Here is a 57,671-nt window from a genome sequence, read left to right as displayed (position 1 = left end):
CGCGGTCGGGCTGTTGCTGTTCGGGGCCGCTGCGGGCCTGCTGATCGGGCTGCCCGGGTCGTCCGCGACGTCGACCCCGACCGCCGACTCCGTCGACGTCGGGTTCGCGCAGGACATGTCCGTGCACCACCAGCAGGCCGTCCAGATGGCCTCCTGGGAGCGCGACCACACCACCGACCCCGCGCTCAAACAGCTCGCCTTCGACATCGAGACCACCCAGCTCCAGCAGATCGGCCGCATGCAGGGCTGGCTGGGGCTGTGGGGCATGGCGTCGGAGGCGCCCGGCGGCAAGCACATGGCGTGGATGGCCGACGACGCCCACTCCCATTCGATGACGTCGAACGGCGGCGTCGACTCGATGCCCGGCATGGCCACGTCGGACCAGCTCCGCTCCCTGCGGGCGGCGTCCGGCGACCAGATGGACGTGCTGTTCCTACAGCTCATGCTCCGCCACCACGAGGGCGGCGTGCTCATGCTGCAGTACGCGTCGGAGCACGCGTCGGTGCCGGAGGTGCGCAACCTGGCCGCGCAGATGCTGAGCTCGCAGACGAGCGAGAGCGAGTACCTGAAGCAGTTGCTCGCGGCCCGCGGTGGGACGCCGCTGCCGCTCTGACCCGCCGCCCGTCACACAGGTGGTGGCGCTGTCGCACAGGTAGCAGGGCCTGCGCACATGCTGTGCGGGTGCGTCGGCGCCGAAAGCTGTGCGACGGCGGGTTGGCGAGGTCGTTGCGGCGGCGGTTCCGGCGCAACGACCATGATCGCCGTTCCGGCGCGTCCGCTGCTGATGATCCCGATCCGGACGCGCGTGCTGCTGTCGGATGAACAGCCTTGACGCGCCATCGGCGATCACCTGGGCGCTGAGGGTGCCCCCACGAGGCCGGCCGGGGGTGCGCTAGGGTTCATCTAGCTACGGCCCCCGTAGCTCAGGGGATAGAGCACCGCCCTCCGGAGGCGGTGGCGTAGGTTCGAATCCTACCGGGGGCACCACCCGCTGACCAGCGGTTCTTCTCTTCCCGATCGCAACGCGCTTCGGCGCGTGGGATGGATCGTGGGATGAACGCTCCTACTCTCATCCCATGCCACCGCGGACTCGACGCCAGCGCGGCCACATCGAGCAACTTCCCAGCGGCAACTACCGGGCCGTCGTCTTCGCCGGCACCGACCCGCTGACTCGCCGGCCGCGCTACATCCGCGAGACGGTCAAGACCTACGACGAGGCCAAGAAGGCTGCGGTCAAGCTCCAGCGCCAGGTCGACGAGGACCAGCAGCCCAAATCGAAGATCATGGTCAAGCAGGCCGTCGAGCAGTGGCTCGACGTCGCCGCGCTGGAGGACACGACCCGCGAGCGGTACCAGGACCTCATCCGGCTCTACGTCCTGCCGACGTTCGGGCACCTCCAGGCCGCGAAGCTCGACGCCGAGCTGCTGGAACGCTTCTACGCCCGCCTGCACCGCTGCCGCGACATGTGCACCGGCCGACGACCGTCGGCCGGCCACACGTGCCGCCCGCTCTCGACGAGCACCACCCGCAAGGTGCACTACATCATCCGCGGCGCCCTGGAGCGCGCGGTCCGCTGGCGCCACCTCGGCGTGAACAAGGCCGCGATGGCCGTCGCCCCCTCTCCCGAGCGGACCGAACCCGACCCGCCCAGCGCGGACGAGGCTGCGCGGCCGCTGAACGCGGCGTGGAGCGACCCGGAGTGGGGCCTGCTCCTCTGGCTCACCATGCTGACCGGCCCGCGCAGAGGCGAGATCTCGGCTCTGCGCTGGCGCCACATCGACTTCGATCGCGGCCTGCTGTCCATCATCCGCAGCAACGCCCAGCCGAAGGCCGGCGTGAAGGAGAAACACACCAAGACCGGCCAGGCGCGGAAGATCGCCCTCGACGCGCACACCGTCGAGCTTTTGACCGCGCACCGGCAACGGTGGGAGCAGCGCCTCGACGAGCTGGGCGCGGTACTTAGTCCGGACGCCTTCGTGTTCTCCACCTCCGCCGACGGCCTGGCCCCGTACGCGCCTCGCGCCATCAGCCAGCGCTACCGCAAACTCGCGCTCAAGCTGACGCTCCGCAGCACCCGCCTGCACTACTCCGCAACCGAGCTCGTCGCCGCCGGCGTCGACATCCGCACCGTCGCCGGCCGCTTGGGCCACGGCAGCGGCGGCGCCACAACGCTCAACCGACAGCTCGTACTCAGCTGGCTCCGCAACATTCGCGGTCCCCGCAGCGTGCCCCTGGAGCAGCTCGCCGGGCGGCTGCACCTCGCCTGAGCCACGGCCCTACGCTCGGACGCGTGACCGACCCGACCGCGTCCTTTGCAACCCCGCGCGTCGCCGCCGGCGCCCTGTTCTTCGACGATCAGGGCCGCGTCCTGCTCGTCCATCCGACGTACAAGGACACCTGGGACATCCCGGGCGGCTACGTCGAGCGCGGCGAGTCGCCGGCCGCGGCATGCCGCCGCGAGCTGCGGGAGGAACTCGGGATCGACCGGGAGACCCTGAAACTGATCAGCGTGGACTGGGCGCCGAACGACCGCGAGGGCGACAAGATCCTCTTCATGTTCGACTGCGGCAACCTGGGGGCGGATGAGGCCCGGATCAGCTTGCCGGCCGACGAGCTGGACCGGTGGGAGTGGGTCGATCCGGCGCAGCTCGACGAGTATGTGATCGACCGCATTGCTCACCGCGTGCGTGCGGCCGTGGGATCCCCATCGGTCGCCTACCTGGAGTACGGACGTCCGACGACACCGGTCCGATCACCCTGATTGGCTAACACAGGCGCACGCCTGCGCGAAGGTGTGCAGAGCCAGACCGGGCTCAACCTGTTTGGTGGACAAGGTGTCGCCGTCCGCAAGGTCATCATGAAGCGCGGACACGGCCGCGCCGACTATCTGCTCTACGTCGACCGCCGCGCGGTCGACGTCATCGAGGCCAAGCCGGAGGGCGTGCCGCTCACCGGCGTCGAGTGGGCTCAATCAGTCCCTCGATCCAGGCACTCGGGCTATGGAGGGATTTGACATGAGCCTACAACAGCAGAGTGGCGGCGTCTGGACTCCTCCAGCGCCGCCACTCCAGTGATTCTACTTCTTCTTACGTCGCTTCTTTGCGACGTCCACGACCAGGGCCACGGCCCGGACGGCCACCAGCGCGTAGGTTGCCGGGCTTCCATCCTGCAGCACCTCAGCAACATCGATGGACAATTCCGCTACGCGGATCGCGAGATCGACGTCGAACCGTAAGCGTGGCTCCTGGTTGTCCACTTCGCGGTCAGTCACCGTGCCCCACCTTTCAGCATGTCGTCGCTTTGACGACACCTCCTGGTGTACTCGCGGTTGCAACTCTCTGAAAGATTAATCTCTGCGACTGACACCGAAGCCTGAACTGTGTACCGGCTTCCATCTAAGGAGCCCGTGACCTAATCAACAGTTGCCAGGGACGTCAAGCCAGTGCTCAAGGCAGACAAGCAGCCTAGGTTGCACAGTGATGGATTCGAGCCCTAAGCCCACGTTAAGCGTGCATATGCGAGGCATGGTGGACTCGCACCACCGTTGACTGGAAAGCTGGGACTCAGGAGCCAACTATAGTCTTACTATAGCTGCTTGAAATTGGCTGCAGGACAGCAACGAGGCGCTTAAGAGCTCGATAATGGCCGCACATCCCCGACAGCCCCACTCTCAACTACAAATTATCACAACAGGGTCACCTGCAGTAGTTCTACAATCTCACATGTAGTGCTAAATCGGCACCTCAGCGATAAGCGTTATTGCTGCCTTGTCGCCAGATGTATGGTCGCCTCTACCGCCCATGGGGTCACGTCTCAAGAGAGGATTCCCGCCGCTGCGAAGCTATCTAAGGCCGCGCTTCACCTGCCACAGCGAGTTGAACCCTCTTGCGTGCACGCAAGAGGGTTGACGTGTGCCCAGCTAGGCCCCCCCGCCAGTGATCAGTTACGGTGCGTAGATGGAGCCTTCAAGCTGCGGCAGTGAGCTGCCGCGACGCCGTCTACGCGACCTCGCGGAGAAGGCGGGCTTCAACGTGGCCAGCCTCGCCGCGATGATCGAGGTGAATGAGGCAACCCTGTACCGGGTCTGGTTGAGCGAGACTTGGGATCAAGAGATCGAATCGATCAATCTCAAGCGACTTCTCTCGGTGATACCAGGTGCGACCGAATACTATGCCGCATCTGTTTTTAGAGAGCGCTCCGCGCAAGTCGTCCAGCTGTTTCAGAAATCCGGGTTCGCACTCAATATGGACGAGCTGGACCGCGCACTTGCGGGTGGCATTACACCGCAATACCTGTTAAATTCACTTGAATCTGTCTACCATGTCTTACGCGGCGATCAAGATCGCGCAATCAAGCATCTGCAGGCCGCCTGGGGCCTTAAGCAGAGCCGAGCATTGGATGTTGCATGCGGCAATAACCCCAACTTTGATATCCTGAAGGATCGCACCGAACTACAAGCGGCCATGAGGGACGTATTAAGTAAGCTGCTCGCTCGACGTGGATACTCCTTCCCGCGTACGCTAGCAGAGGTCAACTTGGCACATCAACTCGGGAAGGCGTCTGGAGATGTGGCCGAACAAGCCGATGCCAAGGTAAGAAAGAACAGTCGGGAGGAGAAGTATGGCTTCATGCTCCGCGGTTCGTACATGGGGGCGCTTCGACAAGCAGACGACCTGGATCTAGCGAGACGCTACAAGGCCCGAGTCGAACGAAGCGGAATAGTGAAAGTCGTCGAATCATGGGCGTTTCCGACTTGGACAGGCGATTACCCGGTACGCTCCACTTTCGAATTACCGTCCGAGGTGCGCCTAACCCACACCGCTACTGAGGTCATCCACGAAGTCAGAGAATACAACGACGCCTATGTCTGGTACCTTGTTACTACCTTCATACCGCTCGCGCTGGAGACAATCGATCCGAAGTTCGGTAACCAGTTGCGCAACTTGGCAGACGCACTTGACGTCCGAGCCGAAGCAACCTCCATGAAGGAACTCGCTGAGGAAGCGCGCCAGTTGTCGAAGCAGATTCGCCGTACATCTGAAGGGCACAATGACTGAGTTCGACTCAACAGAGGTCAACCGTGGCGAGACGGACGGACACGAACAAGCACTGGCTCGCTTCTTCCATGAAATCGGCCACCTCAAGCGAACTCCCCGGACCGGCTGGCTCCTGGCTGGGATAGCTCATCCGGAGAGCGTTTCCGAGCACTCACACCGGGTCTCCGTAATCGGGGCAATTTTGGCGATGGCGTGTGGCGCTGACGCCGGGAAGACGGCCCTGATGTGCCTGCTGCACGACATCCCCGAGACTCGAACTGGGGACATCCCTTCTGTTGGCAAGAAGTACGTTTCTAAGAGTTCGGACATCACGGTCCTTGCTCAGCAACTTGAAGGGGTTGCCGATCCCCTTGCGCGTCAGCTGCTTGACTTGGCCGAAGAGTACGTCAAGAGAGAGACTCTCGAATCCAAGCTAGCTCACGACGCAGACAAGATTGAATGCTTGGCACAAGCCATGGAATATACAGATCAGGGGCACGTTCTGGCTAAGGACTGGATCGAGAGCAGTCGGTTAGACGTTGAGACAGAAGTCGGCGCACGAACCGCTAATGCCATGGCATCAGGAAATCCAGGATCATGGTGGCAGTCATTCGTTCGCAGCTATCGGAGTCGAATCCGGCCGATTGACTAGAGATCACAGCTCTGCCCTTGGCCTCAGGAACAGTAATCGAGTTGGTGCTGTTCGCCGGAGGCAAGACACAAAGCCACCGGCGGGCTCTCAAAGGCAGTTACGCGCCCAAGCTCTTCGCCAGTGTCACCGTCTCTCGCTCGGGCAGCCAGATGGCGCACGGATGTGCGGCGAATGAGCACGCTAGTGGAGCGCTACGACGGCCTGATCCGGCTCTACGTCCTGCCGACGTTTGCCCAATCCAGGCCGCAAAGCTCGATGTCGAGCTGCTGGAACGCTCGCCTGCACTGCCGCGACATGTGCACCGGCCGCCCCCGCGCCGGTCACACCTGCCGCCCGTTGACCACCAGCACCATGCACAAGGTGCACTAGATCATCCGCGGCGCCCTCGAACGCGCCGTCCGGTGGCGTCATCTTGGTGTCAATAGCGCCGCCCTGGCGGTCGCCGTCCCCGAGCGCACCGAGCACGACGCGCCGAGGGCAGACGAGGACGCACGGCGGTGAGGTTCAAATAGGAGGCACGAGATGGGAGTAGAAGGCCCAGGTTGGCACTGACGTCACGGCGCCCGTGCTATCCAACAGCGTCGATAACATGAACGACACTGATACCATCTCCAGCGGCGATGGCAATCTGGTTGCCCTGAGCGGCGAGCGCCACCGGCGATGTTCGTCATGGCAACGTAGGGAGGGCGGCGTTTGGGGGCGATGCTCCGCGGCAGCTCCGGAGCACCTCACTGCAACTGAAGGGCAGCCGGCTCACGATCGGTAAGTCAGGCCGCTGGTCCAACGCCAGCATCGTTCGCCCCAGCCCGACGGCGCCGCCGAGCCGACGGAACAAGGACGTCGAGTCCGAGGTGCACGCGCAGCAGGTGCTTGAGTTCCGGACCTTCGACGAGTCGAACTCGGTTGTCTAGCGCGAAGCGGCGGCCGTCGTCACTGAACCAAGCTGTGGTGACGAAAATTGCGTGATTTGCCCGCTTGTCGTGCATGACGCCTGCCAGGGCACGGACGTCGTTCGCCGGCACCACGTTGCGGTAGCGTTTGGCTTGCACGATAAACTCGCCACCAAGGACGGCGTTGCAGTCGAATACGACTCCGTCGATCCCGTCATCCTTTGATCGCCGCGTTACTCGAGAATCGGCACCCGTCATCTCCTGCAAGAGCTGGCGGATCAACTGCTCGAACTCGCCCCAGTCCATCGTCGACAGGTTGACCCTGCCGTCCATCCCGGCCGCGACGTCGACTGAAAGGTCAAGACGATACTTGGCCAGCTCGAATGTCAGGAACGGTAGCACCTCCTCGTAGTCGAGTGGATGCGGCGACAGCTTGGCGCCGAGTTCACGCATGCATAGGACAGGGTCCAACTCAGGCGAATCAAGGACCAGCTCGTCAAAGGTCGAGCGGCTCGTGGTGACACTCACCAGACAGCGAGCGACAGGGCGCCCGGTCGCGCGGTCAGCGGTAGGCAAGATGCCGTTTACAGTGACGCTGTCGAGCACTTCTGCATCGAGCGACGAGAACAGCAGTTGCGCGACGCAAAGTGGAAGCGTTGCGAGCAAACCTCCGTACATGTTCGCCAATTCGTTTCGTGAGCGCTCCTTCACCGTAAAGGAGCGGCGCACATGTACGTACTTCACCGATTTCTCGGTCGGCAACACCTTCGTATCGGGTAGCTGAATGTCCACGACGATCTCTCGTGGATCGCGACGGTATGCCGCCTTCGGTTCCAACCCGATACCGTCGGGGAGCTGCAGCATTGCAATCGCCTGCACGGCGAACTCCTCGACGACGGCTTCGACGCCGTCTCGCAGGCCAGCTCGAAGATTGGCGGCGCGATCGACAGCGGCAGCGCGCAGATCCTCGACATGCTGTCGATGCGCCTCTCGTAGGGCTTCCAATCGCGCAACACGCCCGCGATCTCGGGCCTTGTACTGCTCGAACGCTGACGCGTACTGCTCCACGGCTTGCTCGTACTCGCGGCGTCGGCGAGATCGACTGAGAAGGCCACCATCCTGCATAACGGGGCGTTCGGGGGGCTCCAGAGCGACACCATCTGGTCCGGGTACGAAGGGAGGAAGCTGAATCGCGGTCAGCTGCTCCACAGTGACCGGGGGCGCACTGACGCACGTCTTCAGGAGCGCCGCAAGCTCGTCGACTCTCGCCTCAAGGCGTGCGTTCTGGTTGTCGGCCTCGTTGAGTCCGGCGTGGCGCTCGGCTTCGATGCGCTCTCTCTCCCGTGCCTTTGCGTCGCGGTCATCGGCCTGGCGAGCCCGAGCGGCATCGGTCGCCAGCTCCTTCGCGACCTGTTGGTGGACCCGCACAGCTCGCGCGTTCTGACGTTGTCGTAGCTCTCGATCACGGGCGATTTCGGTCCACAACGTCGAGCGGCGAGCCATCGAACCCCCTCAGAGCCCCTCGTCTGACTCCAGCAAGGACCGCGTCTGTTCTGCTACTGCCGACTGGCTGGACGTCCAGCGACGGTTGGGTGGCAGGGACGGGGTGTCGCGGTCCCGCAACGCCGCGGAGGTGCGACGATGGTTCGGACCGGAGGTGGTGACGTGAGTAGCACGCCTGAGCAGCCCGAGCGCTGGCCGGACGATGACTTCGTGCCGACCGAGGAGCTTGCCCGCCGGCAGGGAGTCAAGCCGATCAAGTCGGTGGACGACCTCGCAGCAGCCGAGGACCCGTTCGAGTCCGACGAGGAGTACGAGGCCTTCCTCGCCGATCTCTATGCCTCACGGCGCGTCGGCCTCGCGTGAGCCTCGTCGTCGTCGACACCGACGTCGCCTCCACGCTCCTGCGCCGCCGCACCTCCGACACCCTCGCCCGCCAGCTCGCCGGCCACACCATCGCCATCACGTTCGTCACGTACGGCGAGCTGACCAAGTGGACCCTCGTCCGCCGCTGGGGTCGCGAAGCCTGGAGACGATGCGGACCTTCCTCGTCGTGCTCCCCTGCGACCAGCACGTCGCCGTCCGTTGGGGTGAGATCCAGGCCTACGCACAGCTGCGCGGCCCGCCTCGCCCGGCGAACGACTCCTGGATCGCAGCCTGCTGCCTCGTCCGCGAGTTACCGCTCGCGACGTTCAACATCAAGGACCACGCCGACTTCGCCGAGCACGAGGCCTCGAACTTGTCCATTGAGGACACGTTTCGTGGAATGTCTCGTGGAATGAACCACAGCACGCAGGAGGGCATCAGAGACACAGGACGCGAACAGAAAGCCCAGGTAGGACGCTTGAAGGCGTCGGCGATGACGAGATCTACCGGCCTCCGGAGGCGGTGGCGCAGGTTCGAATCCTGCCGCGGGCACCACGCTTGAGCTGCTCGTATCGCTCAGCGTAACGAGTATGAACAACCTCTGCCGCACTTCCGCGGAATGACTTGTGGAACGAACTCATTCCACGAACCGCTCCACGCCTCAAGTCCGACCGTATGCTGCGAGCCGGTCGACGATCACGGATGCTCTGAAAGCGCTGGTCAGCGGCCTACACCTCGTCGGTGGCAAGCGATGGGCCGCGTCTATTCGAGGTCGGGACGTCCGCTGAAGAGGGGCGGTGCTCCTGCCGTCCTCGGGCGCGCTGCAGGGCCCTCGGCCGATCCGGATCGTAGCGCTCAGTAATTCAGACCGCAGGGTAAGCGGCGGCCGACCGTCATAACCTGTCGTCGGACGGGCAGGAATAGGGTGGATTCAACCGATCCTCGCAACACCTCGATCATGGAGGTGTCAGGTGGGGCGGCAGCCAGGATGGATGGTCACGATCACGGGACGACCGGCGATGCGGTCGCCGGGCCGCCCGCCGATCCGCCGTGATGTCGAACGCGCCTTCTGGCGAAAGATCGCCGAGGGGCTGACCAGTGAGGACGCCGCGGTCGCGTGCGGCGTGTCGGGCCCGGTCGGTTCGCGGTGGTTCCGCGACCGTGGCGGCATGCCGTTGATCGACCTGGCGCCGCTGTCGGGCCGGTACCTGTCCTTCGCCGAGCGCGAGGAGATCGCCCTGCTGCGGGCCCAGCACGTCGGGGTCCGGGAGATCGCCCGCCAGCTCGGCAGAGCACCGTCGACGATCTCCCGGGAGCTGCGTCGCAACGTGGCCACCCGCAATGGCCGGCTCGACTACCGGGCGTCGGTCGCACAGTGGAAAGCCGAACTGATGGGCCGCCGCCCGAAGACCGCGAAACTCGTCACGAACCAGCGACTGCGCGACTACGTGCAGGACCGGCTCGCCGGGACGATCCAAACCGCGAGCGGGACGACCGTGGCAGGTCCGGTGACGCCGACGTGGAAGGGCCGCAACAAAGCCCGGCGCGCTGATCGGCGGTGGGCCACGGCATGGAGCCCGGAGCAGATCGCGAACCGGCTGCGGGTGGATTTCCCCGATGATAAGTCGATGCGGATCTCGCACGAGGCGATCTACCAGGCCCTGTATGTCCAAGGCCGCGGCGCACTCAAGCGCGAACTCATCACCTGCCTGCGCACGGGACGGGCGCTGCGCGTTCCTCGGGCTCGAGCCCGGCAGCGAGCGAACGGTCACGTGACACCGGAGGTCATGATCAGTCAGCGGCCCGCCGAGGTCGACGACCGCGCCGTCCCCGGCCACTGGGAGGGCGACCTGATCATCGGCACGGACCGATCCGCGATCGGCACCCTGGTGGAGCGCACGACCCGGTTCACCATGTTGCTACACCTGCCGCGCATGGACGGCTATGGCGTTGAACCGCGGGTGAAGAACGGTCCCGCGTTGGGCGGCTACGGTGCCGAGGCAATGCGTGAGGCGATCGCCGCACAAATTGCCACATTGCCCGAGCAGTTGCGGCGGTCGTTGACCTGGGACCGCGGCAAGGAACTCGCCCAGCATGCGCAGCTGAAAATCGACACCGGGATCGCGGTCTACTTCGCCGATCCGCACAGCCCGTGGCAGCGGGGCACGAACGAGAACACCAACGGCCTGCTGCGCCAGTTCTTCCCGAAGGGCACCGACCTGTCCCGCTGGAACCTTGAAGAGATCGAGGCCGTCGCCGCGGCGCTCAACGGCCGACCCCGCAAGACACTCGGCTGGATGACCCCCGCCGAAGCCCTCGACGGACACCTACGCTCAGCTCAACAAGCCGGTGTTGCGAGGACCGGTTGAGTCCGGGTAGCCCGCCACGGTGCGCTTCGCGGCCGTCACCTGTGCTGCCCCTTCGCGTCGGCCGCCGGCCTCGTGATTTCATCGAAGAGGCCCCGGCGGTGCCGCCGCAGCACGAGAGGCACCACGTTCCAAGGGCTGGCCTGCTGGTCCCGCTTCCGGTTCATTCCGCATCGCGGAGCGACGTTCGCGCTGCTCACGGTTTGATCGCAGCCTTTCGGCGGTCGTCTTCGAGGCAGTCAACGGCGGCCCGTCAGGGGCGGTACTCGGTGGGGTGGCCGCCGTGCGACCGCGGGTTCAGCCCGGGGGGACGTTCTGGTTGAGGCGAAACACGTTCGCCGGGTCGTAGGTGTGTTTGAGCGCGGCCAGTCGGGCGTGGTTCGGGCCGTACGCGGACCGGACACGCCCAGGGCCCTCCGTGCCGAGGTTGTTGACGTACACCGCGTCCTCGAGGTGGGGCCGGAGGGCGTCGAACGCCGCACGTGTCCATCCGACGTGCTCGTCGGTCCGGGCCGGGTCGGACCACTGGGCGAGGATCAGCAGGTCGTACTGCTCGGCGCGGTGCGGGAACGCGGTGGCGTCGACCGGGACACGAGCTGCCGCGCCGCGCAGGCCTTGCAGCCCGATCCCGACCGCCGGTGTCGGGATGGTTGGCACAATCGCGAGCAGCGCGTCCAGCGCGGCGTCGGTGAGGTGGCGCAGGTAGCCGGACTTCCAGTAGTGCAGGCGGCCGCGCGGAAAGCCGGGATCGGGTGTCCGTTGCCAGTCGAGGTAGGGCAGCACGCCGATCGAGTCGCCGATCGGCGGGCCGAACGAGCGCAGCGGCCGAAGGACCCGCTCCCCCTCGGCCGGGTCACCCGACCAGCACACGATGATCGTGACGGCGGGGGCTCCGGCGGCGTCGAGGCCGAGCGAGACGGCGCTGGCCAACTCGTCCGGTGCTGACGCCATGAACGCGTGATGGTGGCGAAGGACGTCGCGGGCGGCGACCCAGGGGTGGGTCAGCGCACCCGCGAGCACGGACGAGACCGGGTGCAGCCGGTATATGAAGGACGTGACCACGGCGAGGTTGCCGCCGCCGCCGCGCAGCCCCCACAGCAGGTCGGGGTGCTCGTCCGGCCCGACATGCACGATGTCGCCGTCGGCGGTGACGACCTCGGCACCGATCAGATTGTCGCACGTGAGGCCGTACCGGGAGTTGCACCAGCCGAGCCCACCCCCCAGGGTCAGCCCAGCGATCCCGGTGCCGGACATCACGCCGAGCGGCGTGGCCAGTCCGAAGCGTTGCGTCGCAGCGTCGAGCTCCCCGAGCAGGAGTCCGGGTCCGGCGTGCGCGGTCCGCTGGGCCGGATCGACCGTCACGTTTTTCATGCTCGAGAGGTCGAGCATGATGCCCCCGTCGCAGACGGCGTTCCCCGCGACGCCGTGGCCGCCGCCTCGGACGGACAGCACGAGGTCGTGATCGCGGGCGTACCGGATCCCTGCTGCGACGTCGCGCGCGTCCCGGCACCGGACGATCGCCAGCGGTCGCCGGTCGATCATCGCGTTGAACACGGCGCGGGCGTCGTCGTACCCAGGATCGTCGGGTCGGATCACATCGGCGGTGATGTCGGTGGGCGCGGCCATGGGGGCCTCCTCGCTCCGTCGGTGATCCGAGTCTCGACGCGGCGGCTAACTGACGGCTAACCAGCGGCCAACCGCGGTACACCGATCCTCGCCCGCAGCGCTGCCGCTTCCTCGAGCAGCGCCGCTGCCGCGTCTCCCGCGCCCGACATCGTCGCGACGTCCGCGAGTCCCTCGAGAGCGCCCGCCGTTCCCGCCCGATGGCCGATGCGCCGGCACAGCTCGAATGCGGTGCGGAAGGCGTCGCGAGCAGCGGCGGTACGCCCCGCGCGCAGCGCGATCTCCCCGGCGAGGCGAAGGGCCGACGCCTCACCTTCGCGGTAGCGGACCCCCCGGTACAGGGCGAGCGCCTCCGCGACGAGCCGGCCGGCCTCGGCGGTGTCGCCCCACCGGAACTCAAGCGACGCGAGCACGTCGAGGGCGAGCCCTCGCGCGACGTCTTCGCCGACATCGTCGGCGTGAGCCAGCGACCGCAGCGCGACCAGACGTGCGGCGTCCGGCTCCTGCCGGTCGCGGTGCAATCGGGCGAGCTGGGCCTCCGCCAGGGCCGCGCTCCAGACGTCGCCGCCGTCGAGACAGGCCTCAACCGCGTCTTCATAGCGCTGCTGGGCGCGGTCGAAGTGGCCGCGGGCCCAGTCGACGGTCGCCAGCATCGCCAGCGCGTCACCCTCCCATCGTCGAGCGCAGCGCGGCTCGGACAGCGCGAGCTGCTCGGTTGCCAGCCGGACGGTCTCCGCGAGGTCGGCCCGGCCGACGTGCAGCAGCGCGCCGGCGGAGAGCAGCGGCATCCGCTGGTCCGGTCTGTCGGGTCCGACCGCGGCGAGCGCCATCTGCACCCAGTGCAGGCCCTCGTCCCGTGACCCACGCAGATCCCAGTAGTGCCAGAGGCACCTGACCAGCCGCACCCCGCGCTCCGGGTCGGCATCGAAGCACCAGGCGAGCGCTGCCCGCAGGTTGTCGCGCTCGGCGTGCAGCCGCTCCAGCCACGGCCCCGAGCCCGCCGCGAACAGCCGGGGCTGCGCCTCCTGCGCCAGCCCGAGGTAGTGGCTGGCGTGCCGGTCGGCGAGGGCGGCGCGCGTCGGCCCGTCCAACAGCTCCCCGGCATACGCGCGCACGCTCTCCAGCAGCCGGTAGCGCGCTCCGCCGTCGGCCTGGTCGTCGAGGTTCACCATCGAGGACGCGACCAGCCGCGCGAGCGGCAGTGCCACGTCGGACGGCCCGCCGCAGACCGCCCGGGCCGCGGCAAGATCGAACCCTGCGGGGAAGACTGCGAGCCGCGCGAAGAGCGCTCGTTCGGCGGCGGGCAGCAAGTCGTAGCCCCACGCCAGCGCCGCCGCCAGGCTGCGGTGGCGCGGGTCGGCTGCGCGGGTCGCGGACTCCAGCAGCGCGAAGCGGTCGTCGAGCCGGTCGGCGAGCTCGGCCAGCGGGAGTGTCGCGGCGCGCGCCGCGGCCAGCTCAATCGCGAGCGGCATGCCATCAAGGCGGCGGCACACCTCTCCAACCAGCGCGGCGTTGCCTGCGGTCACCGTGAAGCCCGGGTGGGCGGCCGCTGCTCGGTCGGCGAATAGGCGCGCGGCGTCGCTCGCCGCGGCGCGCTCCCAGCTCTCGTCCGCCGCGGCTGCGGGCAGGGGGCGAACGACGTGGACGCGTTCGCCGGGAACACCGAGCGGCTCGCGGCTGGTCGCGAGTACACACAGCTCGGCCGCCCCGGCCAGCAGGGTCTGGACGAGCTCGGCGCAGGCGGAGACGAGGTGCTCGCAGTTGTCGAGCACGACGACGGCCGGACGGAACGACAGCGCCGCCGCGACAGTGCGGGCCAGCGCGTGGCCAGGCTCGGCGCGGATGCCGAGGGCAACGGCCAGCGTCTCCGCAACCAGGGCCGACGTCGGCAACGGTGCGAGCTCCACGAGATAGGTGTCGACGTCGGTCAGCCTGCGCGCAACCTCCAGTGCGAGGCGGGTCTTACCCGACCCACCCGGCCCCGTCAGCGTCACCAGCCGGTGCGACCGCACGAGAGCGGGTAGCTCGTCGAGCTCGCCGTCCCGCCCAATGAATGATCCGAGCGGCGCGGGAAGCGTGGCCCCACTGGTGTGGGCCGGCTGCAACCGCTGATCGTGGCGCAGCACCGCCAGCTCCAGCCCGCGCAACCGCTCCCCCGGCTCGACGCCCAGCTCGCACACCAGCGTCGCGCGCAGCCTCCGGTATGCCGCCAATGCCTCCGCTTGGCGGCCGCACCGGTACAGCGCGACGATCAGATGGGCACACAGCTCCTCCCGGAGCGGATGCGCCGCCGCCAGCTCGTCCAGCCGGGCAAGCACCGTGGAATGACGGCCAAGCCGCAGCTCCGCGTCAGCGTGCAGCTCGAAGCACTGCAGGCGCAACTCGTCCCACCGCGCGGCAGCGGCCCGAGCGAACGGCTCCTCCACCCCAGCCAGCGCCGGGCCCCGCCACTCCGCCAGGGCCTCGCTAAGCAGACTCGACGCCCGCTGCGGCGACGTGGCAAGCAACCGCCGCCCCGCCTCCAGGGCGCGCTCGAACCGGGCGGCATCCACCCACTCCGGCGGGACCTCGAGAACGTAGCCGCCGTCGCGGGTGACAAGCACGTGTGGCGCACTCGGTTCGAGTGCCCTGCGGAGTGCAGCCACAGCTCCATGCACCATCGTCGAGGCGGTCGGCGGGGGCGGGTCCGGCCACAGCATGCCGACGAGTCGCTCGACGGGCAGGTTCGTGCCGGGATGCAGCAGCAGCGCCGCGAGCAGGGCACGGCGACGCGGACCACCCACGGGCAGCGGCGTGCCGGCCGGGTCCAGGACCGCGACCGGGCCGAGTAGGCGAAACATCGCGCGACCACCTGCGGTCACACGTCACCCTGCTGCGGGGCGCCGAGGTCGGTCAAGGGGGCACGGGGCGAACCTGGCCGGAAGCGACGGAACTGCCTGCGTGCTCGATGACCACCCGCCGATCGACACGGCTGCGTTGCCTCGACGGGCTCAACGGACGTCCGGTGCAGGCAGCCGAGAAAGTGGACGATGTCCGCGCGGCCTTCGACCGCGACTCCACCTCGCCCCCGCGGCGGTGATTTCGACGGTCGTCGTGACCGCGGGCGGGCTGGTCACGCCTGCCGGGCCACGGATACCTCGGGTTCGTCACCGGCGGAGCGCTGCTGCAGCAAACTGCACCCTGCCCTGGCCGGACGCTCGAACATCGAACGCGACGCCCTGATCGGCGCACCCGGGTCCCGGTAGTGGCGCGTGTCAAGCAACATCCCACGATCGCCAAGTCGACGCGGCTTAACTGCCGGGTTGCGGTCAATGCGACCGCAGCGATCGATCTTGCACGTGCGATGGCCTCCCAACCCCGATGATCATTCGTCGCTGAGATCCATGTTACAAGTCCATGGATCCTGTATCGATCAAGGGAGGAGGTGCGATGTTTCAGATGACCGTCGCAGCGCCGCGATCCACATTCCGTCACTCAGGATACTCATGGAGCGCTCGTTCAATTCCCGTTCAAAGATCCTGGCCTTAGCGCGCCTGGTGGGGCCATTTCGGGTTCCCGCCCTGGTGCTTGGATTCGCGTTGTTGTGCTTGCTGAGCGCGCTGCCTGGGGAGGGAATCACCTCAGCTTCAGTTGGCCCGTCGCAATCCGCACCAGTCGTTCCCACTGGACCCGCAGCTAATGCAGCCGAACCGGGAGCACCGGTTGCAGTCGAGGCCGCACCTATCCCTGCCGCCGAGGACCTGACCGGCTGGTCGGGTGGGCTGCTTCCCCGGGCCGAGGGTGTGCAGGGGGCCCCGGCGGCGGATGAGTTGGCTGATGACTCGACCTCGATCCAGGCGTCGCCCGGTGAGGGGATGAGCGTGGGACAACTGGTACTGAGCGCGGTCCTCGTTGTGGTGTCGCTGGCGCTCACGGTTGTCGCCGGAACGACGCTGTGGTGGATGCTGCATGCCTGGCGCACCCCGAGCGCCTTGATCGCCACCGGGTTCACCCAGCGGAACGCCGGCCGGCACCGCTCGTTCTCGCTATTACTCCCAGCCCGGCACGAGCAGGAGGTCCTCGGGGACACCCTTGACTCGCTGGCCGCGCTCGATCATCCCGACTATGAGGTGATCGCGATCATCGGGCACGACGACCCGGAGACCGAGGACGTTGCGCGCGCCGCGGAGCGGCGGCACCCCGACCGCATTCGGGTCGTGATCGACCACAATGTGCCGAAGAATAAGCCGAAGGCGCTCAATACTGCGCTGCCGGAGTGCCGGGGCGAGATCACCGGTGTCTTCGATGCCGAGGACGAGGTGCACCCGGGCCTGCTTCGCCTGGTCGAGGCCCGCTTCGAGGAGGCCGACGCCGACGTCGTTCAGGCCGGCGTGCAACTGATGAACGTGCAGAGCAGTTGGTGGTCGTTGCGCAACTGCCTGGAGTACTACTTCTGGTTTCGCTCCCGGCTGCACTTTCACGCGGAGCAGCGGTTCATCCCGCTCGGCGGGAACACGGTGTTCACCAAGACGGAGCTGTTGCGCGACCACGGCGGCTGGGACCCCGAGTGCTTGGCCGAGGACTGCGAGATCGGCGTGCGGCTATCGGCCTCCGGCGCCCGGGTTGCCGTCGCCTACGACCCACAGGCGGTGACACGCGAGGAAACCCCGGACACTGTGAAATCTTTGGTGAAGCAGCGGACGCGGTGGGACCAGGGGTTCCTGCAGGTGCTGCGCAAGGGCGAGTGGCGCAGGCTGCCCTCCCGGCGGCAGCGCTGGCTCGCTCGGTACACCCTGGCCATGCCGTTTCTGCAGGCCGCAACCGGGCTGCTGCTCCCCGTGTCGCTGGCCGCGATGTTATTCGTCAAGGTACCGGTCCCGGTTACTCTTTTGACGTTCCTGCCGCTCACACCGACGATCGTGACGCTCGCTGTCGAGGCGGCGGGACTGGACGAGTTCGGCCGCGCCTTCGGCGTTCGGGTCCGTTTCCGCGACGTGCTACGGCTGATCCTGGGCACCTTCCCCTACCAGGTGCTTCTGGCCTTCGCCGCACTGCGCTCGGTGTGGCGGGAAGCCCGCGGACAGGGCGGCTGGGAGAAGACCTCGCACTCCAACGTCCACCGCAGCGCCGCGACAACCGCCCCTGCGACACCTGCCGCTGCCATGACGACTGCGACGACGGAGGTTGCCGCGTGACCACGGTCTTGCCCTCACCACGAGCGATCCCGCCCACCGAGCAACCTGCTCGCACACCGGTGCGGCGGTGGCAGCACCACGCCATGCGGCACCTACCGACGATGCTGGTCGGCGTCCTCCTGCTGCTCACCGCAGCCGTACGGCTGATCAACCTCACCGGCGCACCGCAGCGCATCGACGACGAAGGAACCTACGTCGCGCAGGCCTACGCCCTGCTGCACTACGGAGAGCTCTCCCACTACACCTACTGGTACGACCATCCCCCACTGGGCTGGCTGCAGATCGCCGGGTGGTTCCTGCTGACCGGCGGGCCGGACGCCGCCTCCACAGCGGTCGCGTCAGGTCGCGGATTCATGGTGATCGTCGCGGTGATCACCGCGGCACTGTTGTGGACCCTCGCCCGGCGGCTCGGCCTGTCCCTGGCTGCAGCGGCGACGGCCGTGGCAGTGTTCGCGATGTCGCCGCTGGCCGTCGAACTCGGCCGCACGGTGTACCTGGACAACATCGCCACGGCTTGGCTGCTGGCTGCTCTGGTGCTGTTCTGCTCGCCGCAGCAGAGGCTTTCGGCAGCGTTCGGCGGTGCGGCGTGCTTCGGCGTCGCGGTACTGACCAAGGAGACGATGCTGCTTCTGCTGCCGGCGGTGTTGATGCTGGCGTGGACCCGCGCGGCCCGCGCGACCCGCCGGTACGCGGCCGCCGTCGTCGTGACCGTACTCGGCCTCATGCTTACCGGGTACCTGCTCATGGCCGCGGTTCGCAGCGAGCTCATACCAGGCCCGGGTCACGTCAGCCTCATCGACGCGGTGCAGTTCCAGCTCTACGGCCGAGACAGCGGCGGAAGTGTGTTCGACACCGCCAGCCTCAACCGCACCACCTTCGAGCGTTGGTGGGTTCTCGACCCCGTGCTGCTCACCGCGGCACTTCCGGCCGCGGCCGCCGCACTGGCCGTCCGCCGACTGCAGCCCATTGCGACCGGGATCGTGCTTCTGTCCGTGATCCTGGTCCGCGACGGCTACCTGCCGGCCCCGTTCGTCATCGCGGCCCTGCCTCTGGTGGCTCTGCTGGTGGCTGGGGTGCCCGACGCGGCGCTGGGCTGGGCCCGGGAGAACCGGACGGGTCGGTACCCGCTGCGGCGGATCATGCTGGTGGGGACGCTGACCGCAATGACGGCGCTCGGCATGTCGGCCGGCATCGTGTGGACACCGGTTCTGCGTCACCTGCTCACCGTCGACGCGGACGCTCCGCTCCTCAGGGCGCAGGAGTGGATCACCACCAACGTGCCGACTGAAGATCGCCTCATTGTCGACGACGCGATCTGGGTCGATCTAGTCGCGGAGGGACGCGACCGACGCGACGTGGTCTGGTTCTACAAGCTCGACACTGACGCCGAGGTCCAGGGTTGGTCACGCCGCGGATGGCGGGACTATGACTGGGTGGTGTCGACCCCGTCGATGCGGGCGGGCACAGCGCCCACCGGGCAGCTTGCCGACGCCGTCGCGGGGTCCACGCCGGTCGCTGTGTTCGGGGCCGGCGATGGCCGGGTTGAGCTGCGTCGCATCAACCCGCCCGGAGCTGCCAGCCCGGCGCTCGGTGCCGGCACGCCCACCGCCTCGGCCGGAGAGCTGCTGGCAGACCGCTTGGACAACTCCGCCGCACCGGCGTTGACCATCCTCCGGTCGGGTCGGGCCGATCCGCGCCTGCTCACCACCCTCGGGATACTCACCGCGCGCGAGCCGGTTTCCCTCAGCGACCTACCGGCGATGCCCGGCGAGGACGCCGCGGGCATGCCGCGCCGGCAGCTGCACCTGGCGACCGACGGAGCCGAGCAGGGCCGAATCACGGCCTTCTTCCAGGCCCAGTCCGGGCAGTATGCACCGGACGTCGTCGAGCCAGTACCGGGCGGGCTGCTCGTCCGGTTCCCCGCCGCCGCCCCGACCGTCACCCTGCCTGGGGCGGATGCTGCAGTCGAGGCGGGGCCCTCGGCCCGGTTGCGGGTGGCCGACCTCCGCAGGACCGGTGTTCCGGAGGTGGTGGAAGTGCTCGGGGTCGACGGCCGACCGGTCGGTTCGCTCGGGACGGGCGGCTACGCGACGCCAGCGGGGTACCGATCGCTGCCTCCGGGCAGCTACATCCTCGCCACCCGCCCCGCGGCGGACCCCGCGTCCCCTTCGGTGGCGCGCCAGGTCGTGCAGGTGCTACCTGACCGTAGCTACACATTCGCCCTGTTCATCGCCGCGGACGGGACCTCGGTCAACGCCCAGTTCGTGCCCGACGACCCGCCTGTCGCCCCCCGCGGGTTCGGCCAGGTGCGGCTGGTCGAGGGCGCCCGCGATCCGGGTGTGGTGACGCTCGCGGTCGACGACCCGGGCGGGCCGAAGGCGGTGCTGGCCGACGGCGTGAGCTACGGGCTCGTCACCGGCTACGCCCAGGTCCGGGCCGGCGAGCGGACCCTGTGGCTGCAGTCCGGAGACCGGGAGTGGCGCCTCACCACGCGGGTGCCGTCCACGACCGCGGTCACGCTGCTGCTCACCGACACCCCGCAGGGCCCGGTGGTGCACGCGATTCCGGACGCCCCGCGCTCGGCTCCCGAGCTCGGCCGATCGGACCGGGCAGAGGCGGCCTGATGCGTGCCACCCGAACGCGGGCGTTCGTCACCGGGGCCGAGGCAGCCGGCGAACCTCTGCAGTGGCGGTCGTGCGTCAGGGCCCCGTGGTGACCGTCGACACTACGTCCGGCCGACGATGAGGGTGATCGACCGGCGAGGTGGCCCCGTGCTGGCGCTCGGCGTGGCCCTGGTCGTCCTGCTCAGCGGCGCCGGGTGTGCCGGTGACAAGGCGGGAGACGGGCAGTACGCCGGTGGGACGGATCCGGTGGCCGCGGCCACTGCCACCGGGCAGTCCTTCCTCCGCACCTACGTCGACCCGGACGGCCGCGTGGTCCGCCGGGATGAGGGCGGCGACACCGTCAGCGAGGGCCAGGCCTACGCCCTGCTCATCGCGGTCGCCCTCGGTGAGCGGCAGCGGTTCGAGGCTGTGTGGAGATGGACCCGACAGCACCTTCAGCGCCCCGACGGGCTCCTGTCCTGGCGATGGGCTGACGACGCCGTCGTCGACCAGAACAGCGCCAGCGATGCCGACATCGACACCGCGCGCGCCCTGGTGCTCGCCGGCGAGCGGTTCGCCGACCCGAACCTCACCGCAGCTGGCCGGGAGCTGGCCGCAGCAGTACTCGCCGCCGAGACCGTGCCGGTTGGCACCGACCTGCTGGCCCCCAACACGGCCACCCCCGCCACCGGCGCTGCGATCGAGGGCTCCGGGCTCCTGCTTACCGGCGGAACCTGGGCGTCCGCCACCCCCACTGCGGTGAACCCCAGCTACTTCAGCCCGCGGGCCGAGCAACTGTTCTCCTCCGTGACTGGGGACTCACGCTGGGCAAACGCCTCCCGCACCCAACGGGCGCTGGTCTGGCAGCTGATCGGCACCGGCCTGCTACCCCCGGACTGGGTTCATGTCGATGTCGCCGGCACCGCGACACCACAGGCCGACCCATCCGACCGACCACCCCGCTTCGGCCTCGACGCAGCTCGACTGCCCATCAGAATGGCCGAATCATGCGACCCCGCCGACCGCGCCCTCGCCGCCGAGCTGCTGCCCAAGCTCAATCGACCCGACGCTGACAGCGTCGCCGGCTACTCGCTCGACGGCACCCCGTTGGTCGACTGGACCCATCCCGTTGTGCTCGTCGGGGTCGCTGGCGCCGCCGAAGCAGCGGGCCAAGAGCAGCTCTCCGACGACCGACTGCGCGTCGCGGCCGAGCTCAATACGCGGGAGCCGACCTACTACGGATCCGCCTGGGTGGCGCTCGGTCACATCTTCCTGGACACCGAGCTGCTCGGCTCGTGCACGTAACGCTCCACTCACAGTACGGGCAGTCCGAACGGCCCCAACTTGACGCGAGAGCTGGCCCAGACCCGGCTTCGCGGCCGCCGCGGCCCGTCGACGACGCGCGGATCGCCGCCAACTGCCTCGACTAGGCCAAGACCTTCCCACTCACATCGTCGCCACGAGGCTCGACGGTCCTGTAAGGACACTCGCCGTGGAATGCCTCGTGGAACGAACCACAGCACACAGGAGAGTGCCACGGACACAAGCCGCGATTAGAAGGCCCAGGTAGGACAGCGGAAGACGCCCGCGATCACGATATCTACCGGTCTCCGGAGGCGGTGGCGTAGGTTCGAATCCTACCGGGGGCACCAAGTTCGACCTGCGTCTATCACTCAGCGTAACCGTGATGACAACTTCTGAAGCACCCTCGTGGAATGCTTCGTGGAACTAACTCATTCCACGAAGCATTCCACACCGGGCTCGCGTTCGCTGGCGCTGGCGCGGAAGACGGTTCTGCCTCAGCAAAGACCCTGGTCGGAGCCTTCCTGCGTCGCAGCCCGCGCGAGAGTTCGAGGTCGAGGCGCTCGCTTCCAGGGGGCGGTGCTCTCCGTGTACTCGCGGGCACCCGCAGTTCTCACGGCCAGGACGTTCTCACTCTATGTGACTCGTCCGGTCCCCGCACTGTCCTCCTCTGTCCCTCCGGGCTGGTGGGTTAGCTAGAACCAGCCGCTGAACACGTTGCTCTTGGCGGTGCGTATTCCGCCGTCGCCGTCGATGAACTTGGCGATGACGTAGATCTCGTCCACGTGGTCGGCCCAGTCGTCGTCCTCGTTGAGCGTGCCGCGGTTCACCACGACGGTGCGGGCGTAGCGCAGTCCATCGGCAGTGGCGTGCAGGGCGGCAGTGGTCGGGGTGTTGTTGGCGGTGAGACCGAAGAAGCGCCGGGAGAACCGGGGGAGGTCGCCGTTCGGGTCGTGGCCCCAGATGCGGAACTCCATGCCTCCCTCGCCCATGTTGTTCAGGTAGCCCTGGGCGTCGGCCTGGGTCATCGGGTAGACGCCCACGATCGACACCTTGAACTGCTTGGTGCCGGGGACCTGGGTGATGGCGATCTTCGCCCGGGGCGGGGTGGCGGCGGATGCCGGTGCGGCGAGCCCTGCGGTGAGCCCGACGGCGATCGCCGTGGTCGCGAAGATCCGGCTCGTGCGACCGAGGAATCGGGTGATGGTGCTCATGATGGTGTCCTCCGGTTGAGGTGGTGGCGCGCCGGGCGCGGCCTGACCGATCTCGTGCGCCGCGGGTCGGCGACCGGGGGAACGGTAGGAACCAGCGGGGGTCGAGGTCGTCGGGAAGTCCACCCCATCTCGACCGACGCGGGCCCCTATGTCTCGGGTTCCAGCCCGGCCCCGACCCGGGGCCGCTGCGGTACTAGGAGTGTCTGACGGATCTTGCCGCTTGGGTGGGTGATGATCGAGTCTGTGGCTGATCGGCAGGTTCTCTCGGATGAGGCGTGGGCGTGGTTGGAGCCGTTGCTGCCCGATCGGACACCACAGCGGTGTGGGCGGTGGCGTGATCACCGGCAGGTGATCGAGGCGATCGCGTGGAAGTACCGCACGGGGGTGGCATGGCGGGAGATCCCGACCGAACGGTCATTCGGGCCCTTACAGACCGCCTACGAGCGGATCACTTGCGCCAGGTGACAAGAGCTACATGGGCTTGCTCGATCGATCCTCAATCGCCGAGGGACAACCCGAACGCCGTCCCGGTGTCGATCGAGGGCACGAAGGTCGGGTACTTGTGCCGCGACGACGCCAAGACCTACCGATCAGGACTACATGAGCTCCAGAACCGCCACGGGGCATCGATCGCCCCTGCCGGAGTGGTTGTCGGTGGCGGCATGCGGCAGGACGGCCCCCTGCCCCCGCCGCCCGCAGCACTCGCCGGATCGATGCGCACTTGCCGAGCGATCCGCTGACAGCGATCCGCGAGCTTCGACGCCTTCTTGAGCACGATCCCGACCCCATCGACCGCCACTTCATGTTCTGCGAGCTCGAAGATCGTCTGTACCGGTCGCGCGACGTCTTCTCTTCCGCACTGACTGAGTACGACGACACGTGCATGCGGCACGACGCAGAAACGACGGCATCCGGGCCGCTCTCCTCGCCAAGTTCAGCAGCGTTCCCGTCCTTGAGACCTACCGTCAGATGGCGATTCGACGACAGAAAGCCAAGGACTGGCAGCAGGCGATCTGGTGGGTAGAGCGAGGACTCGCTCTCTACGGCGAGCAAGCGGCCCGCCCGGAATCCGTCGACGACCTCCGCAATCGATCCACCGCGTACCAGGCCAAGTTGACGGCGCCGACAAAACCTCGACGGAAGGTGGCGCCGCCGAACCACAATGCCGAACCCGCCAACCCGACGATCGAGGTCCTCGTGTGCGAGACCTGCGGCCTGAGCTTCGACCGTGTCGTGGTCCGTGGCCGGAAGCCGAAGAATTGCCCGGGCTGCCGCCGACCCGAGCGCACGGCAGGCGGCGTGGCGAGCTGACGCAGATGGCCAAGCTGACGGTCTGCGTCGGGCGGCGAGTCAGCGTCAGGGGACTACAACGCAGGTGGGATGATGAGCCGGATCGGAGGTGACCCGTGACCAGCACACCTGAGCATCCCGACGACTGGGCGGCGGACAACTTCGTGCCGACCGAGGAACTCGTCCGCCGACAGGGCATCAAGCCGATCACCTCGGTCGACGACCTGGCCGCAGCTGTCGACCCGTTCGAGTCCGACGAGGAGTACGAGGCCTTCCTCGCCGACCTCTACGCTTCCCGGCGCGCCGGCCTCGCGTGAGCGTCGTCGTCGTCGACACCGACGTCGCGTCCACGCTCCTGCGCCGCCGCTCCTCGGACACCCTCGCCCGGCAACTCGCAGGCCACACCATCGCCATCACCTTCGTCACCTACGGCGAGCTGACCAAGTGGACCCTTGTCCGCCACTGGGGTCCGCGAAGTCTGGAGACGATGCGGACCTTCCTCGGCGAACTCGTCGTCCTCCCCTACGACCAGCACGTCGCCACACGCTGGGGCGAGATCCAGGCCTACGCGCAGCTGCGCGGCCGACCGCGCCCGGCGAACGACTCGTGGATCGCCGCCTGTTGCCTCGTACGCGGGCTCCCCCTCGCCACCTTCAACATCAAGGACTTCGCCGACTTCGCCGAGCACGAGGGTCTCGAAGTCGTCCACTGAGGACAGTTGGCGTGGACTGCCTCGTGGAACGAACCACAGCGCAGAGGAGGTCGTCAGGGACACAAGACGCGAACGGAAGGCCCAGGTAGAACGCCGAAAGTCGCTCGCGATCACGAGATCTACCGGTCTCCGGAGGCGGTGGCGTAGGTTCGAATCCTACCGGGGGCACCATCCACTACCAGCGGTTATCACTTTCTGCGACTGATCGAGTGTCCGATTTGGCGGCCTCGTGGAATGCGATGTGGCACGAACTCAATCCACGAGTCAATCCACGTCGATCTCGCACTTGACGCACTGGCGCGGGCCCTCTTGCTCATGACCGCGATTCCACAGGTCATGGGCTCGTAAGCGAGCAGTACGCCCAGCCGAGGGCGGTGCTCTACGTACCCCGCGTCGCCCTCTGAGTCACAGCCTTCTAGGCGACAGTCGCTATCAGTGTTGGACGGCCCTGACAGCTATGGGCAGGCGTCGAGGCTCGTAGCACTCCGGATTGGTCGAGGAAGCGACACCGGCCGTCGCTCAGCTGTCGCGGTCCTCGTCTGCAATCAGCGCTGCAAGGTCGTCAGCGGTCAGGCGCTGCTCCTGGTCGGCTCGACCCGAGCCGTTGAACCGGATCCCCTCGGCTGTGAGCACGTCGCGTGGATTGTCGGCCCGCTTCGGATCGGGCCACCGGAAGTCCGGCGAGATTTGGCCGCTGCGCTTCAGGACGCGGTGAGCGTTCGGGGTGACCACGGACGCAAGCCGCGTGCCAACAGCGACCTGATGGGACCCGATGACCTCGACGACGTCGGAGTAGCTCGTCCACCGACCAGAGGGGATCGAGGCCAAGACCTGGTTCACGGGCAGGTGCGTGCCGGCCGGGTCCAGCACCGCGACCGGGCCGAGTAGGCGAAACGTCGCGCGACCACCTGCGGTCACACATCAGCCTGCTGCGGGGCGCCGAGGTCGGTCAAGGGGGAACGGGGGCGAGCTGGCCGGAAGCGACGGCATTGCCGGCGTGCTCGATGGCCACTTGCCGATCGACACGGCTGGTTCCTCGACGGGCTTGAACGGACGTCCCATGCGGGCAGCCGAGAAAGTGGACGCCGCCCGCGCGGCCCTGGACCGCGGCTCGCACCCTGGCCGCCGTGGCAGTGAGGTCGACGGCCCGACGTGACGGCGGGCCGGCCTGGTCACCATTGCCGGGCCACGAATACCTCGGGTTCGTCATAGGCGGATCGCCGTTGCAGTCGATTCGGGTAGGGGTGATGAAGGCGTACGACGAGGGGCCCCGCGTGGCGGGGCCCCGTCTCGTGCTGTCGATGCAGTTTCAGGAGAGGGCCGGGGTAGCGGCGGGACTCGTGCTCGCCGGTGTCCGGAAACGTCCGCTGTTCTTCGGCTCGTGCACTGTCGAGCCGTGCGTGCGCGGAAAGGGCGATCGGCCCCGCCCGGTCCGTCGTCAACACATCACCTCCTGTGCGACCTCCTATGCGCTCGGTCTGTCGGCCCGGGTGGCCGCGGGTGGCGCGCGCTGCCGGGCCCCGGCACGTTCCTCGTCCGCCTGCTCGTCGGCGACCCGCGGTGGCTCCCTCCGCACGGGGAGGGACGGCCGCGTCAGCGGCAGGCGTCGGGTGAGCAGGCGGGCGATCCCGCGCGGTGGCCGGGGGTCCGGGCGGTCCGCGAGATCCGGGTAGTTGGCCGCCATGAGCGCGTCGAACTCAAGCGCGAGCAGGTCCGGATCTGCGCAGACGACCTTGGCGAGGTCGGCCGGCCGGCTGCTCGTTCCGGTAGCTCCGGGTGCGTATTCGGCGATCATGACGTAGACCTCCGGACCGCTCCGATCACGCGTTGATCTGCTTCTTCTCGCCCTCGGCGGCGCCGATTTCGATCTTCCGAGGCTTCGCCTGCTCGGCGACCGGGATCCGCAGGGTCAGGACGCCGGCGTCGTAACTGGCCGCGACGTGCTCGGTGTCGAGCGCCTCACCGAGGAACAGCTGGCGGGAGAACACCCCGAACGGGCGCTCGGCTACCTGCATCTCTACGTTGTCGCCCGCCACCATAGGCCGGCGTTCGGACTTGACGGTCAGGACGTTGCGCTCCACGTCGAGCTCGATCGCGTCGGGCGACACGCCCGGCAGGTCGAACGCCACTACGAACTCGTCTCCGGCGCGGTAGGCGTCCATGGGCATCGCGGTGGGCCTGCTCCACGTGCCCGGCAGGTTCCCGAACACCTGCTGGGTCAGGCGGTCCAGCTCTCGGAACGGGTCGGTGCGCATCAGCATCGCGAGATCACTCCCTTCTCGTCGACGTTGGTCGCGATGCACCGGAGCGACACCGAAGCTCACGTGTGCCACTCCGGATAGCTGTAATAGTAACTAGAGGTTTCCTAGAGCACAAGCTCGCAGTCCGCGAATCTCATCGGCTTCGTGGCGGCTCGGAGCGCACGGGCCCCACGCGGATCAGCCAGTCCCGTTCCGGTGGCGGTCGGTGGGCCCGGACCCGGACCGGCACCGAGATACCCGTTGCCTGCGCTTCCGCCGGCTTCTGCGCCGCCCGGCGCTGCGCGTCGTAGCGCGCCCGCCGGGTCGGGTTGCGCAACACCGCGTACGCCTCCTGGAGCGCCCGCAGGTTAGCCTGGGCGGGGTCCGGGCCGGGCGACAGCTGGTCCCGGGTGTCCGGGTGCACCTCGCGCAGCCGGCGCCGGTACGCCCGGGCGATCTCTCGGGCATCCACGTCTGGCGCCACTTTCAGCAGGGCGTAGAGATCGCGCCCCGGCTCACTCACCCGACACCTCCCAACTCGTCCACCACCATGGTGCGAGGTGCGGGAAGTCCCGGCAATCCACCACGGGCAGGCTCGTGGACGTCGGTCAGCTCGCTGCCAGGCCGGCGTCCTGCGTGCCGGACAGCCTGCTCAGGAACCGCGGCACCGAGCCGCCCGCTGCGCGTCCTCCTTCATCACCTGCTCGAAGAAGCCGGCCTGGACATCGACGCGAAGTGCACGTATGCGACCTCGCCCGGCAGCGGAACATCGAGCCGCTGCGCGGCGGCGGCAGCGGTTGGCGGCTACCGGTTCGGCGGTGACCCCCAAGGCCGAGAGCTCTCATCGCGGCAAACCGCGCCGAAGGTCCATGCCCGCCCTGGACGGGTCGACGGGCTGGCCGTGGTCGTGTACGTGGGCATGGGCTCGCTGTCGAAGTCGGCATGCGGGACGTGGGCACGGGTCGGTTCCTCGATCCGTACACCTGCAGTTTGCCCGGTCGCGTCCGCTGGACTCTCGCCCATGTGACCTCACCGCCCGGGATCGACGATCCATCCCTTGCAGAACCCGGTATCAGCTCCGGTAGATGACCGCTCCTCCATACTGAAGGCAGCCCGACCACGCTTCCGGAGGTACACCATCGGGTTCACACGCCCAGGAGCCGCCCGCTTGGTGGCTTCGGGTGCAAGCACGTCGGAGTCGCTCGCGGCACGAGGCTGTCGGAGGTCTCCCGAGAGAGTACGCCGCCGCCCCCATCTCAACATGGTCTTTGACGGCGGAACCCCGACGAGGACGATCGAGCACGTGGCGATCAAGTACGTTGACAGTTCGTGGGCCACGGCCACCGAGCAACCCCTGGTTCGATTTCGGGTGGCACCGCCGTGCTGAGGTACGTGGCCCGAAGAATCGTCAGCTGGTTGCTCATGATTGTGGTAGCCACCAACCTGACCTATTTCCTGGCGAACTGGTTCCTCGACCCGAGAGCGAACTACCTGCAGCTGCGCCCGCCCCGATCACCTGAGCAGATCGACCGCGCCCTTGCGCAGTACGACTTGAGCCCTGACACCCCGCTACTCGTGCGTTGGTGGAATTGGATCAGCAACATCGTGCTGCACTGGAACTGGGGATACTCCCCTGTCGGAGAGGCCGTCAACGACCAGATCGCGTTCCGGATCGGGGTCAGTGCCCAACTCGTGCTGCTGTCGACGATCTTGTCTGCGGTCATCGGCATCGCACTGGCCGTCTACACCGCCGCCCGCCAGTACCGCCTCGCCGACCGGTTCACCCAAACCCTGTCCATCATCACGTTGAACATCCCGGTTCCGGTGGCGGCCCTGGCGGTGGTGCTGCTGGCGATCGGGGTCAACCGATCGCTGGACAGCACGCTGCTCTTCGTGGCGGGTTCTCAATCTCCCACAGTCAGCGGTTTCTGGCCGCTGGTGTTGGACCGGCTGCGCCACCTGGCCCTGCCGACCGTGGCCCTGACAGTGATCAATTATGCGGGTTACCACCTGTTGCAGCGCTCGCTGCTGCTGGACAACATCAACGCCGACTACGTGCGGATGGCGCGCGCCAAGGGACTGACCCGGTCCGCCGCCATCCGTCGGCACGGGCTGCGGACTTCGCTGATCCCGGTCGCCACCTCGATCGCGTTCACCGTTCCGGCCCTGTTCACCGGCGCCGTGTTGACCGAAACGATCTTCGCTTGGGAAGGCATGGGCCGCTACTTCGTGACGACGATTAGCAAGAACGACGTGCACGGCGCGGTCGCCGTCGCCGCGTTCGGCGCCCTGATGACCGCGGTCGGCGCGATCCTGGCCGACCTCGCCGTGGTGGCCCTCGATCCCAGAGTGCGGGTGAGCGGAGCGTGACCGCCAACATCCCCGGCCTCGAGCCTCTGATCGACGACATGGCCGCGCCGAGCGAGGTCAAGGGACGAGGCGCCCGCCGAACGCACCTCAGCCGACGGCGCCTCTACTTGCGTCGGTTCCTGCGGAACCGGGGCGCGCTGGTTGGGTTGGCCGTCCTCTCAGTGCTGATTGTGTTCGCCTTGTTCGGCTCGGTGCTCACCATCTACACCTACACGGACGTCGACTTCGCCAACTTGAGCTCGGCGCCCTCGCCTGAGCACCTGTTCGGCACCAACGGCGCCGGTAACGACACCTATGCGCAGGCCGTGCACGGCCTGCAGCGGTCGCTGGTCATCGCGCTCGTCGTGTCGGCACTGACGACGACGATCGCGGCGTTCGTGGGCGCGGCGGCGGCGTACCTCGGCGGTCTCGCCGAGAAGATCATCCTCGAAGTCATCCACTTCCTGCTGGTGGTTCCCGCGTTCCTGATCCTGGCGCTGGTTTCGCAGCGGGCCCACGGTGACTGGTCCGTGCTGATCCTCGTGCTGACCATGTTCGGCTGGATGTTCAGCGCTCGTGTCGTGTGGTCCCTGGCCACGTCCCTGCGGGAACGGGAGTACGTGCAGGCCGCCCGCTACATGGGAGTCGGGCGGATCCGGATCGTGGTGCGCCACCTCATCCCCAACATCGGCTCACTGTTGATCGTCTCGTTCACCCTCGGTGTGGTGGCGACCGTGCAGTCCGAGACGGCGTTGTCGTTCATCGGGTTCGGGGTGCAGCCGCCCGACGTCTCGCTGGGCACGATGCTCAGCGACGGGGCCAACACGGTGTCCAGCGCGCCGTGGTTGTTCTATTTCCCGGCGAGCCTGGTCACTCTGCTGACCGTGTCGATGGCGTTGATCGGCGACGGGTTGCGCGATGCGCTCGACCCGACCTCGCGGTCCGGGGGCCGGGCATGAGCACCCCCGTGCTCTCGGTCCGCGATCTGCGCGTCTCCTTTCCGTCCGAGGCCGGCCTCGTGGACGCGGTCCGCGGCGTCGACTTCGACCTGCTCCCGGGCCGAACGCTGGGCATCGTCGGCGAGTCCGGCTCGGGCAAGTCGGTCACCTCGTTGGCGGTGATGGGCCTGCTTCCGGAGTACGCCGCGGTGTCCGGGTCGATCACCCTGAGCGGGCGCGAGCTGCTCGGGCGAAGCGACCGGCAGCTGTCCAAGATCCGCGGCCGCGAGCTCGCCATGATCTTCCAGGACCCGTTGGCCTCATTGACCCCGATCTTCTCGGTCGGGCGCCAGCTCGTCGAGGCGCTGCAGGTCCACCAAGACCTGGATCGGGACGTCGCCCGGAAACGGGCAGTGGAGCTGCTCGACCTGGTCGGGATCCCCAACGCGGCGACCCGAGCCCGGTCGTTCCCACACGAATTCTCCGGTGGGATGCGACAGCGGGTCGTCATCGCAATCGCGATCGCCAACGACCCGAGGCTGATCATCGCCGACGAGCCGACCACGGCGCTGGACGTCACGGTGCAGGCCCAGATCCTGGAGGTCCTCAAGCTCGCCCGGGCCGAAACCGGCGCCGCCCTCATCCTCATCACCCACGACCTCGGAGTCGTGGCCGGAACCGCCGACGACGTCCTGGTGATGTACGCCGGACGGCCGGTGGAGAAGGCGCCGGTCGACGAGCTGTTCGCGCGGCCTCGGATGCCGTACACGATCGGGCTGCTCGGCGCCCTCCCTCGGGTCGACGCCGCAGCCCGCGCGCCGCTGGTACCGATCAAGGGCAACCCCCCGCTGCTCGTCGACCTGCCGCCAGGGTGCCCGTTCGAACCCCGCTGCCCGATCGCGATCGCCCGGTGCGCCGACCGGGAACCCGAGCTCGCCCCGGTGTCGGGCACGTCCACCTCGCACAGCGCAGCCTGCATCCGCGCGGACGGGATCGAGGGCGGCAGGATCGACGGCCGGCCGGTCTACCCGCTCCCCCCGCTGCCCGAGTCGCGGGCGACGGCATTAGCCCGTGACCAGCGCCCGACCGTGCTCGAGCTCGCCGCGGTCAGCAAGACCTATCCGCTGCTCAAGGGCGCATTGCTCAAGCGTCGCATCGGGTGGGTCCACGCGGTCTGCGAAGTCGACCTGGACATCCGGGAGGGCGAGACTCTAGGCCTGGTCGGCGAGTCCGGGTGCGGCAAGACCACGACGCTGCTCGAGATCATGAACCTGCGGCGGCCGGAGCACGGCACGATCCGGGTCTGCGGGGTCGACGTCGCCGAGCTGCGCGGCCGGGACACGGAACGTGACCTGCGCCGTGGGCTGCAGATCGTGTTCCAGGACCCCATGGGGTCGCTGGACCCCCGGTTGACCGCCTTCGACATCCTCGCCGAACCCCTGCGCGCGCTCCGTGCCGCCGACCCCGCCGCGATCACCCGGCGGGTCGAGGACCTGATGGAGCTGGTGGGACTCGACCCCGAGCACAGCGATCGCTTTCCGACGGCGTTCTCCGGGGGCCAGCGGCAACGGATCGGCATCGCCCGTGCGCTGGCCACCCGCCCGGCGCTGGTGGTGCTCGACGAGCCGGTCTCCGCGCTGGACGTCTCGGTCCAGGCGGGTGTGATCAACCTGCTGAACGAGCTCAAGGCCGAGCTGGGGCTGTCGTACCTGTTCGTGGCGCACGACCTGTCGGTGGTGCGGTACATCTCCGACCGGGTCGCCGTCATGTACCTGGGCCGAATCGTGGAGATCGGTCCGGTGGACGAGGTGTTCGACGATCCCAGGCACCCTTACACCGAGGCCCTGCTCTCGGCGATACCAGTGCCCGACCCGCAGGTCGAGCGCACCCGCGAACGCGTGCTGCTGCGCGGTGACCTGGCCAGCCCGACCGATTCCTCCCCCGGCTGCCGCTTCGTCAGCCGGTGTCCCCTCCACCTGACGCTCGACAGCACCCAGCAGGCCCGCTGCAGGAACGAGACGCCGGTACTGACCGGCCGGGCGAACACCGATCACCGCAATGCGTGCCACTTCCGCTGACACCCGTCCTGGCCATACAACGTCCGCAATACGTCGACCTCGTAGAGAAGAACAGATCATGTCCGTTGTGAGAAGAACCGCGAACAGGAGCGCGGTCCTCGCCGCGATCGCCGCGTTGTCGCTTGCCCTGGTCGCCTGCGGCGGCGGCACCGGCCCGAGCGACGGGAACGGCGGCGAGACCGCCCAATCGCTCGCCGAGAAGGCCCAGTACAACCCCCAGCCCTACGAGAACATCAGGGACGGCGGAATCCTCACCACGTCGCTGCCGGAGATCTCGCCGCAGTTCAACACGTTCCAGACCGACGGCACGGCCTACACCCTCACGGTGTGGCGCTGGTACAACCCGGTCGTGATCACCTTTACGCCCGACGGTGACGCGGTGTACAACCCGGACTACTTGACCGACGTCAAGCAGGAGACGGTCGACGGGAACACCAGGATCACGTACACGATCAATCCGAAGGCCACCTACAACGACGGCTCGCCGATCGACTGGCGCTCGTTCGAGTCCACCTGGAGAACCAGCAACGGCGCGGACCCGGCCTACCTGGTCAGCTCCACCGACGGCTACGACCGAATCACCTCGGTCGTCCGCGGTACGGACGACCGGCAGGCCGTGGTGACCTTCCAGGGCATTAATCTGTGGTGGCAGAGCCTCTTCAATGTTCTTGTCAATCCCGAGGTCACTGATCCGGTCGTCTACAACCAGGGCTACATCAACACTCCGCACAACGAATGGGGGGCTGGGCCCTACCAGGTGCAGAAGTACGACCAGCAGAACGGCGTCATCGTCTTCGAGCGCAACCCGAAGTGGTGGGGCAAGCCGGGCAAGCTGGACACCCGGACCTTCTTGACGATGGAGGACGTCGCCAGCGTGAACGCGTTCAAGAATGGTCAGATAGACGCTGTCGGCGTCGGCAGTAAGGACCGCTTCGCGCAGGTGCAGGGGCAGCCGGGCACCGAGATACGGAAGGGCCCGTCGCTACAGCTCGACTACTTCACGCTCAACGGTCAGAGCCCGATCCTGTCCGACCCACTGGTACGCAAAGCGATCTTCGCGGCCATCGACCGGGAGCAGATCGCCAAGTTCCACTTCAACGGACTGGACTACAGCACCGACCCACAGGGCTCGATGATCATGCTGCCCTTCCAGGACGGCTACGCCGATAATGTGGGCAAAGTCGTGAAGTTCGATCCGGAGCAGGCCAAGAAGGACCTCGACGCGGCCGGCTGGGTAGTTGATCCGGACGGCGTGCGCGTGAAGGACCGACAGCAGCTGAAGTTCACCTACGTGAACACCGGCGACGACGCGGTCGGCAAGGCCGTTGCCGGCGGCACCGCCGCGATGCTCAAGAACATCGGGGCACAGATGGACATCCGCCAAGTTCCCTCCGGCGACTTCTCCAAAATCGTCATCGGCAAGCAGTTCGACATGTTCTACTCGGGCGTCTCACAGTCCGACCCATTCGGAATCGCCTACATCTGCCAGGTCTACTGCTCCAACAGTGGCCTGATCAAGTCCGGGGTGAACGATCCGAAGAACGATGAGCTCATCAAGTCCGTGAACACGCTGTCCGTCCCGGAGGAGCAGTTCGCGAAGGCCGCCGAGGCGGAAACAGCCGCGCTGAGCACCTACGGCGTACTGCCCACGGTGAACCTGCCGGCGATCGTTGCCGTCAAGACCGGACTGGCCAACTACGGCGCCGGGCGGTTCTTCGTCGCAACTCCGGAGATGATCGGCTGGCAGAAGTAGCGAAGCGTAAGGATGTCGACAGCCCGGCCCGTTCAGCCATCGTCGTCCGCGACCAGTAGTGCGGTTTTCGCACGCGGCCCACGCCGAGCGCTCCGGCAGCGGCCGTCACCGCCTAGTACTCCAGCCGTAGGTCGTGATCTTGCGGCGTGGCGGTCTCGGACGTAGAGCGGCCACCGCGTGATCCTCGTCTGTTGTGTCGACTTCTGAAGATCAAGCGGTGGCCGCGGGCCACAGCGTAGATGCCGGGCGGTGGGACGCGGAGAGCGACAGGCTGCTCGACCGGATGGCTGCTCGGTTCCCTCGTGTCGAGACTCGCCGTCGGGTTCGCGGGTTCGTGCTCGGACTGCTGGCCGACCTGCCGCGGAAGAACTGTTGGTCCATCGCCGAGCACGCCGGGGACCGCGATCCGCACGGCATGCAGTACCTGCTCGCGCGGGCCAGTTGGGACACCGACGGCGTTCGCGACGATCTGCGCGACTACGTCGTCGGTGCACTCGGCGACACCGACGCGGTGCTGGTGTTCGACGAGACCGGAGACCTGAAGAAAGGCACCGCCACGGTCGGGGTGCAGCGTCAGTACACCGGTACCGCCGGGCGGATCGAGAACGCGCAGGTCGGGGTCTACCTGACCTACGCCGCAGCGCGCGGGCACACCCTGATCGACCGAGAGCTCTACCTACCGCGCTGTTGGATTGACGACCCGGACCGGCTCGCCGAGGCAGGAGTGCCCGACGACATTGAGTTCTTGACCAAGCCCGCCCTGGCCACCGGCATGCTCACCCGCGCGCTGCACGCCGGAGTGCCCGCCCGGTGGGCAACCGGCGACGAGGTCTACGGCAACGACCCCAGCCTGCGCGCCGAGTGCGAGACCCAGCAGATCGGCTACGTACTGGCCATCGGCTGCGATCGACGCGTCCCCACCCCGGCCGGCCCGAGCCGTGCCGACGCCCTCGTCGCAGGGCTGCCCCGACAGGCCTGGCAGCAGCTCTCCGCCGGACCGGGCGCGAAAGGCGAACGCCGCTACGACTGGGCTGGATCACCCTCACCCCCGACAGCGGTGCCGTCGGCTGCGCCGACGGCACCGAAAGCGGGTGTTGGTGGCTACTGGTCCGCCGCAACCAAACCACCGGTGAGCTGGCGTTCTATCGCTGCTACTCCCCGCAGATCGTGCCGCTGCGTGAGCTGGTCCGCGTCGCTGGCCGCCGCTGGACCATCGAGGAGACCTTTCAGACCGGCAAGGGCCTGGCCGGGCTCGACGAGCACCAGGTCCGCCGCTGGACCTCCTGGCGGCGTTGGACCCTGCTGTCAATGATCGCGCACGCCTTGCTCGTGACCATCACCGCGATCGGCTGATCGACGACGTCATCGCCGACCGGATACCCCGGCAACACGATCGGCGCCTGACCGAAGTGCTCGCGCAGTTCCGAGCGTCCAGCCAGCCCGGTACGTTCCCGCCCGTCTCCCCGACCGCGGAGGAGACGACTACCGGCCCGGAGAAGGACGTCGCTGGCAGGTCGGGGGGTGCCCCGATTCCGCCTCGTGAAGCCAGGCGCAACCGATGCACTGACGAGCTGAACCGGTTGCCGCGGTTCGTCGGAGGGGAAGTGGCACGTTGAGCCCGCGCCGAGCAGAGGGCCTTGGACTCATCCATTGAGGACACTCGTCGTGGAATGTCTCGTGGAACGAACCACAGCACACGGGACCCACCAGAGACACAGGACGCGAACAGAAGGCCCAGGTAGGAGGCCAGAAGGCGCCGACGATCACGAGGTCTACCGGTCTCCGGAGGCGGTGGCGCAGGTTCGAATCCTACCGGCGCACCGCGTTCTACCTGCGCATATCGCTCAGCGTTAGCACCGTGCAGGTAACCGGGATTCCGGCTACACCCTCCCCGCCCGAGCGCAGCTTCAAGACGCCCAGCGGCGGTACCCACCCCACGACGTCGGAAGTGCCACGTCGTGGGCGCCGCACGGTCGACGGCGACCACCGTGTCTTCTGGCGATGTGCCCCCGGGGACTTCCCCTGTCGAGCCGTGGCCCCGAGCATGGAGTGGATCGCCGCAAGGCCACCGAGGTCAGCAGCGAATCAGGTTCGGGGGGAACCAATGCGTCCGACCCACGAAGGACTCGCTGCAGCGAGTGGTGGGGCAAACCCCGACCTGGCCGCGCTTCATCGGGTGTACGCCCTCCATGTGGGGGCAGATGGTGGATTCGCCGGTGATGCGGCGACGCGACGTGGAGCGCTCGCAGCAATCGCGCGAGCGCACCGGCGGATGGCGGCACACCGAACGGGCGGCGAGCCAGTGGTCGCGACGAGCGCGTCGCGCCCGGCCGGCAGCGGAACGCTGTTCGATGTCATCACCGACGAGACGCCGTTCGTCGTGGAGTCGCTGCTGGCTGGGTTCAGCCGCAGCGGGGCGCGGGTACGGTACGTGGTCCACCCCGTCGTGGCGGTGCGCCGTGACGAGTCCGGCGCTCTTGTCGAGGTGCTCACACCGGGTGCCGTGGGCCAGTCGCAGGCCGGCGCGTCCACCGAGCTGTGGATCCGCGTCGAGGTCGACCCGGTGCCGGTCGACGAGGCGAAGGAACTCGTCGCGGAGCTGCACCTGGTGCTTCGCGACGTGCGTGACGTCGCACTCGACCAGGACGGCATCGTCGAGGTGGCACGGTCGGTCACCGCCGAGCTGCGCGGAAGGCGTCCACCCGGGGTGGCACAGAGCGACGTGCACGACGCGGCCCGACTGATCGAGTGGCTGGTGGACGGGCGCTTCTCCTTCCTGGGCTACCACCGGTACGACGGCGCCGGACCGCCTCGACCCGGGCCGCCGCTGCTGGTGGGCTCGAGCCTCGGGGTGCTGCGCCACGAGGAGGTCGCCCGTTGGGTCTTCGACGGAGTGACCCCGGGCTTGAGCCGGGGCAACGACGTGGTCGTGATCACCCGAGCCAGCGCGCCGAGCCGGGTGTTCCGCCCCGTGCACCCGTCGGTCCTGGCCGTTCAGATCCTCGACCGGGCGGGACACGCGGTACGCGAGCACCGATTTCTCGGCGCACTAACGACGGGCGCGCTTCACGAGAATGTGCTGGAGATCCCGACGATCGGGCGGCGGGTTCGGGCCTCGCTGAAGCGGGCGGGTGCGCACCTGGAGTCACATACGGGGCAGCGGATGCTCGAGGTGATTGCCGAGTACCCGCGGGAGGAACTGCTCTGGGCCGGCGAGGAGTTGCTGCACGATCTCGCCGTCGGGGTTCAGGCGCTCACCCAGCCTCGGCGGCTGCGTCTTTTCGCCGAGCGAGAACCCTTCCGACGGTTCTTCTCGTGTCTGGTCTACCTGCCGCGTGACCGCTACTCCACTCCGGCACGCCGGGCCATGGAGGAGGTGTTGCTACGCGAGCTGCGCGGACGGCGGATCGAGCACTCGGCGCGAATCGGTGGTGAATCGAGGCTGGCGACGGTGCACTTCACGGTGTACACGGAGCCGACCGGCTTCGAACCCGACCAGATTCGCCTGCAGGGTCAGCTCGCCGCCGCGATTCTCACGTGGGACGAGTGGGTGCTCGATGTGGCCGGGTCGCACGGCCACGAGATCGTCGATCAGCTTGTCGGCGTGCCGGAGGCCTACAAGAGCGATGTCGACCCGGTGCAGGCGTTGGCCGATCTGCGGGTGATGCGCTCCCTGGGGGAAACGCCGGAACTCCAGCTGTTGATCGAACCCGGCCCGCTCGGTGTCGAGATGCGGTTGCGGTTCTTCCTGGTCGGCCGCGGCCTGACCTTGTCCGAGGTGCTCCCGGTGCTGCACAGCCTGGGGGTGGAGGTGCTCGATGAGCGGCCCTACGAGTTCGTGCGGCCGGACGGTACGCGGTGCTGGTTCTACACGTTCGGGTTGCGGGTCGATGAAGCGACCGGGTTGGAGATGCGCGCGCGGTCGACCGCGAGCTCCGAGGAGCTGTTCTGCTCGGCTTTCAGCGCGGCCTGGCGGGGTGATGCAGACAGCGACCGGTTCAGCGCGCTGGTATTGCGCGCCGGTCTGCCGTGGCGTCAGGTCGCGGTGCTGCGCGCCTACGCCCGCTACGCCCGCCAGCTCGGCAACCCTTACGGCGTCACCTACATGGCGGAGACGCTGTTGCAGCACTCACGGGTCGCCCGCGCGCTGGTCGCGCTGTTTCAAGCGCGGTTCGGCCCGGGCTTGAGCGACGCCGGACGGGACGATGCCGCAGGGGTGGCGCTGGCGACGGCGCGGGAGTTGATCGATGCCGTGACCGGGTTGGACGCCGACCGGATCCTGCGCAGCTTCCTCGGGATGATCAGCGCGACTCTGCGCACGAACTTCTACCGCGCGCGGCCGTTCCTTTCGTTCAAGATCGACCCGTCCGCGGTGCCGGACATGCCCGCGCCGCGCCCGCGGTTCGAGATCTTCGTCTACTCCCCGCGGGTGGAGGGTGTGCATCTGCGCTACGGAGCCGTGGCCCGGGGCGGGCTGCGCTGGAGCGACCGGCCGCAGGACTTCCGCACCGAGGTCCTGGGGCTGGTCAAGGCCCAGGCCGTGAAGAACGCGGTGATCGTGCCGGTCGGCGCCAAGGGCGGGTTCGTGGTGCGCCGGCCCGAGGCGGGCAACGACGAGGTCGTGGCCTGCTACCGCACGTTCATCTCCGGGCTGCTCGACGTCACCGACAACCTGGTCACCCGAGCCGACGGGCGTACCGAGACCGTGGCGCCGCCTGAGGTGGTGCGCCACGACGGCGACGACGCCTACCTGGTGGTCGCCGCGGACAAGGGAACCGCGAAGTTCTCCGACATCGCCAACGAGGTCGCGAAGTCCTACGGGTTCTGGCTCGGCGACGCGTTCGCCTCCGGCGGCTCGGTGGGCTACGACCACAAGGCGATGGGCATCACCGCGCGCGGGGCCTGGGAGAGCGTGAAGCGGCACTTCCGCGAGCTGGGTGTCGACACCCAGCGCGAGGAGTTCACCGTCGTCGGGATCGGCGACATGTCCGGCGACGTGTTCGGCAACGGCATGCTGCTCTCCCCGCACATCAAGCTGGTGGCGGCGTTCGACCACCGGCACGTCTTCGTCGACCCGACGCCGGACCCCGCGCGCGGGCTCGCCGAGCGGGAGCGGCTGTTCGCGCTGGCGCGCTCGTCGTGGGACGACTACGACCGCGCCGCGATCAGCGCGGGCGGCGGGGTGTGGCCGCGCACGGCGAAGTCGGTGCCGATCGGTGCCGAGATCCGTGAGGCACTGGGGATCGACGGCGGGATCGACGGCGGGATCGACGGCGGGATCGGCGGCGGGATCGGCGGGGACGTGACGCGGCTCAGCCCGCCCGAACTGATCCGTGCGATCCTCCGCGCTCCGGCGGACCTGCTGTGGAACGGCGGCATCGGCACCTACGTCAAGGCGAGCGGGGAGACGCACGCCGACGCGGGCGACAAGGCCAACGACGCCATCCGCGCCGACGGGCGCGAGCTGCGCGTCAAGGTCGTCGGCGAGGGCGGGAACCTCGGGCTGACCCAGCGGGGCCGCATCGAGTTCGCCCGCAACGGCGGGAAGATCAACACTGATGCGATCGACAACTCGGCCGGCGTCGACTGCAGCGACCACGAGGTCAACATCAAGATCCTGCTCGACCGGCTCGTCGTGGACGGCGCGCTGGACCGCGAGGCGCGCAACGCCCTGCTGGCGGAGATGACCGACGAGGTCGCCGAGCTGGTGCTCGACGACAACCGCGACCAGAACGCCGTGCTGGGCGTCAGTCGGGGTGACGCAGCGGACAAGCTGCCGGTACTCGCCCAGATTGTTGCCGACCTCGCTGCACGCCGGGCGCTCGATCCCGTACTCGAGGGATTACCTGACGCCGTCGGCTTCGCCACGCTTCTTGCCGCAGGCGAAGGGCTGTCCGGGCCCGAACTCGCCGTCCTACTGGCGCACATCAAGCTCGACATCAAGACCGCCGTCCTGCAGACCGACCTACCCGACGAGCCCGAGGTGGCAAACCGGCTGACCTCCTACTTCCCGGCCGCCCTCACCAGTCGCCACGCCAGCGCACTTGCCCTGCATCCGCTGCGCCGCGAGATCGCAACAACGTCGCTCGTCAACCAGATGATCGACCGGAGCGGATTGACGTACGCGTTCGTCCTGCGCGAGGCCACAGGAGCAACCGCTGCAGACGCACTGCGTGCCTTCCTCATCACCTCCGCGGTCTTCGATCTGTCTGACCTATGGGCCCAGATCGACGAACTGCCGCGGACCGTCACTGTGGAACTGGTCGACGACATCATCCGCGAGACTCACCAATTCCTCGTCCGGTCGGCGCAGTGGCTGCTGACCCATCGCCCTCTGCCGCTCTCTCTGGCGGTTGCCGTCGGGCAGTTTGCTCCTGACGTTCGCACCATGCGGCTCCGGCTTCCCGAGTTGCTGACTGCCCGTGAAGCCGATGCAGTCCACAGGCGGGCCGAGAACCTGCAAGACCGCGGAGTGCCGAGGCCGCTGGCGCTGCGCGCAGCGGCCCTTCTGCCCAGCCTCGGGCTCCTCGACGCCATCGAGGTCGCAGAACGGGTGGCCGGCATTCCGCTCGAAGACATCGCCCGTATGTACTACACCCTCTCCGAGCGAGTGCGATGAAGATCCGCTCAAGGCGACCTCTCGGCTGACGCTCGCGACGAAGCCGATGCGAACGCCTCGTATGCCAAGCCGAGCAGCATTCCCCGGCCGGTCATGGCCTCGTGGGTGGCGAATGGTTTCGACCTCGCTCGCGGTCTCAGCGGTCAGCCCGCGGCGGCTCGGGTGATCTGGCTGAGGACGCATTGCCATCGACTGTTCCGCAACACGAATACGTCGGTTGTCCACTCGTCGGCGTCGAACCGCTCCCCGCCGTAGTGCGCGGTGTTCGTCACCCGCGCGGTGAAGATCGCGGTGTCGCCGTAGACCCGAATCCGCGGGTGGGTGATCCGGTCCATCGCCGAATGCGTGAGCGCTCCGGATCTCACCACGGAGAGGAAGTCCTCCTTCGTCGAAATCCCCGACTCCGAGACGATCACCCATTCGTCGGCCATCACGCCGGCGATCCGTTCGGCGTCGTTACCGGCGATCGCCCTGGCCCAGTCGTCCGCTATCGCGACGATCTCGGCGGGGACGCCGTGACCGGACGTCACCTTGTCGACCTCATCCATACCGGACAGTCCCATCGCCTCGGCGCGCCCCTCCGAGACACCGTACGGTGCCCCGCGCGGAGCGGTCTGGACGAACGGGCGATGACCGGTGAGGAGGGACGATGACGTATCGCCCGCCGCGGCGGCAGCAGCATGGTCGACTCCGACCGGCCGCGGCTTTAGGGACGGACCGCCGCCCCCTCGCACACGGGCAGCGGTCCGCGCCGCGCGACAGGCTCGTGCGGACGTCCGCTCCACCAGCAGGCCGGCACGAACTCATTCCACGAAGCGCTCCACACCTCGGACCCGACCGCAGGCGGCGAGCCGGTCGACGGCACCGGCACGCGAAACCGCTGATCAACGACCTACATCTCGTCGGCGCAGGCGGCGGGTCGCCACTACTCGGTGCTGGAACGCCGCTCATGTGGGGCGGCGCTCCCCCTGTCCTTGAGTGTGCTACGGGTTCGCGCGCCGACGCACCCGTAGCGCTGAGTGTTCCGGCGGCGAAGCAGGAGTCGTTTTGGCCTGGTCGGAACCGGCCCGTGCGCGAGGGCGTATCTGGCGTGCGGCGTCGAGCCAGATGGCTGCCGGCTTCCAGTCGGGCTGCTCGACCAGGGCGACCTGCTTGAGCAGGGTGGCGGCACGGCTGACACCCTCGACCGAGTTGACCAGCGTGTCCTCGTGCTCGATGTTCAACGTGCCGTCGTAGCCGACCGACCGGAGGGTGTAGACGAAGTCGGCCCAGAACGTTGCACCCTGTGGGTGTCCGAGCCCGAGCGTCACGTAGTTCCAGGAACGCTCCCCGGCTCGCTCGATCGGCAGCGTGTCGAGCAGCCCGTCCCGATCGGCGTTGGGCCGCTGCACCCGGATGTCCTTGGCGTGCACGTGGAAGATCGACGACCCCAACGCCCGGATCACCGTGGGGATGTCCGCTCCCATCCACATCAGGTGCGACGGGTCCAGGTTGGCCCCGACGACGTCAGCGCCGGCCGCGTCGATGAGACGCTGCAGCGTGGAGACGTTGTGCACGAGCTGGCTACCGCAGGCCTCGATCGCGAGGCGGACGCCCTTGTCCCGCGCGAACGACGCGAGCTCCGTCCAGTACGGGATGGCCACCTCGTTCCACTGGTAGTCGAGGACCCGCAGCGTCTCCGGCGGCCAGGAGGTGGTGATCCAGTTCGGGGTCGAGTCGCCGCGGGCGCCCGGCAGACCCGACATCAGAACCACCGTCGGCACCCCGAGCTCGGCGGCGACGCTGATGCTGTCGCGGACGACCTTGTCGTGGGCAGGCCCTTCGACCGGATGCAGCTGGTTGCCGTTCGCGCACAGCGCGCTCAGTGTCAGCCCGCGAGAGGAGATCTTCCCCGCGAACTCCGACCGGGCGTCCGCGGACGACACGAGAGTGGGCAGGTCGGCGTGCGGCGCCGTGGACCAGTTACCGGTAGTCACCTCTACCGAGCTCAAGCCCTGCGCCTTCGCCAGATCCAGGACGCTCTCGAAGGGCAGGTGGCCGACCGAGTCGGTGATCAATCCAAGTTTCACGACTGCTCCTCCTTGAGCTCGGCACCTCTTCTCAGGGGCCGCCTATAACGTTATAGGAACGGTACGGGCAACCCGGACGAGCAGTCAAGGCCCCACGTCTATAACGTTTAAAGGATCTGCGCTACGCTGGCGTCGTGGCGGAACCGACCCGATCGACCCCCCGTCGCCGTCCCACGCTCGCCGACGTCGCCGCCCATGTCGGCGTGTCCACCACGCTGGTCTCCCTCGTCATGCGTGACGTGCCCGGCGCCAGCCCGGTGAACCGCGAGCGGATCCGGCGCGCTGCCGAGGAGCTGGGGTACCACCCCGACAGCCGGGCCCAGCTGCTGCGCCGGTCGCGCAGCCGACTGATCGGGGTCGTGTTCCGCGTGCAGGATCCGTTCGACGGTGATCTCGTCGGCGGCCTCTACGGAGCTGCCGGCGACGCCGACTACGAGCTGGCGCTCAGCGCCGTCGCTCCCGGACGCGACGAGCGTCGCGCCGTCGCGAGCCTGCTGCAGGACCGCTGCGAGGCACTGATCCTGCTCGCCCCGCACTCACCGACGTCGTTCCTGGCCGAGCTCGCCGGGCGCATGCCGATCGTCGTCGTCGCGCGGTCCGTGCGCCACCGCGCCCTCGACGTCGTCCGTACCGACAACGCCGCCGGCCTCCACCTGGCCGTCGACCACCTCGTCGCGCTCGGGCACAGCCGGACCGTCCACATCGACGGAGGACGCGCACCCGGCGCCGCCGAACGCCGCCGCGGGTACCACGAGGCGGTTCGTCGGCACGGCCTCACCGACTCCAGCCACGTCCTGCCCGGCGGACCCACCGAAGACGACGGAGCCGCAGCCGCCCGGGCCTTCCTGGACCTGCACCCCCGCCCGACGGCCGTCACCGTGTTCAACGACCGTTGCGCCACTGGCGTGCTCGACGTGCTCAGCAAGGCCGGCGTCTCCGTGCCTGGCCAGGTGTCCGTCGTCGGGTTCGACGACAGCCGCCTGGCCCGCCTCTCCCACGTCGACCTGACCACCGTCGCCCAGAACATCGGCCAGATGTCACACCTCGCCGTCACCCGCGCCAAGGACCGGCTCGACGGCACGGACGTCGGCGAACGGGAACTCGTCGTGTCGCCCCACCTCGTCGTCCGCAGCACAACCGCTCCACCGACCACGACACCGTCCCGCCCCACCGCAACCACGGCCAGTTCCCCGGAGGCGGCCAGCCTCGGCTGATGACGCGCGACGACGGTCCACGGCCGCCAGCCACATAGGGCCGGACAGCTCGCGCCAGGGTCAGCGTCTCTGCATGCCGTCGAGGTGGAAGCCGGCTCCCAGGATCGCCGCCGGGCCTCCTTCGACACCGCGGACGTCCAGCTCGACGGTGTTCAGCCGCGGCGAAGCACAGGACGCGCTGGGGCCGCTTCGTGGCCTTCCACGGCTCGCCTCGGCTCATTTCACCAGGCGCTGGACGCAGCGGAACTGGGAGCGCCCCTCACTTGTAAGCGATGGCAGCGCTTGTCGGTCCGGCCAGCGGCATGATGTCCACCTTCTGGAATCCGACTTGCTTGCACCAGCGCGTGATATCGGCACCAGTGAAGTCGAACCCATCACCTAACTCGATCAGCATGTTCAGTGACATCAGCAGCCCGAAGACGTTCTTTCGACGCTCGTTGTCAATGATGTTCTCGACGACGACGAGGGCGCCACCTGCCGGCAAGGCTTCGTATGCCGCTTGCAGCAGTCGCATCTTTCGTTCGAGGTTCCAATCGTGCAGGATCAGGCTCATCGTGACGACATCGGCCGCGGGAAGCGGGTCCCGGAAGAAGTCGCCTGACGCAGCAACGACGCGATCTGCCAGCCCGGCTGCAGCGATCGTCCGCCGAGCGATCGGCTCTACGGCGGGCAGATCGAACGTAGTGCACCGCAGATGTGGATGGCGGCCGGCGAGGACGAGTGACAGTTGTCCGGTGGCTCCGCCCACGTCGCAGACGGCGCTGTATCCCGAGAAGTCGAACGTGTCGGCCAGGGCCTCGAAACCACCCATGGAGATACCGACCATGGCCTGCATGAACTGCTCGAGCTTCTCTGGGTCGTCATACAGAGCCGGGAACATCGACTCACCTGTGTGCTTCACTTCGTTCTGCGGAAGCCCCGTGCGCAGCGCCTCCGTCAGGTCTCCCCAGAAGCGAAACAACCGCGCATTGAACATCTCGAGAACTCCGCCGATGTACGCTGGGCTCGCCTTGTCGAGGAAGAACAGGGTCTCCGGGGTGTTGCGGTATACGGCCTCCACCCCGTCACCATCACGGTCTAGGAGCCCGAGTGCGACAAGGGCGTCCGGAAAGTCGGGTACTGCGCGAGGAGCGAGGCCGAGACCGTGCACGAGACCTGCGCCGGTCGCACCGTCCCGACCCAGCTCGGTGAACAGCTCAAGCTCAACCGCTGAAAGGAGGACTTTCGAGGCCCAGAACCCGGAGCCGATCTGCATGATCTGTGACGGATCGAGCTGTTCCGCCATGTTGAACTCCCTTTGAGCGTAACTGCACCCCCTCGATCGATCAGCGCCGACCGAGACCAGCCACTACGACCGGTCCACGGTCCTCGGGTGGCCGAGGGCCGTCAATCGACCAGCCGGCGGCAGCGTTGACGCCCGAGCTCAGGCTCCAGACGGCGGCCGAGCCTGGGCCTGTCATCACCGATGAGCGCCGTGGGGAGTGGATCGATGGCCTCACCGCGTGGAGGTGGTCAGCGTGACGACACCCAACAAACCCACACGACGGCAGGACGACAGTGCGCTGGCGATCGAGAAACTCGCTCGTCGCCAGGGCGTCATGTCGATCAAACCAGTCAACGAACTTGCTCGGTCGCGCCTCTGGGAGTCCGATGAGGAGTACAAGGCCTTCGCCTTCGTCACGGTCGGAGAACTGCCCCAGTGAACGTACTTGCGCCGCCGGGGCCACAGCGCCGCGCCGGGCTCCACGTGTTCTTTGCCAGGGTCGTCGTCCTCCCCTGCGGCTTCAACGCCGCCAGGATTCAGGGCGAGATTCAGGCTCACGCCGGCTCCGCGGCCTGCCTCGGCCGACCAACGACTCCTGGATCGCGGCGTGCTGCATCGCCCGCAATCTTCCGCTCGCCACACTCAACATCAACGATCGCACGGACTTCGCCGAACACGAGAGCCCTCGAACTTGTCCACTGAGGACACCCCGCGTGGATTGTCTCGTGGCCCGAATCCTACCGGGGGCACCAACCTTTAGCTGCTCTTATCACTCAGCGTCACTGCTGTGACGGCGGCACTCCACTAGTCCTGGCCAGTCGTCGGGCCCAGGAGCCTGGGATCGACATTCGTGCGCGCACGTGACCACGTCGCGCCGGTCGGGCCAATCTCAGGGACTCTGAGCTTCGTCCGGCGGAGGAGGCCTTGCACCAGGCTCCCTTCGATTTGTCCTCCTCCCGACGGTCGACCCGAGGCCAGGCCCAGGCCATCGCGGTCCACCTCGTCGAGGACCTGAGCGTGCTGCGCGTCGCACGCGCGGCCCGATCTCTGAGCTGCCGGTTCCGCCGGTTCGAGGTGCTCGACGGGTGCTCGTTGGAGTCGACCGAGGCCATCATGGTCCAGCGAGACGCGCGGAGGGAGGACCCGTGTCGACGACCAACCGGTTGGCCCGGCTCCGCGCGTGGCGTGCCGGGGCAATCCCGGGGCGGCTCCTGGCCGTGGTGCTGCTGCTCGGGCTGATCGTCGAGGCCGGCCACCAGATCTCCGCCGGCGTCCATGGACCCGATCACCCACTCATCGACGACTGGCTGCACAGCGGGCTAATCCTCGCTTCGAGCGCGTTGTGCGCGTGGGGCGCGCGTCGCCGGACAGCGGGGCCGGCCCGCGCGGCCTGGTGGTGCTTCGCCACAGCGTTGCTGCTGTTCGGCCTCGGCGAGATCGCCTGGAGCGTGTTGTACGCCTGCGGCGGCGACGTGCCCACGCCGAACCCCACCGACGTGCTCTACCTGGCCACGTACCCGCTCTTCATGGCGGGGCTCGTGCTGATGATCCGGGCCCGGGTGTTCGACGTACCGTGGCACCGTTGGCTCGACGGCTTCGTCCTGGTCCTCATCGTCGCGACGCCCGGGGTTCTGCTCGTGATCGAGCCGGTGCTGGAGAGCGCACCGATCGACCGACTGGGCCGGGCTGTCACCGTCGCCTACCCCCTCGGCGACGTCCTGCTGCTCGGCGCGCTCGTGGGCACGCTCCCGGTGCTGTCCTGGCGGCTCGCCGGCAGCTGGCCATGGGTCGCCGCCGGCCTGGTCTGTCTGACGGTCGCCGACTGCGCCTACAGCCTCACCGCGGCTGACGTCTTGTCCCACGACGGGCCGTACGACTTCCTCTGGAGCGCGGGCGCCCTCGCGTTCGCGGTCGGCTCCACCCGGTTGCCCACGCGGCCCCGGGCGTCGCCGGAGATCACCGGCTGGCGGGCGATCGCCCTGCCGCTCGGAGCCCAGCTCGTCGCCGTGGCCACCCAGGTCTACGGCTGGTTCCGGCCACTCCCGGGCGCGGAGCGGTTGCTGACGATCGGTGTCCTCGTCATCGGGATCGCCCAGATCATCGTCTCCCGACCTCATCCGCCGGGGACCGCAGCGGCATCGCCTCCGTCAGCACGCAGCGCCCGAACAACTCCACCCTGACCTCCTGAGGAAGGCTCCGGGCCGGCAGACCGCTGTTCCCGTGAGGCCGTCGACGGGAACAGACTGTTTCGGTGACGTCGTCACTCGAGCACGCGCGCGCAGCCTTCGCCGCGCGAGCCTGGCGTGAGGCGGCCGACGCGTTCGCCGTCGCCGCGTCGAGTGCTCCGTTGGCGGTCGACGACCATGGGCGACGCGCCGTCGCGGCGTTCCTCGTCGGTGACGACGTCACGTGTGAGCGGGCGTGGGACCAGGCCTATCGGGGTGCGGTCGTGGCCGGCGACGGTCCGGCAGCGGCGCGGTATGCCTGGTGGATCGCGTTCTGCCTCCTTCTGCGGGGTCGGATGGCGCAGGCCGGCGGCTGGCTCACCCGGTCTCGGCGGCTCGTCGACGAGGCGGGCGTCGAGTGTGCGGCGTCCGGCTATCTGTTGATCCCGGAGTTCTTGGGTGTGCTCGACGCAGATCCCGTCGCGGCGCACGACCTGGCGGTACAGGCGGGCGAGATCGGCGCTCGGCTCGGCGACAGCGACCTGCAGGCGCTCGGGCTCCTCGCCCGCGGCCAGGCTCTCATCGGCATGGGACGGACGGCAGACGGATTCGGCTGCCTCGACGACGTCATGCTGTCGGTCACCAGCGGCGAGGTCGGCCCGATCGCCACCGGCGTCGTGTACTGCGCGGTGATCCTCGAATGCATGGCGCAGTTCGATCTGGCGCGGGCATCGGAGTGGACGGCAGCCCTCTCCGGGTGGTGCGCAGCCCAACCCGATCTGGTCCCGTTCCGCGGCCAATGCCTCGTGCACCGTTCACAACTGCAGCAGCTCTCCGGCGACTGGACCAGCGCCGTGGCCACGGCCGAGGAGGCACGTCGTCGCCTTGCGGACCCGCCGCATCCCGCACTCGGGCTCGCCCGGTATCAGCAGGGCGAGCTCTGCCGTCTACTCGGTCACGCGGAGCGGGCTGCTGACGCCTACCGGGACGCCAGCCGCCTCGGCTGCGATCCGATACCCGGCGTTGCGCTGCTCGAGCTCTCACGCGGCCGGTCGGCCGTGGCGTCGGCGTCTGTTCGACGGGCGCTGCGGGAGGCCCGGACGGCGACGGAGCGACCGGCGTTGCTGGCCGCCGCCGTGGACATCTTCTGCGCCTGCGGGGATGCGGCCGCCGCGCGCTCGGCGGCTGAGGAGCTCACGACGATGGCCTCCGCGTCGACCTCGCCCGTGCTCGAGGCGATGGCGGCACACGCGACAGGCACTGTCCTGATCATCGAAGGCGAACCCGCCACAGCGCTCCAGCACCTTCGCTCGGCCGCGCACTCCTGGCGCACGTTGCAGATGCCCTACGAGGCCGCCCGAACGAGCGTCGCCATCGGGCTGGCGTGCGCTGCACTCTCCGACCACACCGGCGCCGAGCTCGAGTTCGGCAATGCCCAAGAGGCGTTCCTCGCCCTGGGCGCCGAGCCGGACGTCGACCGGCTCAACGCGCTCACCGGCGGACCGCCGCCCGCCGAAAACCTGTCCGAACGCGAGCGTGACGTTCTCATCCACCTCGCAGCCGGCAAGACGAACAGGGAGATCGCCGAGGCGCTCGGGATCAGCCCGCACACGGTTCGCCGACATGTCGAGCACATCTTCAGCAAGCTCGGCGTGACGAGCCGGACCGCGGCCACGGCCCACGCCTACGAGCACGGCCTCCTGGCGAGGGCCGAGTAGGACATCCGTCCGACCCCACCCCCGCAGCCGAATAGGGCAGGCGAGCGATGTGGGCGTGACCAGGCAGTTCGTACCGTCGACGCCATGACCGACCACGCGACCGCCGCCCGGCTCGCCCTCGCCTTCCACCAGTGCTTCGTCGACTTCACATCATCGGACGACCTCTTCGCCGACGACGCCTTGTTCGACCTGCTGCCCCCGATGTGGCGCTTCCAGCTCCAGGGACCGGGCTCCGTGTTCACCGAACAGCTCCGCGCCATCGCCGAGGGTCCGGTCGAGATCGACGTCGTCCGCACCGTCCCGACCGCGACCGGGTTCGTGACCGAGCACGTCGAGACCCAGCACCCGCCCAGCGGCGTCGTGACCGCCCGACGCCTCCACCTCTGCGACGTGGTCGACGGCCGCATCACGGCCGTCACGACGTACTGCAACGGCGGATGGAACGCCGAACTGCGGACCCGGCACGCCGCCGAGGCCCCCATGATCCGCGCCTGACACGAGGAGACCAGCAATGACGACCGTGTCCTACCGCAGCTTCACCGGAACCGCCGCCGAGAACTACGAACGCCACTTCGTACCCAAGATCGCCACCCCGGTGTCCGTCGCGTTGCTGGAGACCGCCGCTCTGCGACCCGGCGAGCGCGTCCTCGACGTCGGCTGCGGCACCGGAGTGATCGCACGGCTCGCCGCCGAAGCCGTCGGCTCGAGCGGCACCGTCACCGGCCTGGACCTCACCCCCGACATGATCGAAGTCGCGCGCGCGGTATCGCCGTCGACCATCGAGTGGCACGTCGGAGACGCCACGTCATTGCCGTTCGCCGACGAGGCCTACGACGCCGTGCTCTGCCAGATGTGCCTGATGTTCATGCAGGACCGTCACACCGCGGTCGCCGAGATGCGGCGCGTGGCCGCTGCCGGCGGGCGCGTCGTCGTCAACACCCCGGGCGCCATCCCACCGCTGTTCGCGCTCATGGAGCAGGCGCTGGTCGACCACATCAGTACCGACCTCGGCGGGTTCGTCCACGCGGTGTTCTCCATGCACGACCCCGAGGACGTCGCATCACTGCTGCGCGACGCCGGTCTCGTCGACGTGACTGCCGCGGTGTCGACCGCGACGGTGAACCTCGGTGCTCCGGCCGCGTTCCTGTGGCAGTACATCAACCTCACCCCGATGGCGCCGCTCGTCGCCCAGGCCCCCGCAACCGCGCAGGAGGCCATGGAACGCGACGTGGTCGAGTCGTGGCAGCCGTTCGTCCGCAACGAGTCAATGGCGATCGACCTGCCGATGGTGGTCGCGTCCGGGCGCAGGTGACGCCCCGACTCGTGAAGGTCGGTGTTCAACCGAACCCGCGGCCGACCGCACCAACCGCTCGGCGAGCTCGCGCACGAGATCCCGCAGCTCCTTCGGACGCTCGATGACGAACGGCCGGTCGAGCATCGCCAGGACGCCCGGCACCCAGTCGAGTTCCTCGGCGCGCACTTCGACCCGCTGCCAACCGTCCGGCAGCTCCTCGATCGTCGCCACGCTCGCGGGCAGGCGTGTGCGGATCTGCTCGGCCGTCGCCTGGATGCGCAGCGAGACCTCGTGTCGGTACGGGGTCCGGGCCAGGCCGGAGAGGACGCGTTCAGCCGGGTCGTACGTCGAGGGCGGCCGGAACGCACCGGGCAGCGGTCGAGGGTCGGTGATCCGGTCCACGCGGAAGGTCCGTTCCTCGCCCCGCTCGACGTCCAGCCCGCTGACGTACCAGCGCCCCGCGTGCGCCACTAGGCCGTACGGGTGCATCGTGCGCTGGGTGCGCCGGCCGTCGCCGGCGACGTAGCGCATCCGGACCGGGCGACTGTGCTGAACGGCGTCGGCCAACGCCAGGAGGACCCCGGCGTCCGGCGCCGCCGCCTCCCGCGCCGGCCCCGTGAAGGCGACCTGGGCGAGCAGGGCGTCGAGCCGGTGGGTCAGGCGCTCGGGGAGCATCCGGCGGATCTTGGCCGCCGCCGTCTCGCTCGCCGTGCCGGAGGCGGTCAGCAGCCCCGACCGGTGTCCGGCGATCAGCCCGAGCAGTACGGCGAGCGCCTCGTCGTCGCCAAGCATCAGCGGAGGCATCCGGTAGCCCGCGGCCAGCCGGTAGCCGCCGTACCTCCCCCGCACCGACTCGACCGGCACATCCATGTCGAGCAGGTGGCCGACGTACCGGCGCACGGTCCGCTCGTCGACGCCGAGACGGTCCGCCAGCTCCGCGACCGTCCGGGTACCGCCGGACTGCAACAGCTCCAGGAGGGCCAGCACGCGGGAGGTCGGTCGGGCCACGAGGAAACTATCTCAGCAATACCGGGTCGATTCCGCCCGGTATCGCTCGTAGCGTCCGGGCCATGGAACTCGTCTCGATCCGCATCATCACCGACGACGTCGCCCGACTCGTCGCCTTCTACGAACAGGTCACCGGCACCACGGCGGTCTGGGGCAACGAGGTCTTCGCCGAGCTGGCGACGGCGTCGGGCACGCTGGCCATCGCCGACACCCGCACCGTGCCGCTGTTCGGCTCCCGCGCTGCCGAGTCGGGGGCCAACCGCTCGGTGATCATCGAATACGTGGTGGACGACGTCGACGCCTCGTACGAGGAGCTGCGCGGCCTCGTCGAGCACGTGGTCACCGAGCCCACCACGATGCCCTGGGGCAACCGGGCGCTCCTGTTCCGCGATCCGGACGGGAACCTCGTCAATGTGTTCACGCCGGTCACCCCGCAGGCGCGGGCGAAGTTCGGCCGTTGAGGGCGGACCTGCGTGATCTTGGACATCCGGCAACGGATCCGCTCGACGGAGCAGGCGATCGTGCTCCGGCGCGATCTCGAGGCGCCGCACACCCGGCCGAAGGCGGCCATCGAGATCGACGTCCGCCCACTGACCGAGGCCGATGTCCCGAAGATCCTCCACGCCGGCGAGGCAGCGTCGGCCGACGACGTGCTGTACCGATCTCGGCGTCGATGGCTGCTCGAGTCGGGCCTCGGAACCTGTTACGCGGCGGTCACGGCCAGTGACGAGCCCTGCTATGTGCAGTGGCTGATGAGTGAACAGGACAACGCGCAGATCCAGTCCTACTTCGGCGGCGCCTTCCCGATCCTCGAGCCCGGAACCGCACTGCTCGAAGGCGCTTTCACCCCGGCGCCTTTCCGCGGTAAGGGAATCATGGGACTGGCGATGTCCCTCATCGCGGAGAAGGCGGCCGACCTGGACTCGCGGTACGTCATCACCGTGGTCGGGACGAACAACATTCCGTCCCTCAAGGGTTGCGAGAAGGCGAACTTCTTCCCGTACCTCAACCGCGAGGTGGCGTGGAGCATGCTGCGGCGCAAGGTCACGTTCGAGCCTGTCGCCGCCGCCTGATTCACCGTCGGCCGGCTGCAGCAGCCGTCGGAAGAGTGAGCCAGGACCGGCGGTCGAGCAGCCGGTCGATATCGGCTCGACAGCGGTCGGCGACGTCGGAGGTCCGGTCGTCGAGTTCGACGATGCGACACCGCAGATGGTCGAGGTGCCGATCGAGCGTCGTGAGATCGGGGCAGTCGTAGCGGCTGTTCCCGACGCCCTGGACGATTCGTAACGGATCAAGCATTCGAGCAGGAGCGAACATCGTGTGCTCCGAAGTCGTCGCCATCAGCATCGGCGAAGGCTAGGAGCGAGCCGACCCCTCCGACTTCGGCAGTTGCACCCATTCCGCTCGAGCGGCTCGGTGGGGAGAATTACCCACGCGGGCGGGTCGGTTCCCGCGGGAGGACGTCGTCGTGGACGTTGATGCGGAGCTGGAGCGGGCACGGTCGGCTCATCGTGGACGGCGCTGGCAGGAGGCGGCGGATGCGTTCGCGGAGGTCGACGAGACCAGCCTGCTGGACGTCGAGGACCTGGAACGTCTCGCCGAGGCGCTGGACCTCGTGGGCCGCGGCGACGAGGCCATCGCGGTGCTGCAGCGCGTCTACACGGCCCGGGTGGCGGCCGGGGAGATCGGCGAGGCACTGCGCGACGCCTTCTGGCTGTACCGGGCCCTGGCCTTCAACGCGGAGTTCGCGCAGGCGGGAGGCTGGCTCGCCCGTGCCACGCGGCTGACGGAGGGTCGCCCGAACTGTGCCGGGCAGGGGTACCTGCTGTTGCCCGTGGCCGAGCGGGCGCTGCGTGACGGCGACCACGACGTCGCGCTGGCCGCCGCGGGTCGGGCCGCGGCGCTGGGCAGCGCCTGTGGGGATCGTGATCTCGTGACCATCGCCACGCACCAGCAAGGCCGGGCACTGGTCGGCGACGGCCGGATCGACGACGGCCTGGCGCTGCTCGACGAGGCGATGCTGGACATCAGCGCGGGCGAGACGTCGGCGCGGGTCACCGCCTGGATCTACTGCAAGACGATCCAGACCTGCCATCAGCTCTACGACGTCCACCGTGCCCGGGAGTGGACGGCGGCACTCAACGCGTGGTGCGACGCCCTGCCGCAATTCACCGGCGCCTACTCGGGGACCTGCCGCATCCACCGCTCGGAGCTGTTGCAGCTGACGGGCGCATGGGCCGAGGCGGCTCAGGAAGCCCGGCTCGCCTGCCGACAGTTGACGCGCGGCTACGGCCTGATCGTCACGGGAGGGGCGTTCTACCAGGTCGCCGAGATCCACCGGCTCCACGGCGAGTTCGACGACGCGGAGCAGGCGTACCGGCAGGCCAGCCGGTACGGCTGGCAGGTCCAGCCCGGCGTCGCGCTGCTCCGCCTCGCCCAGGGCAACGCCGCTGCGGCGTCGGCAGCCATTCGCCGCGCGCTCGCGGAGGCGCGGGACCAGCCGATCTACCGCGTCCCCGGTCGCGAGGTGACGCGATCCCAGCTGTTGCCTGCCTATGTCGAGATCATGCTCGCCGCGCAGGACGTCCCCGCGGCCGACGAGGCCGCCACCGAGCTTGCACAGATCGCGGCCCGCTACCGCACTCCGGCCCTTCACGCCCGCGCGGCGCTTGCTCGCGGCGCCGTACACCTCGTCCAAGGCGATCCTCATGGGGCACTGGCGCCCCTGCGGAGGGCTCACCAACTGTGGCACGACCTGGAAGCGCCCTATGAAGCAGCCAGGACCCGCGTCCTCATCGCTCGGGCCTGTCACGCGATGCACGACGACGACGGTGCGCGGCTGGAGTTGGCTTCGGCTCGGCACGTGTTCCAGCAGCTCGGCGCACTCCCCGACGTGGCCGAGGCGAACGACCCGGGCCGTACCCAGCCGGCCGGTGTCTGCTCCTCACTGAGCCCCCGTGAGGTGGACGTGCTGAGGTTGATCGCGGCGGGCGAGCCGAACCGTTCGATCGCGGCCCGATTGGCCCTCAGCGAGAAGACGGTGCACCGCCACGTGAGCAACATCTTCACCAAACTCGGCGTCGGCTCGCGGACCGCTGCCGCCGCGTACGCCTTCGAGCACGGCATGTCGACGACGGGCTCCACGGCACCCTGACCGAAGCGGCGCTGTTCGGGTTGCGTCGGCCCGAGTCCCGATCATGTGCTCGTCGTCGCTCGAGGTCAGAGGCCCGCCGGCCTGGTCGGACCGTCGCCGTCGCGGCGCTTGCCGGGGACCGGCCGCGGGCGCACGCCGGCGAAACCCGAGGCGGTGTACTTGCCGAAGAGGCTCAAGCCGCTGCGGCCGTCGAGCGAACCGATGCTGATGATGGTGGCGAAAATGATCATTCCGAGAAAGGTGATCATCGGTGGCGCTCCTTCGAATCTCTGCGGCGAGAGCAGCCGCCGCCCGAGGTCCGGATGCGCCAGTACGGTGCCTGCCCTCTCACGGTCCTCCTCTGACACCGTTCCGGCCACTGCGGTTTCTCGTCGTCGACAACTCGGCGTCGAGTTGCCTGCACAGCCCGCCGAGCACGACGTCGAGGCCCTCCTCCAACTCCTGCGCGCCGTCGTAGACGACGAGCTCACCGGCCAGCGATCGCAGGCGCGGGAACTCGCGCGCAGGCAGCCGGTGCAGGCCGAGCCGCAGCAGGTCGTCGGTCTCGTCCGGGTCGTGCACCCGCTCCTGGAGCTCGTTGAGCACGTGCCCCTGCAGGAAACCCATGTAAAGCCGGTATGCGTGCAGGGCGCCGCGGGGACTGAACCCCACGCCGGCCAGCAGGTCGAGCAGGGCCTCCAGGGGGCGCAGCGTGCCGATCGGCCGCAATGCCAGAGGTGTGGCGAGCGGGCGCGTCACCAGCAGTGGTACGACGTGCGGATGGGCGAGCGCGATCTGACGGAACCTGCGGGCGGTGCGTCGCAGCACATCGTCCCAGTCGCCTGCCCGTCGCGACGGGATCTCCAGCTCGGACAGCACCAACTCGACGACGCCGTCGAGCAACTCCTCCTTGCTCGCCGCGAACCGGTACAGGCGCATCGGGTCGCGGTCGAGCGCCCGGCCGAGGCGCCGCATCGACAGGGCGTCCACCCCGTCGGCGTCGATCAGGCGCAGCGCTGCGACCAGCACGTCGTGTCGGGTCAGCACCGGACGGCGCGCGCCGCCCGGCCGGCGCGCTTCCACATCGTCGGAGCCCGGCGTGCCTGCCATCTCCACGATCCTCCTGCGGGAGTACCCGTTCGGTACAACGTAGGGTCTACAACGTAGCGCTACGCTTCGGGATCGATGACGATCCATGAGCCCTCGGACCTCGTCGAGGCCTTCGCGTCGCTGGACCGCGCCCGCCTGGCACATATGTCCGACGAGGCGCGGCAACAGCAATTGGACGCGCGCCAATTGCTCTGGGAGTACGTCGAATCCCTCTGGCAGGACGTCGAGCGCGCCGGTGAGCGTCCCATGGTCGGGGACAAATACCACGCGCTCGCGGTCGTCCATTCCCTCACCGGCTCCCTGCGCACCATCGCCTTCAACGCCGTGTACGACACGGAGCCGCACGATCCGGAGCAGGCAGGCTGATCCCGGGTTACCGGCGTGGGACCTTGCCGGCGGCGCGGAGCCGCGCGAGCGTCGCGGTCAGCACGCGGGAGATCTGCATCTGCGACACCCCGATCCGGCCTGCGATCTCGGTCTGGGTCATTCCCTTGTAGAAGCGGAGCAGCAGAATCTCCCGGTCGCGGTCCGAGAGGTCGGCGAGCAGCGAGGTGAGCAGTTCGCGGTCTTCGACGAGGCCCAGTTCCGGGTCGACGTGCGCGAGGGCGTCGTCGAAGCGGTTCTGGTCGCCCCGGTGCCCTTCGCCTGCCGGTTCGTCGAGCGACAGGCACCACCCGCCGTGCAGTGCCTGCAGTGCGTCGATCACCAGGTCCAGGTCGACATGCAGCAGCGCGGCGAGTTCGCTCGGCCGCGGAGCCCGTCCCAACTGCTGGGTCAGCTCCTTGGTGGCCCGATCCAGAGCCGGCCGCAGTGCGGTGAGTCGTCGCGGTACCCGGATGACCGACGCTCGATCCCGGAAGTAGCGCAGCACCTCCCCCGTGACGGTCGGCACCGCGAAGGACAAGAACGCGTTCCCGCGATCGGGTTCGAAGCGGTCGACGGCGTGGATCAACCCCACGGTCGCGACCTGCTCGAGATCCTCGAGGTCCCCGCCCCGGTAGGCGTGCCTGCGTGCGATGTGCAGTGCGACGGGCCGATAGCCGGTGACCAGCCGGTCGCGTATGACCTGCCGGCGCGGGTGGCCGTCCGGCAGGCTTCGCCGTTCGACGAACAGGTGCTCGAGGTGGTCGTAGCCGTCGCGCGATCGCGACCGTGGCGTGCCGGCCGGGCTCATCACACGTGCTGCGGTCACGACATCGACCTTCAGCGGTGTTCGACCCCGGAACGGCCGTCGGCGTCCGCCTCACCGGTTCCCGTGAAGGAATGGAGCAACAACGACGCGACGTCGTCCGAGTTGTCGCGTCGTCCGGCGGTGGCCAGTACGCCGTGGGCGCTCTCCGAGGCCGCCTCGGCCGGCACCACGAGCAGGGTCATCCGCAGCCGGGAAGCGAGAACGTCGATCGTCCCGGCGGCCTGCGAGCGGAACCCGGACAGCCGGACGACGTTCCCACCTGCCGTGATGGCCCTCTCGGTGTCGTCCCAGTCGCCCAGGTGGTAGCTGACCCGCTCGACGGGCCCGATCCGAGCCTTCAGCGCGGTGAGCAGATCGGGGAGCTCGGCGCCCAGGTCGCGCGATCGCGGCCACCAGCCCCCGTCGACGAACCCGGTGGCGGCGGTCGACTCCGGCTTCAGCTGCAGTCGCGGTGACGCAGATCCGTCTGCGACGTCGCCCGTTGGCGGAGTGTTGCGGTACGTAGTGGGTGCCGACGTCATGTCGTGCCCCGTCCCCCGGGACGCGAAGCGCCCGGCCTGGCCTGTCACCAGGAACGATGTGGGCACGAATGCCACATGCGAGGTGTTCCCGGCGGTACCGATACTACTCCGACACGGCCGTCGCAGGCGATCTGTGGCGATCAACAACGCCCCGGTGCGGGGCGGACGGCGTGGGCCGTCCGTCCCGTGTGCTGGGGTCAGGGCCGGCGGGGGTGGGCGAGGAAGAAGCGGATCATCTCCGCGGACGCGTCGGGTCCCATCGGGTCGGTGTAGGAGCC

The 57,671-nt window shown here is 68.4% G+C and carries 48 protein-coding genes, 1 tRNA gene and 1 pseudogene (1 of these 50 running past the window's edge); 33 read left to right on the top strand and 17 right to left on the bottom strand.

The features are described 5' to 3' along the window. The 5 genes from RM445_RS16460 to RM445_RS16440 all read left to right on the top strand — a co-directional run. Positions 1-613 carry the 3' portion of a DUF305 domain-containing protein gene (locus RM445_RS16460; RefSeq protein WP_311557274.1) on the top strand. The gene continues 74 nt to the left of window position 1, outside the view, so 613 of the gene's 687 nt are visible here — the last part of the coding sequence; the start codon falls outside the window, past its left edge; the stop codon is at positions 611-613. Between the two features lie 299 nt (positions 614-912). After that, a tRNA-Arg gene (locus tag RM445_RS16455) sits at positions 913-987 on the top strand. 89 nt (positions 988-1,076) lie between these two features. Further along, positions 1,077-2,267, top strand: coding sequence for a site-specific integrase (locus RM445_RS16450; RefSeq protein WP_311557272.1), 1,191 nt, complete (start codon positions 1,077-1,079; stop codon positions 2,265-2,267). Between the two features lie 23 nt (positions 2,268-2,290). Beyond that, complete coding sequence (locus tag RM445_RS16445) at positions 2,291-2,761, top strand: NUDIX hydrolase (RefSeq protein ID WP_311557270.1); 471 nt, start codon at positions 2,291-2,293, stop codon at positions 2,759-2,761. Positions 2,762-2,794: 33 nt separating this feature from the next. Continuing rightward, positions 2,795-3,013: a hypothetical protein gene (locus RM445_RS16440; protein ID WP_311557269.1), complete on the top strand. Its 219-nt coding sequence runs from the start codon at positions 2,795-2,797 to the stop codon at positions 3,011-3,013. 63 nt (positions 3,014-3,076) lie between these two features. Here the strand turns inward: RM445_RS16440 and RM445_RS16435 are convergent, their stop codons facing one another. After that, positions 3,077-3,271, bottom strand: coding sequence for a hypothetical protein (locus RM445_RS16435; protein ID WP_311557268.1), 195 nt, complete (start codon positions 3,269-3,271; stop codon positions 3,077-3,079). 685 nt (positions 3,272-3,956) lie between these two features. Between RM445_RS16435 and RM445_RS16430 the strand changes: the two genes are divergently transcribed. From RM445_RS16430 to RM445_RS16420, 3 genes are all read left to right on the top strand, one after another. Continuing rightward, positions 3,957-5,057: a hypothetical protein gene (locus RM445_RS16430; RefSeq protein WP_311557267.1), complete on the top strand. Its 1,101-nt coding sequence runs from the start codon at positions 3,957-3,959 to the stop codon at positions 5,055-5,057. Next, positions 5,050-5,688 (top strand): HD domain-containing protein, encoded by a 639-nt coding sequence (locus RM445_RS16425; RefSeq protein ID WP_311557266.1) that lies wholly within the window; start codon positions 5,050-5,052, stop codon positions 5,686-5,688. Before RM445_RS16430 ends, RM445_RS16425 begins: the two co-directional genes overlap by 8 nt. A gap of 183 nt (positions 5,689-5,871) precedes the next feature. Then, the gene (locus RM445_RS16420) at positions 5,872-6,057 is read left to right on the top strand and encodes a hypothetical protein (RefSeq protein WP_311557265.1); all 186 of its coding nucleotides are present in this window, start codon (positions 5,872-5,874) and stop codon (positions 6,055-6,057) included. A 398-nt stretch (positions 6,058-6,455) separates the two neighbouring features. Here the strand turns inward: RM445_RS16420 and RM445_RS16415 are convergent, their stop codons facing one another. Then, positions 6,456-8,081, bottom strand: coding sequence for a restriction endonuclease (locus tag RM445_RS16415; protein ID WP_311557264.1), 1,626 nt, complete (start codon positions 8,079-8,081; stop codon positions 6,456-6,458). Between the two features lie 162 nt (positions 8,082-8,243). Between RM445_RS16415 and RM445_RS16410 the strand changes: the two genes are divergently transcribed. Beyond that, positions 8,244-8,444, top strand: coding sequence for a hypothetical protein (locus tag RM445_RS16410; protein ID WP_311557263.1), 201 nt, complete (start codon positions 8,244-8,246; stop codon positions 8,442-8,444). A gap of 992 nt (positions 8,445-9,436) precedes the next feature. Next, the gene (locus RM445_RS16400) at positions 9,437-10,813 is read left to right on the top strand and encodes an IS30 family transposase (RefSeq protein ID WP_449619186.1); all 1,377 of its coding nucleotides are present in this window, start codon (positions 9,437-9,439) and stop codon (positions 10,811-10,813) included. A 294-nt stretch (positions 10,814-11,107) separates the two neighbouring features. On the opposite strand, the gene RM445_RS16395 is transcribed toward RM445_RS16400, so the two are convergent. Further along, the gene (locus RM445_RS16395) at positions 11,108-12,436 is read right to left on the bottom strand and encodes an FAD-binding oxidoreductase (RefSeq protein ID WP_311557262.1); all 1,329 of its coding nucleotides are present in this window, start codon (positions 12,434-12,436) and stop codon (positions 11,108-11,110) included. A gap of 56 nt (positions 12,437-12,492) precedes the next feature. Continuing rightward, positions 12,493-15,273 (bottom strand): ATP-binding protein, encoded by a 2,781-nt coding sequence (locus tag RM445_RS16390; RefSeq protein WP_311557261.1) that lies wholly within the window; start codon positions 15,271-15,273, stop codon positions 12,493-12,495. Positions 15,274-15,918: 645 nt separating this feature from the next. Between RM445_RS16390 and RM445_RS16385 the strand changes: the two genes are divergently transcribed. From RM445_RS16385 to RM445_RS16375, 3 genes are all read left to right on the top strand, one after another. After that, complete coding sequence (locus RM445_RS16385) at positions 15,919-17,607, top strand: glycosyltransferase (RefSeq protein ID WP_311557260.1); 1,689 nt, start codon at positions 15,919-15,921, stop codon at positions 17,605-17,607. Beyond that, complete coding sequence (locus tag RM445_RS16380; protein ID WP_311557258.1) at positions 17,604-20,231, top strand: glycosyltransferase family 39 protein; 2,628 nt, start codon at positions 17,604-17,606, stop codon at positions 20,229-20,231. Before RM445_RS16385 ends, RM445_RS16380 begins: the two co-directional genes overlap by 4 nt. Before the next feature lie 147 nt (positions 20,232-20,378). After that, the gene (locus RM445_RS16375) at positions 20,379-21,515 is read left to right on the top strand and encodes a glycosyl hydrolase family 8 (RefSeq protein WP_311557257.1); all 1,137 of its coding nucleotides are present in this window, start codon (positions 20,379-20,381) and stop codon (positions 21,513-21,515) included. Positions 21,516-22,207: 692 nt separating this feature from the next. Here the strand turns inward: RM445_RS16375 and RM445_RS16370 are convergent. Beyond that, on the bottom strand, positions 22,208-22,726 hold the full coding sequence (locus RM445_RS16370; RefSeq protein ID WP_311557255.1) for a hypothetical protein: 519 nt from the start codon (positions 22,724-22,726) through the stop codon (positions 22,208-22,210). Positions 22,727-22,957: 231 nt separating this feature from the next. Here RM445_RS16370 and RM445_RS32400 point away from each other — a divergent pair, with 231 nt between their 5' ends. From RM445_RS32400 to RM445_RS16355, 4 genes are all read left to right on the top strand, one after another. After that, positions 22,958-23,191, top strand: coding sequence for a transposase (locus RM445_RS32400; protein WP_397469333.1), 234 nt, complete (start codon positions 22,958-22,960; stop codon positions 23,189-23,191). 414 nt (positions 23,192-23,605) lie between these two features. After that, complete coding sequence (locus RM445_RS16365; protein ID WP_311557253.1) at positions 23,606-24,037, top strand: hypothetical protein; 432 nt, start codon at positions 23,606-23,608, stop codon at positions 24,035-24,037. A gap of 95 nt (positions 24,038-24,132) precedes the next feature. Beyond that, positions 24,133-24,333 carry a hypothetical protein gene (locus tag RM445_RS16360; protein ID WP_311557252.1) on the top strand — a complete coding sequence of 67 codons (201 nt, stop codon included), beginning with the start codon at positions 24,133-24,135 and terminating at the stop codon, positions 24,331-24,333. Further along, complete coding sequence (locus tag RM445_RS16355; protein WP_311557251.1) at positions 24,330-24,728, top strand: type II toxin-antitoxin system VapC family toxin; 399 nt, start codon at positions 24,330-24,332, stop codon at positions 24,726-24,728. Before RM445_RS16360 ends, RM445_RS16355 begins: the two co-directional genes overlap by 4 nt. A gap of 519 nt (positions 24,729-25,247) precedes the next feature. Here RM445_RS16355 and RM445_RS16350 read toward each other — a convergent pair. The 4 genes from RM445_RS16350 to RM445_RS16335 form a co-directional block, all read right to left on the bottom strand. Next, on the bottom strand, positions 25,248-25,646 hold the full coding sequence (locus tag RM445_RS16350; RefSeq protein ID WP_311557250.1) for an MGMT family protein: 399 nt from the start codon (positions 25,644-25,646) through the stop codon (positions 25,248-25,250). Between the two features lie 547 nt (positions 25,647-26,193). Beyond that, positions 26,194-26,523 carry a hypothetical protein gene (locus RM445_RS16345; protein ID WP_311557248.1) on the bottom strand — a complete coding sequence of 110 codons (330 nt, stop codon included), beginning with the start codon at positions 26,521-26,523 and terminating at the stop codon, positions 26,194-26,196. A 25-nt stretch (positions 26,524-26,548) separates the two neighbouring features. Beyond that, positions 26,549-26,989 (bottom strand): Hsp20/alpha crystallin family protein, encoded by a 441-nt coding sequence (locus tag RM445_RS16340; protein ID WP_311557247.1) that lies wholly within the window; start codon positions 26,987-26,989, stop codon positions 26,549-26,551. Positions 26,990-27,122: 133 nt separating this feature from the next. Then, a complete protein-coding gene (locus tag RM445_RS16335) occupies positions 27,123-27,491 on the bottom strand; it encodes a J domain-containing protein (protein ID WP_311557246.1) in 369 nt (122 codons plus the stop codon). An 869-nt stretch (positions 27,492-28,360) separates the two neighbouring features. Here RM445_RS16335 and RM445_RS16330 point away from each other — a divergent pair. From RM445_RS16330 to RM445_RS16305, 6 genes and pseudogenes are all read left to right on the top strand, one after another. Then, a complete protein-coding gene (locus RM445_RS16330; protein WP_311557245.1) occupies positions 28,361-29,338 on the top strand; it encodes an ABC transporter permease in 978 nt (325 codons plus the stop codon). Next, the gene (locus tag RM445_RS16325; protein ID WP_311557244.1) at positions 29,335-30,276 is read left to right on the top strand and encodes an ABC transporter permease; all 942 of its coding nucleotides are present in this window, start codon (positions 29,335-29,337) and stop codon (positions 30,274-30,276) included. The genes RM445_RS16330 and RM445_RS16325 overlap by 4 nt, the downstream gene beginning before the upstream one ends. Then, positions 30,273-32,333: an ABC transporter ATP-binding protein gene (locus tag RM445_RS16320; RefSeq protein WP_311557242.1), complete on the top strand. Its 2,061-nt coding sequence runs from the start codon at positions 30,273-30,275 to the stop codon at positions 32,331-32,333. Before RM445_RS16325 ends, RM445_RS16320 begins: the two co-directional genes overlap by 4 nt. A 67-nt stretch (positions 32,334-32,400) precedes the next feature. Beyond that, positions 32,401-34,086, top strand: a complete 1,686-nt coding sequence (locus RM445_RS16315) for an ABC transporter family substrate-binding protein (RefSeq protein ID WP_311557241.1) — start codon at positions 32,401-32,403, stop codon at positions 34,084-34,086. Between the two features lie 217 nt (positions 34,087-34,303). Further along, positions 34,304-35,439: pseudogene (locus RM445_RS16310) on the top strand (IS701 family transposase). Positions 35,440-36,190: 751 nt separating this feature from the next. Continuing rightward, positions 36,191-40,705: an NAD-glutamate dehydrogenase gene (locus tag RM445_RS16305; RefSeq protein WP_397469332.1), complete on the top strand. Its 4,515-nt coding sequence runs from the start codon at positions 36,191-36,193 to the stop codon at positions 40,703-40,705. A 143-nt stretch (positions 40,706-40,848) separates the two neighbouring features. On the opposite strand, the gene RM445_RS16300 is transcribed toward RM445_RS16305, so the two are convergent. Both RM445_RS16300 and RM445_RS16295 read right to left on the bottom strand, forming a co-directional pair. Next, positions 40,849-41,253 (bottom strand): nuclear transport factor 2 family protein, encoded by a 405-nt coding sequence (locus tag RM445_RS16300; RefSeq protein WP_311557237.1) that lies wholly within the window; start codon positions 41,251-41,253, stop codon positions 40,849-40,851. 435 nt (positions 41,254-41,688) lie between these two features. Continuing rightward, positions 41,689-42,774 (bottom strand): sugar phosphate isomerase/epimerase family protein, encoded by a 1,086-nt coding sequence (locus tag RM445_RS16295; protein WP_311557235.1) that lies wholly within the window; start codon positions 42,772-42,774, stop codon positions 41,689-41,691. A 134-nt stretch (positions 42,775-42,908) separates the two neighbouring features. Here RM445_RS16295 and RM445_RS16290 point away from each other — a divergent pair, with 134 nt between their 5' ends. After that, the gene (locus RM445_RS16290) at positions 42,909-43,988 is read left to right on the top strand and encodes a LacI family DNA-binding transcriptional regulator (RefSeq protein WP_311557233.1); all 1,080 of its coding nucleotides are present in this window, start codon (positions 42,909-42,911) and stop codon (positions 43,986-43,988) included. Between the two features lie 259 nt (positions 43,989-44,247). Here RM445_RS16290 and RM445_RS16285 read toward each other — a convergent pair whose 3' ends face one another. Then, positions 44,248-45,273, bottom strand: coding sequence for a methyltransferase (locus RM445_RS16285; RefSeq protein ID WP_311557231.1), 1,026 nt, complete (start codon positions 45,271-45,273; stop codon positions 44,248-44,250). 232 nt (positions 45,274-45,505) lie between these two features. Here RM445_RS16285 and RM445_RS16280 point away from each other — a divergent pair, with 232 nt between their 5' ends. From RM445_RS16280 to RM445_RS16260, 5 genes are all read left to right on the top strand, one after another. Next, positions 45,506-45,691, top strand: a complete 186-nt coding sequence (locus RM445_RS16280; protein WP_311557229.1) for a hypothetical protein — start codon at positions 45,506-45,508, stop codon at positions 45,689-45,691. 706 nt (positions 45,692-46,397) lie between these two features. Beyond that, complete coding sequence (locus RM445_RS16275) at positions 46,398-47,432, top strand: hypothetical protein (RefSeq protein ID WP_311557228.1); 1,035 nt, start codon at positions 46,398-46,400, stop codon at positions 47,430-47,432. A 71-nt stretch (positions 47,433-47,503) separates the two neighbouring features. Beyond that, positions 47,504-49,135 carry a response regulator transcription factor gene (locus RM445_RS16270; protein ID WP_311557227.1) on the top strand — a complete coding sequence of 544 codons (1,632 nt, stop codon included), beginning with the start codon at positions 47,504-47,506 and terminating at the stop codon, positions 49,133-49,135. An 84-nt stretch (positions 49,136-49,219) separates the two neighbouring features. Continuing rightward, on the top strand, positions 49,220-49,630 hold the full coding sequence (locus tag RM445_RS16265) for a hypothetical protein (protein WP_311557226.1): 411 nt from the start codon (positions 49,220-49,222) through the stop codon (positions 49,628-49,630). A 16-nt stretch (positions 49,631-49,646) separates the two neighbouring features. Next, positions 49,647-50,447 carry a class I SAM-dependent methyltransferase gene (locus RM445_RS16260; RefSeq protein WP_311557224.1) on the top strand — a complete coding sequence of 267 codons (801 nt, stop codon included), beginning with the start codon at positions 49,647-49,649 and terminating at the stop codon, positions 50,445-50,447. Here the strand turns inward: RM445_RS16260 and RM445_RS16255 are convergent. Next, the gene (locus tag RM445_RS16255; RefSeq protein WP_311557223.1) at positions 50,400-51,437 is read right to left on the bottom strand and encodes a helix-turn-helix transcriptional regulator; all 1,038 of its coding nucleotides are present in this window, start codon (positions 51,435-51,437) and stop codon (positions 50,400-50,402) included. The genes RM445_RS16260 and RM445_RS16255 overlap by 48 nt on opposite strands. 62 nt (positions 51,438-51,499) lie before the next feature. Here RM445_RS16255 and RM445_RS16250 point away from each other — a divergent pair, with 62 nt between their 5' ends. From RM445_RS16250 to RM445_RS16240, 3 genes are all read left to right on the top strand, one after another. Beyond that, positions 51,500-51,898 carry a VOC family protein gene (locus RM445_RS16250; RefSeq protein WP_311557221.1) on the top strand — a complete coding sequence of 133 codons (399 nt, stop codon included), beginning with the start codon at positions 51,500-51,502 and terminating at the stop codon, positions 51,896-51,898. A gap of 12 nt (positions 51,899-51,910) precedes the next feature. Further along, positions 51,911-52,510, top strand: coding sequence for a hypothetical protein (locus tag RM445_RS16245; RefSeq protein ID WP_311557219.1), 600 nt, complete (start codon positions 51,911-51,913; stop codon positions 52,508-52,510). A 395-nt stretch (positions 52,511-52,905) separates the two neighbouring features. After that, positions 52,906-54,591 carry a response regulator transcription factor gene (locus RM445_RS16240; RefSeq protein WP_311557218.1) on the top strand — a complete coding sequence of 562 codons (1,686 nt, stop codon included), beginning with the start codon at positions 52,906-52,908 and terminating at the stop codon, positions 54,589-54,591. Positions 54,592-54,656: 65 nt separating this feature from the next. On the opposite strand, the gene RM445_RS16235 is transcribed toward RM445_RS16240, so the two are convergent. Continuing rightward, positions 54,657-54,839, bottom strand: coding sequence for a hypothetical protein (locus RM445_RS16235; RefSeq protein ID WP_311557217.1), 183 nt, complete (start codon positions 54,837-54,839; stop codon positions 54,657-54,659). A gap of 79 nt (positions 54,840-54,918) precedes the next feature. Beyond that, complete coding sequence (locus RM445_RS16230; RefSeq protein WP_311557215.1) at positions 54,919-55,680, bottom strand: TetR/AcrR family transcriptional regulator; 762 nt, start codon at positions 55,678-55,680, stop codon at positions 54,919-54,921. A 75-nt stretch (positions 55,681-55,755) separates the two neighbouring features. On the opposite strand from RM445_RS16230, the gene RM445_RS16225 reads away from it, so the two are divergent. Beyond that, a complete protein-coding gene (locus tag RM445_RS16225) occupies positions 55,756-56,046 on the top strand; it encodes a hypothetical protein (RefSeq protein ID WP_311557213.1) in 291 nt (96 codons plus the stop codon). Positions 56,047-56,053: 7 nt separating this feature from the next. Here RM445_RS16225 and RM445_RS16220 read toward each other — a convergent pair whose 3' ends face one another. Both RM445_RS16220 and RM445_RS16215 read right to left on the bottom strand, forming a co-directional pair. Then, the gene (locus RM445_RS16220; RefSeq protein ID WP_311557212.1) at positions 56,054-56,872 is read right to left on the bottom strand and encodes a sigma-70 family RNA polymerase sigma factor; all 819 of its coding nucleotides are present in this window, start codon (positions 56,870-56,872) and stop codon (positions 56,054-56,056) included. An 11-nt stretch (positions 56,873-56,883) separates the two neighbouring features. Next, positions 56,884-57,459: a DUF5994 family protein gene (locus RM445_RS16215; RefSeq protein WP_311557210.1), complete on the bottom strand. Its 576-nt coding sequence runs from the start codon at positions 57,457-57,459 to the stop codon at positions 56,884-56,886. Positions 57,460-57,671: the final 212 nt, after the last annotated feature.

The organism is Pseudonocardia charpentierae, from assembly GCF_031845345.1.
GTDB classification, from domain to species: Bacteria; Actinomycetota; Actinomycetes; order Mycobacteriales; family Pseudonocardiaceae; genus Pseudonocardia; species Pseudonocardia charpentierae.
The sequence above is the reverse complement of the archived record's forward strand: the minus strand, read 5'-3'. Positions and strand labels throughout refer to the sequence as shown.

Bases quoted from the DNA above. Each gene is read 5' to 3' on its own strand.
- RM445_RS16235 (WP_311557217.1), bottom strand. From the start codon at position 54,839: ATGATCACCTTTCTCGGAATGATCATTTTCGCCACCATCATCAGCATC.
- RM445_RS16390 (WP_311557261.1), bottom strand. From the start codon at position 15,273: ATGTTTCGCCTACTCGGCCCGGTCGCGGTCCTGGACCCGGCCGGCACG.
- RM445_RS16450 (WP_311557272.1), top strand. From the start codon at position 1,077: ATGCCACCGCGGACTCGACGCCAGCGCGGCCACATCGAGCAACTTCCC.
- RM445_RS16415 (WP_311557264.1), bottom strand. From the start codon at position 8,081: ATGGCTCGCCGCTCGACGTTGTGGACCGAAATCGCCCGTGATCGAGAG.
- RM445_RS16385 (WP_311557260.1), top strand. From the start codon at position 15,919: ATGGAGCGCTCGTTCAATTCCCGTTCAAAGATCCTGGCCTTAGCGCGC.
- RM445_RS16320 (WP_311557242.1), top strand. From the start codon at position 30,273: ATGAGCACCCCCGTGCTCTCGGTCCGCGATCTGCGCGTCTCCTTTCCG.
- RM445_RS16345 (WP_311557248.1), bottom strand. From the start codon at position 26,523: ATGATCGCCGAATACGCACCCGGAGCTACCGGAACGAGCAGCCGGCCG.
- RM445_RS16370 (WP_311557255.1), bottom strand. From the start codon at position 22,726: ATGAGCACCATCACCCGATTCCTCGGTCGCACGAGCCGGATCTTCGCG.
- RM445_RS16230 (WP_311557215.1), bottom strand. From the start codon at position 55,680: ATGGCAGGCACGCCGGGCTCCGACGATGTGGAAGCGCGCCGGCCGGGC.
- RM445_RS16340 (WP_311557247.1), bottom strand. From the start codon at position 26,989: ATGCTGATGCGCACCGACCCGTTCCGAGAGCTGGACCGCCTGACCCAG.
- RM445_RS16395 (WP_311557262.1), bottom strand. From the start codon at position 12,436: ATGGCCGCGCCCACCGACATCACCGCCGATGTGATCCGACCCGACGAT.
- RM445_RS16430 (WP_311557267.1), top strand. From the start codon at position 3,957: ATGGAGCCTTCAAGCTGCGGCAGTGAGCTGCCGCGACGCCGTCTACGC.
- RM445_RS16265 (WP_311557226.1), top strand. From the start codon at position 49,220: ATGACCGACCACGCGACCGCCGCCCGGCTCGCCCTCGCCTTCCACCAG.
- RM445_RS16285 (WP_311557231.1), bottom strand. From the start codon at position 45,273: ATGGCGGAACAGCTCGATCCGTCACAGATCATGCAGATCGGCTCCGGG.
- RM445_RS16300 (WP_311557237.1), bottom strand. From the start codon at position 41,253: ATGGATGAGGTCGACAAGGTGACGTCCGGTCACGGCGTCCCCGCCGAG.
- RM445_RS16260 (WP_311557224.1), top strand. From the start codon at position 49,647: ATGACGACCGTGTCCTACCGCAGCTTCACCGGAACCGCCGCCGAGAAC.
- RM445_RS32400 (WP_397469333.1), top strand. From the start codon at position 22,958: ATGATCGAGTCTGTGGCTGATCGGCAGGTTCTCTCGGATGAGGCGTGG.
- RM445_RS16400 (WP_449619186.1), top strand. From the start codon at position 9,437: ATGGTCACGATCACGGGACGACCGGCGATGCGGTCGCCGGGCCGCCCG.
- RM445_RS16305 (WP_397469332.1), top strand. From the start codon at position 36,191: ATGCGTCCGACCCACGAAGGACTCGCTGCAGCGAGTGGTGGGGCAAAC.
- RM445_RS16225 (WP_311557213.1), top strand. From the start codon at position 55,756: ATGACGATCCATGAGCCCTCGGACCTCGTCGAGGCCTTCGCGTCGCTG.
- RM445_RS16425 (WP_311557266.1), top strand. From the start codon at position 5,050: ATGACTGAGTTCGACTCAACAGAGGTCAACCGTGGCGAGACGGACGGA.
- RM445_RS16250 (WP_311557221.1), top strand. From the start codon at position 51,500: ATGGAACTCGTCTCGATCCGCATCATCACCGACGACGTCGCCCGACTC.